This is a genomic window from Actinokineospora sp. NBRC 105648 (genome assembly GCF_030269645.1).
Lineage (GTDB): Bacteria > Actinomycetota > Actinomycetes > Mycobacteriales > Pseudonocardiaceae > Actinokineospora.
The window spans coordinates 57390-115060 of the sequence record NZ_BSTR01000003.1 but is presented as its reverse complement, the minus strand read 5'-3'; the positions used below and the strand labels follow the sequence as shown (position 1 = coordinate 115060).

Annotated in this window: 45 protein-coding genes and 1 pseudogene (2 of these 46 cut by a window edge); 25 read left to right on the top strand and 21 right to left on the bottom strand. The window is 72.0% G+C overall.

Annotated elements, in window-relative coordinates; translation table 11 throughout:
* On the top strand, nt 1-884 hold the 3' portion of the coding sequence (locus tag QSK30_RS03655; protein WP_285499513.1) for a glycosyltransferase. 352 nt of this gene lie to the left of the window's left edge; only the last 884 of its 1236 coding nucleotides appear in the window; the start codon falls outside the window, past its left edge; its stop codon occupies nt 882-884.
* Nucleotides 885-992: 108 nt separating this feature from the next.
* On the opposite strand, the gene QSK30_RS03650 is transcribed toward QSK30_RS03655, so the two are convergent.
* A complete protein-coding gene (locus tag QSK30_RS03650; protein WP_285499512.1) occupies nt 993-1721 on the bottom strand; it encodes an SDR family NAD(P)-dependent oxidoreductase in 729 nt (242 codons plus the stop codon).
* A 16-nt stretch (nt 1722-1737) separates the two neighbouring features.
* A complete protein-coding gene (locus QSK30_RS03645) occupies nt 1738-3234 on the bottom strand; it encodes a GMC family oxidoreductase (protein WP_285499511.1) in 1497 nt (498 codons plus the stop codon).
* A gap of 170 nt (nt 3235-3404) precedes the next feature.
* Between QSK30_RS03645 and QSK30_RS03640 the strand changes: the two genes are divergently transcribed.
* From QSK30_RS03640 to QSK30_RS03575, 14 genes are all read left to right on the top strand, one after another.
* On the top strand, nt 3405-4655 hold the full coding sequence (locus tag QSK30_RS03640; RefSeq protein WP_285499510.1) for an MFS transporter: 1251 nt from the start codon (nt 3405-3407) through the stop codon (nt 4653-4655).
* Nucleotides 4656-4680: 25 nt separating this feature from the next.
* On the top strand, nt 4681-6201 hold the full coding sequence (locus tag QSK30_RS03635; protein ID WP_285499509.1) for a cupin domain-containing protein: 1521 nt from the start codon (nt 4681-4683) through the stop codon (nt 6199-6201).
* On the top strand, nt 6198-7214 hold the full coding sequence (locus tag QSK30_RS03630; protein WP_285499508.1) for an LLM class flavin-dependent oxidoreductase: 1017 nt from the start codon (nt 6198-6200) through the stop codon (nt 7212-7214). Before QSK30_RS03635 ends, QSK30_RS03630 begins: the two co-directional genes overlap by 4 nt.
* A 172-nt stretch (nt 7215-7386) precedes the next feature.
* Nucleotides 7387-8511, top strand: a complete 1125-nt coding sequence (locus tag QSK30_RS03625; RefSeq protein WP_352231544.1) for a Gfo/Idh/MocA family protein — start codon at nt 7387-7389, stop codon at nt 8509-8511.
* 112 nt (nt 8512-8623) lie between these two features.
* Entirely contained in the window at nt 8624-9703 is a 1080-nt protein-coding gene (locus tag QSK30_RS03620) for a hypothetical protein (protein WP_285499902.1), read from the top strand.
* A complete protein-coding gene (locus QSK30_RS03615; RefSeq protein ID WP_285499506.1) occupies nt 9700-10293 on the top strand; it encodes a DJ-1/PfpI family protein in 594 nt (197 codons plus the stop codon). The genes QSK30_RS03620 and QSK30_RS03615 overlap by 4 nt, the downstream gene beginning before the upstream one ends.
* 23 nt (nt 10294-10316) lie before the next feature.
* Nucleotides 10317-11051 carry an SDR family oxidoreductase gene (locus QSK30_RS03610; protein ID WP_285499505.1) on the top strand — a complete coding sequence of 245 codons (735 nt, stop codon included), beginning with the start codon at nt 10317-10319 and terminating at the stop codon, nt 11049-11051.
* Nucleotides 11027-11452, top strand: coding sequence for a RidA family protein (locus QSK30_RS03605; protein ID WP_285499504.1), 426 nt, complete (start codon nt 11027-11029; stop codon nt 11450-11452). Before QSK30_RS03610 ends, QSK30_RS03605 begins: the two co-directional genes overlap by 25 nt.
* Entirely contained in the window at nt 11449-12339 is an 891-nt protein-coding gene (locus tag QSK30_RS03600; protein WP_285499503.1) for a carbohydrate kinase family protein, read from the top strand. Before QSK30_RS03605 ends, QSK30_RS03600 begins: the two co-directional genes overlap by 4 nt.
* Nucleotides 12336-13679 carry a phosphohexomutase domain-containing protein gene (locus QSK30_RS03595; protein ID WP_285499501.1) on the top strand — a complete coding sequence of 448 codons (1344 nt, stop codon included), beginning with the start codon at nt 12336-12338 and terminating at the stop codon, nt 13677-13679. The genes QSK30_RS03600 and QSK30_RS03595 overlap by 4 nt, the downstream gene beginning before the upstream one ends.
* 26 nt (nt 13680-13705) lie before the next feature.
* Nucleotides 13706-14512, top strand: a complete 807-nt coding sequence (locus QSK30_RS03590; RefSeq protein WP_285499499.1) for an S-methyl-5'-thioadenosine phosphorylase — start codon at nt 13706-13708, stop codon at nt 14510-14512.
* The gene (locus QSK30_RS03585) at nt 14509-15162 is read left to right on the top strand and encodes a histidine phosphatase family protein (protein WP_285499497.1); all 654 of its coding nucleotides are present in this window, start codon (nt 14509-14511) and stop codon (nt 15160-15162) included. The genes QSK30_RS03590 and QSK30_RS03585 overlap by 4 nt, the downstream gene beginning before the upstream one ends.
* Before the next feature lie 13 nt (nt 15163-15175).
* Nucleotides 15176-15865 (top strand): HAD family hydrolase, encoded by a 690-nt coding sequence (locus QSK30_RS03580; protein WP_285499495.1) that lies wholly within the window; start codon nt 15176-15178, stop codon nt 15863-15865.
* Between the two features lie 247 nt (nt 15866-16112).
* Nucleotides 16113-16679: a YbhB/YbcL family Raf kinase inhibitor-like protein gene (locus QSK30_RS03575; RefSeq protein WP_502871783.1), complete on the top strand. Its 567-nt coding sequence runs from the start codon at nt 16113-16115 to the stop codon at nt 16677-16679.
* On the opposite strand, the gene QSK30_RS03570 is transcribed toward QSK30_RS03575, so the two are convergent.
* From QSK30_RS03570 to QSK30_RS03560, 3 genes are all read right to left on the bottom strand, one after another.
* Nucleotides 16663-17994: an MATE family efflux transporter gene (locus QSK30_RS03570; RefSeq protein WP_285499493.1), complete on the bottom strand. Its 1332-nt coding sequence runs from the start codon at nt 17992-17994 to the stop codon at nt 16663-16665. The two genes, QSK30_RS03575 and QSK30_RS03570, sit on opposite strands and share 17 nt — an antisense overlap.
* 547 nt (nt 17995-18541) lie before the next feature.
* Nucleotides 18542-24733: a non-ribosomal peptide synthetase gene (locus tag QSK30_RS03565; protein WP_285499491.1), complete on the bottom strand. Its 6192-nt coding sequence runs from the start codon at nt 24731-24733 to the stop codon at nt 18542-18544.
* A gap of 139 nt (nt 24734-24872) precedes the next feature.
* Nucleotides 24873-25454 carry a TetR/AcrR family transcriptional regulator gene (locus tag QSK30_RS03560; protein WP_285499490.1) on the bottom strand — a complete coding sequence of 194 codons (582 nt, stop codon included), beginning with the start codon at nt 25452-25454 and terminating at the stop codon, nt 24873-24875.
* Nucleotides 25455-25557: 103 nt separating this feature from the next.
* Between QSK30_RS03560 and QSK30_RS03555 the strand changes: the two genes are divergently transcribed.
* The gene (locus QSK30_RS03555; protein ID WP_285499489.1) at nt 25558-26484 is read left to right on the top strand and encodes an NmrA/HSCARG family protein; all 927 of its coding nucleotides are present in this window, start codon (nt 25558-25560) and stop codon (nt 26482-26484) included.
* 17 nt (nt 26485-26501) lie between these two features.
* On the opposite strand, the gene QSK30_RS03550 is transcribed toward QSK30_RS03555, so the two are convergent.
* Nucleotides 26502-27464 carry a zinc-binding dehydrogenase gene (locus tag QSK30_RS03550; protein WP_285499488.1) on the bottom strand — a complete coding sequence of 321 codons (963 nt, stop codon included), beginning with the start codon at nt 27462-27464 and terminating at the stop codon, nt 26502-26504.
* Between the two features lie 79 nt (nt 27465-27543).
* Between QSK30_RS03550 and QSK30_RS03545 the strand changes: the two genes are divergently transcribed.
* Nucleotides 27544-28170 (top strand): TetR/AcrR family transcriptional regulator, encoded by a 627-nt coding sequence (locus QSK30_RS03545; RefSeq protein ID WP_285499486.1) that lies wholly within the window; start codon nt 27544-27546, stop codon nt 28168-28170.
* Nucleotides 28171-28230: 60 nt separating this feature from the next.
* On the opposite strand, the gene QSK30_RS03540 is transcribed toward QSK30_RS03545, so the two are convergent.
* On the bottom strand, nt 28231-28824 hold the full coding sequence (locus QSK30_RS03540; protein WP_285499484.1) for a DUF2867 domain-containing protein: 594 nt from the start codon (nt 28822-28824) through the stop codon (nt 28231-28233).
* A gap of 124 nt (nt 28825-28948) precedes the next feature.
* Nucleotides 28949-29659 (bottom strand): VOC family protein, encoded by a 711-nt coding sequence (locus QSK30_RS03535; protein ID WP_285499482.1) that lies wholly within the window; start codon nt 29657-29659, stop codon nt 28949-28951.
* 209 nt (nt 29660-29868) lie between these two features.
* Here QSK30_RS03535 and QSK30_RS03530 point away from each other — a divergent pair, with 209 nt between their 5' ends.
* Nucleotides 29869-30492: a VOC family protein gene (locus QSK30_RS03530; protein ID WP_285499480.1), complete on the top strand. Its 624-nt coding sequence runs from the start codon at nt 29869-29871 to the stop codon at nt 30490-30492.
* A 1306-nt stretch (nt 30493-31798) separates the two neighbouring features.
* On the opposite strand, the gene helR is transcribed toward QSK30_RS03530, so the two are convergent.
* The 5 genes from helR to QSK30_RS03505 all read right to left on the bottom strand — a co-directional run bounded on the left by helR (nt 31799) and on the right by QSK30_RS03505 (nt 37950).
* The gene (gene helR / locus QSK30_RS03525) at nt 31799-33988 is read right to left on the bottom strand and encodes an RNA polymerase recycling motor ATPase HelR (RefSeq protein ID WP_285499478.1); all 2190 of its coding nucleotides are present in this window, start codon (nt 33986-33988) and stop codon (nt 31799-31801) included.
* 126 nt (nt 33989-34114) lie between these two features.
* Nucleotides 34115-35338, bottom strand: coding sequence for a glycosyltransferase (locus tag QSK30_RS03520; protein WP_285499476.1), 1224 nt, complete (start codon nt 35336-35338; stop codon nt 34115-34117).
* A gap of 311 nt (nt 35339-35649) precedes the next feature.
* Nucleotides 35650-36033 carry a peptidase inhibitor family I36 protein gene (locus QSK30_RS03515; RefSeq protein ID WP_285499474.1) on the bottom strand — a complete coding sequence of 128 codons (384 nt, stop codon included), beginning with the start codon at nt 36031-36033 and terminating at the stop codon, nt 35650-35652.
* 323 nt (nt 36034-36356) lie between these two features.
* A complete protein-coding gene (locus tag QSK30_RS03510; protein ID WP_285499472.1) occupies nt 36357-37301 on the bottom strand; it encodes a hypothetical protein in 945 nt (314 codons plus the stop codon).
* Between the two features lie 193 nt (nt 37302-37494).
* Nucleotides 37495-37950 carry a hypothetical protein gene (locus QSK30_RS03505; protein ID WP_285499470.1) on the bottom strand — a complete coding sequence of 152 codons (456 nt, stop codon included), beginning with the start codon at nt 37948-37950 and terminating at the stop codon, nt 37495-37497.
* Nucleotides 37951-38305: 355 nt separating this feature from the next.
* On the opposite strand from QSK30_RS03505, the pseudogene QSK30_RS03500 reads away from it, so the two are divergent.
* Nucleotides 38306-39654: pseudogene (locus tag QSK30_RS03500) on the top strand (FAD-dependent oxidoreductase).
* 853 nt (nt 39655-40507) lie between these two features.
* Here the strand turns inward: QSK30_RS03500 and QSK30_RS03495 are convergent.
* Both QSK30_RS03495 and QSK30_RS03490 read right to left on the bottom strand, forming a co-directional pair.
* Entirely contained in the window at nt 40508-41317 is an 810-nt protein-coding gene (locus QSK30_RS03495; RefSeq protein ID WP_285499469.1) for a PE-PGRS family protein, read from the bottom strand.
* A gap of 38 nt (nt 41318-41355) precedes the next feature.
* Nucleotides 41356-42531 carry an SGNH/GDSL hydrolase family protein gene (locus QSK30_RS03490; RefSeq protein ID WP_285499468.1) on the bottom strand — a complete coding sequence of 392 codons (1176 nt, stop codon included), beginning with the start codon at nt 42529-42531 and terminating at the stop codon, nt 41356-41358.
* 201 nt (nt 42532-42732) lie between these two features.
* On the opposite strand from QSK30_RS03490, the gene QSK30_RS03485 reads away from it, so the two are divergent.
* A complete protein-coding gene (locus QSK30_RS03485) occupies nt 42733-46326 on the top strand; it encodes an ATP-binding protein (RefSeq protein WP_285499466.1) in 3594 nt (1197 codons plus the stop codon).
* On the opposite strand, the gene QSK30_RS03480 is transcribed toward QSK30_RS03485, so the two are convergent.
* Complete coding sequence (locus QSK30_RS03480) at nt 46295-47878, bottom strand: NAD(P)-binding protein (RefSeq protein ID WP_285499464.1); 1584 nt, start codon at nt 47876-47878, stop codon at nt 46295-46297. The two genes, QSK30_RS03485 and QSK30_RS03480, sit on opposite strands and share 32 nt — an antisense overlap.
* Nucleotides 47879-48159: 281 nt before the next feature.
* Complete coding sequence (locus QSK30_RS03475) at nt 48160-49326, bottom strand: hypothetical protein (RefSeq protein ID WP_285499462.1); 1167 nt, start codon at nt 49324-49326, stop codon at nt 48160-48162.
* 338 nt (nt 49327-49664) lie between these two features.
* On the opposite strand from QSK30_RS03475, the gene QSK30_RS03470 reads away from it, so the two are divergent.
* Together QSK30_RS03470 and QSK30_RS03465 are read left to right on the top strand one after the other, a co-directional pair.
* Nucleotides 49665-51356, top strand: coding sequence for a serine/threonine-protein kinase (locus QSK30_RS03470; protein WP_285499461.1), 1692 nt, complete (start codon nt 49665-49667; stop codon nt 51354-51356).
* Nucleotides 51357-51721: 365 nt separating this feature from the next.
* On the top strand, nt 51722-52042 hold the full coding sequence (locus tag QSK30_RS03465; protein WP_285499460.1) for a hypothetical protein: 321 nt from the start codon (nt 51722-51724) through the stop codon (nt 52040-52042).
* A gap of 103 nt (nt 52043-52145) precedes the next feature.
* Here the strand turns inward: QSK30_RS03465 and QSK30_RS03460 are convergent, their stop codons facing one another.
* From QSK30_RS03460 to QSK30_RS03450, 3 genes are all read right to left on the bottom strand, one after another.
* Entirely contained in the window at nt 52146-52580 is a 435-nt protein-coding gene (locus QSK30_RS03460; protein ID WP_285499458.1) for a serine hydrolase, read from the bottom strand.
* Between the two features lie 160 nt (nt 52581-52740).
* On the bottom strand, nt 52741-53175 hold the full coding sequence (locus QSK30_RS03455) for a VOC family protein (RefSeq protein ID WP_285499457.1): 435 nt from the start codon (nt 53173-53175) through the stop codon (nt 52741-52743).
* Nucleotides 53176-53252: 77 nt separating this feature from the next.
* Nucleotides 53253-53819, bottom strand: a complete 567-nt coding sequence (locus QSK30_RS03450) for a TetR/AcrR family transcriptional regulator (protein ID WP_285499456.1) — start codon at nt 53817-53819, stop codon at nt 53253-53255.
* Between the two features lie 91 nt (nt 53820-53910).
* On the opposite strand from QSK30_RS03450, the gene QSK30_RS03445 reads away from it, so the two are divergent.
* From QSK30_RS03445 to QSK30_RS03435, 3 genes are all read left to right on the top strand, one after another.
* Nucleotides 53911-54387, top strand: coding sequence for a nuclear transport factor 2 family protein (locus QSK30_RS03445; RefSeq protein WP_285499455.1), 477 nt, complete (start codon nt 53911-53913; stop codon nt 54385-54387).
* Between the two features lie 354 nt (nt 54388-54741).
* The gene (locus QSK30_RS03440) at nt 54742-55269 is read left to right on the top strand and encodes a hypothetical protein (protein ID WP_285499454.1); all 528 of its coding nucleotides are present in this window, start codon (nt 54742-54744) and stop codon (nt 55267-55269) included.
* A gap of 220 nt (nt 55270-55489) precedes the next feature.
* Nucleotides 55490-56077 carry a hypothetical protein gene (locus QSK30_RS03435; RefSeq protein WP_285499453.1) on the top strand — a complete coding sequence of 196 codons (588 nt, stop codon included), beginning with the start codon at nt 55490-55492 and terminating at the stop codon, nt 56075-56077.
* 87 nt (nt 56078-56164) lie between these two features.
* Here QSK30_RS03435 and QSK30_RS03430 read toward each other — a convergent pair whose 3' ends face one another.
* Nucleotides 56165-57671 carry the 3' portion of an SdrD B-like domain-containing protein gene (locus QSK30_RS03430; protein WP_285499452.1) on the bottom strand. It continues 9203 nt past the right edge of the window, so the window shows 1507 of its 10710 coding nt (coding positions 9204-10710); the start codon falls outside the window, past its right edge — the gene reads right to left on this strand; it ends in the stop codon at nt 56165-56167.

Sequence of the window (57671 nt, the reverse complement as noted above, 5' to 3'; positions counted from 1 at the left end):
TTCGCTACGTGCTCGCGTGCTTCCACCTGCTCGGGCTGCCGTCGCGGCACTCCGCTCCGGGGGCCCGGCCGGGTACACCGTCCCCGGTGGACGAGACCGACAACCGGGTGCTGTGGGAGCAGGACGCCCAGCGGGTGAACGGCCTGTACGGCGAGGCGCTCAACCGGCACCGGGCGGCGATCGGCCTGCCGCCGGTGGACAACGTCCGCGACCACGTTCTCACCGCCCGGCCGTGGCTGGCCGCGGATCCGGTCCTGTGTCCCTCGCAAGGTAAGACCGACCTCGACGTCGTCCAGACAGGAGCGTGGATCCTGCCCGACGACCGCCCGCTCCCGGACGGGTTGGAGGCGTTCCTCGACGCGGGCGAGCCACCGGTGTACGTCGGCTTCGGCAGCATGGCAAGCCATGCACCGGCCGAGATCGCCCGCGTGGCCACCGAGGCTGCCCGCGCGCAAGGCCGCCGCGTCGTGCTCGCCCGCGGGTGGGCTGGGCTGGCCCCGATCGACGACGCCGACGACTGCTTCGTCGTCGGCGAGGTCAACCAGCAGGCCCTGTTCCCCAGGGTGGCCGCCGTCGTGCACCACGGCGGCGCGGGCACCACCACGACGGCCGCTCGAGCAGGTGCGCCCCAGGTGGTGGTCCCGCGGATCGCGGACCAGCCGTACTGGGCAGGCCGAATCGCCGAGTTGGGCATCGGCGCGGCACACGAGGGTTCGACCCCGACCGTCGACTCCCTGTCCGCCGCGCTCACCACAGCGCTGTCCCCCACCACCGGAACGCGGGCCAGGGCCGTGGCAGGCACGGTCCGCGGCGACGGGGCGGCGGTGGCGGCGAAACTGCTCCTCGACGGCACCACTCCGGAAAGGCCATCCGCCACCGCGTGACCTGGGGAGTCATCCACGGTCTATAGTGGACACTTATGTCCACTATAGACCGTGGGAGCAGTCTCGGCGTCCTTCCGTGACCAGCAAGGGGGATCTACCGCCGGGCGGTCACCGCAGCGAGTGGCCGCCGTCGCACACCAGGGTTTGGCCGGTGATGAACGCCGCGTCCTCGGACACGACGAACCGGACGAGGCGGGCGATCTCCTCGGGGGTGCCGAGCCTGCGCAGCGGGGTCTGGGCGACGGTGGCCGCGACGAACTCCTCGCCCACGGAGCGGGTCATGTCGGTGTCGATGTTGCCCGGCGCGACCAGGTTGACCGTCACCACCGGTGCGAGCTCCTTGGCGAAGGCCGTCGTCAGCGCTGCGATGCCCGCCTTGGCCGCGGCGTAGGCTGCGATCGCGCCGACGCCCATGCCCGCGTAGGTGGAGCCGATGTTGACGATCCGGCCGCGGCCGGTGGCCTCGAGCAGCGGGGCCAGCGCCTGGACGCAGTGGAACACCCCGGTCACGTTGACGTCGAGGCATCGCTGCCACCGAGCCGGGTCGAGCGTGCGCCAGTCGTCGGGCAGGGTGACGCCCGCGTTGTTGACCAGGACGTCGAGCCTGCCGTGCCGGTCGGTCACCTCCTCGGTCAGCCGCCGGACCGCCGCGTGGTCGGCCACGTCGGCGGCGATCACCGTGGCGGTCGGGCCGCCGGCCTCGGCCACCCGGCGCGCGTCCTCGGCCGAGTCGCGGTGGTTGATCACGACCGTGTAGCCCGCACGGGCGAGGTCGACCGCGATCGCCGCGCCGATGCCCCGGGAGGCCCCGGTAACCAGGGCGACCTGTCCGTCCACAGTGGTCTCCCCCGGCTCAGCCACGGATCAGCCGCTCGGCCAGCAGCTCGGCGACCGCCAGCACCGGGAGCTGGGTGTTGGCGGCGGGCACGGTGGGCAGGATGGAGGCGTCGACCACTCGCAGGTTGGCCACCCCGCGCACCCTCCCCTCGGGGTCCACCACGGCGTCGTCGCCGGTGCCCATGGCGCAGGTGCCGACCGGGTGCCAGTAGGTGCCCGCGCGGGAACGCAGCTCGTCGTCGCCCAGCGCGGCGGGGTCGCCCCCGGCCGCGGGGGTCGCCCACGACTTCAACGCCGACGACGCGGCCAGCTCCGCCGCCAGGCGCAGGCCGTCGCGGGCCACCGCCAGGTCACGGCCGTCCGGGTCGGTGAACAGCGCGAGGTCGATGTCGACCGGGACGTCGGGATCGGCCGACCGCAGCCGCAGGGACCCGCGCGACAGCGGGCTCATCAGGAAGGCGGCGATGCCGACCTCGTACTCCCCCGGTGGCAGCGAGCCGAACAGCGGCGGGCCCGCGGTGGGCAGCAGGTGCAGGTCCCACCCACCCTCGGGGCAGAGCTCGCTGGCTGCCTTGAGGGCGACCTGGCTGGCGTACAGCTCGCCCGCCGCCTCCTTGCGGGCGAGTGCGGCGTTCAGCTCCGCCGTGGGCGTCAGCGGCAGGACCAGGCAGGGGTGGTCGGTCAGGTTCGAGCCCACCGCGGGCAGGTCGACCTCGACGGGCACGCCCAGCTCGCTCAGGTGGTCGGCCGGTCCGATCCCGCTGCGCAGCAACACCGCGGGCGAGCCGTACGCGCCCGCGGTCAGGATGTAGGTGTCGGCGGTGAGCGTGCGGGGCGTTCCGCCTTGGTCGACCTCGACGCCTTGGACCACTCCGGCGCGCACGATCAGCCGGTGCACCGTGGTGCCGCTGAGGATGCTCAGGTTCGGCCGGTCGCGCGCCGGGTTCAGGTAGGCGAAGGCGGCGTTCCAGCGCAGGTCTCCGATGGCGTTGACCGGCGGGCAGCCGTACCCCGGGCCGACGCCGGGCGCGGCCAGGTCGGCCACCTCCGGGTAGCCCAACTCGGCGGCGGCGGCCAGTGCCCCGCTGCTCCACACCGACAGCTCGGCGTCGGGGATGGCGCGCAGCCGCATCCGCTCCACGGCCACCTGCCGGAACGGCTCGAGCCCGGCGGCCGACCAGTCCGGGCCACCACGAGCGGCCCACCCGGCGTGGTCCTGCTCTGATCCCCAGGTGTGCCAGCACCCGTTGATGCACGACGACCCGCCCAGCACCTTCGCCCTGATCCGGTGCGGCGCCGGTTCGGTCTCCCACACCTCGTCGCGAGGCAGCACGCGGGCGTCGAGCATGGTCTGCGGCCAGTTCGGGCTGTCCGGCCCGTAGTCCGGTCCCGCCTCCACCAGGCATACCGAGCGGTCGGTATCTGCGCTGAGCCGGGCGGCCAGCACGCAACCGGCCACCCCGCCGCCGAGGACGAGGACGTCGTGGTGCGACGGAAAATCGGAGTCGGTCATGGGTTCTCCCGGCACGAGGGGGCGGAGGAAATCAGACACGGCGGAGGGGTATCGAGGGCGCCCACGGGACCGGGCGCGGGGACCGGGCGAAGCGGTCCTGGCTTCGGAGTGTGGCACAGCCCCTTCCGGGGCGTCTACGGTCTGATCGAGCGATTGTCACCGGTTCCGGGATGGGCGACGATCATCGGGGACGGACGGGTCGACACCTGGGGAGGACCTCGACTGTGCGGAAGTACTGGCATTGCCTGCGCCAGCCGTACGCGCTCCGGTTGCTGGCGGTCAACTTCCTCGGTCGACTGCCCAACGGCATGGGAGCGCTGGCGACCGTGCTCTTCCTGCGGGCCAACGACGTGTCCTACGGTCGGGTCGGCGCGGTGGCCGCGGTGTACGGCGTCTGCACGGCGATCGGCAGTCCCGTCCTGGGTCGGATCGTCGACCGCCGGGGCCAGTCCACCACCCTGCTCGTGGGCGCGGTCGGTTCCGGCGCCGGGTTCGCGCTGCTGGCCTGGCTGGGCGGTTCGTCCTTCCCGGCGGCACTCGCCGGTGTGGCGGTCGCGGGGTTCTTCATGCCGCCACTGGAACCGGCGCTGCGCAGCATGTGGCCGAGCGTGCTGCCCGACGCGTCCACTGTGGAGGTCGCCTACGCGCTGGACACCGCGCTGCAGAACATCCTCTTCGTAGCGGGTCCGCTGGTGGTGGTCCTGCTGGTGGGCGCGACCTCGACCACGACCACGCTGCTGGTGATCGGCGTCCTCGGCGTGCTGGGAACGCTGCTCTACACGGCGAACCCGCCGGTGCGCCGGTGGCGGGGCGAGCAGCGGCCGCGGCACTGGGCCGGGGCGCTGCGCTCGCCCCTGCTGGTCGTGCTCCTGGCCGGGATGCTGTTCGTGGGCGCGGTCGTCGGCGTGTTCAACGTCGCCACGGTGGCCTACGCCGAGCGCACCGGGGCCCCCGGGTTCTCCGGGGTGCTGCTCGGCGCCTTCTCGGTGGGCAGCCTGGTCGGCGGGCTCGCCTACGGCGCGCGGAGCTGGTCGGGTGAGCCGCTGCGCAGGCTGCTCTGGCTGCTGGTCGCCATGGCGGCGTGCACCTGGCCGCTGGTGGTGGTCGCCGACCGGCCCACCATGGTCGTGCTGATCACCTTCGCGGGCCTGGGCCTGGCGCCGGTGCTCACCTGCACCTTCGTGCTCATCGGGAAGGTGGCCCGGCGCGGAACCGTCACCGAGGCGTTCGCCTGGGTCACCGCGGTGTTCCTGGGCGGCAGCGCGGCGGGGTCGGGCGCGGCGGGCGCGGTCCTGCCCCACCTCGGGTTGGCCCCCACCTTCGCGGTGGCCGGTATCGCCGCCACGCTGGCGTTCCTGGTGGTGCTGTCGGCGCCGTCGTTCGCCAGGTCGGACAGCGAGGCGGGCGCGGACCTCCGATAGACCACCGCAGGGACAGGGAGCCGGAGTGGACTCGAACAGCGCTGAACGCCCGGCTTGGCCGCGGCGGGCCATGCCGGTGACCGCGCGGATGGCCGACGAACTGGGCGATCAGTGCTTTCCCGAGAGCAGACTGGCCTGCTGGGTGCACCTGGTGGACAACGCGGTGCCCCTGTTCGACTGGCTGCTCGACACCGGTGCGACCGTGCTGTTCGGTAGTTGTGACCCCACCACCGCCGACCCCGCGGTGATCGACCACCTGCGCGGGCGGGGAGCCCTGGTGCTCGCGGAAACCCCTGAGCGGCACGCGGACCTGCTCGCGCGGGCCGTCGCGTGGCGGCCGACCGAGGTGAGCGAGATGGGTGGTGAACTGATCGCCGCACTGGTCCGGGCGGGGTGCCCGCCGCGCGCGGCGATGGAGTCCACGACCACCGGCATCCACCGCATCCGCGCCGCCGGATCGCTGCCCATGCCGGTGCTCAACTGGAACGACATCCCGTTCAAGCAGCAGGTGGAACACCGGTTCCACGTCGCGGAGGCGGTCTGGACGGCCTTCTCGGCACTGACCGGGATCGGGCTGCTGGGGCGCCGGGTGCTGGTCGTCGGGTTCGGCAACGTCGGCAAGGGCGTCGCCGAGCGGGCCCGCGCGCTCGGCGCGCTGGTCACCGTGGCCGAGCCCGACCCGCTGCGGCGCGTCGCGGCCCGGCTGCACGGGTGCGCTGTCGCCGAGCACGCGGCGCAGGCGGCGGCGGACGCCGAGGTGATCGTCACCGCGACGGGGATCGACGGTGTGGTCGACGCCGCCGTCCTCGACCGGCTGCCCGCCGGGGCGGTGGTGGTCAACGCGGGCCACGCGCCCACCGAGATCGACCTCGCCCACCTGGCCCGCTGGCCGAGCCGCGAGTCGCGGCCGGGGGTCGTCGAGCACCACCGGCCCGGTGGCCGGACGGTCTTCGTCCTCGGCGGCGCCAGCCCGCTCAACCTGGCCTACCCGCACGCCTCGCTCGGCGACGACCTGTGGGACCCGTTCAACGCGCTGATGATGCTGGGCTGCGCGTGGTTGCTCGACGGGTCGTGGCGGGACGCGCCACCGGGTCTCGTCGACTTCCCCGAGCGGGAGCAGCGCAGACTCGCCGAGTTGATGTTGGCCGAACGCCCGCCCGCGCACGCGGAAGTGATCACCGTCGCCGACCTGGCCCCGGTCACCGACGACCCGGCGCACGCGCTGCGGGAGGTCGTCGGCGCGCACCTGGGCCGCGCGCACCGCGGCCACAGCATCGCCCACTCCACGCTGGCCCCGGGGGCGTCGGTGCCGGTGCACCACCACCGGGTCACCGAGGAGACCTTCGTCCTCGGCGCGGGCTCCGGGACCGCCATCCTCGACGGGGTGCCGACGCCGGTGACCGCCGGGCAGGTCGTGGTGGTGCCGCCGGGGGTCCGGCACGGTTTCGTCGCGGGCGAGCGCGGGCTGGCCTTCTGGGCGGTGTCCAGCCCGTCCTGGAGCGCGGACGACCACCACGCTGATGACCACGGCGAGGTGGCCGAGTGAGCGCCCCGACCTTCGGCGTGGTGCACGACTTCCGTTGTGCCGCGCCCGGTGTGACCGACGCGGCGCACTACGCCGAGCGGCTGGCCGAGATCGAACTGGCCGAGCGGCTGGGCTACAGCATGGTGTGGCTGCCCGAGCACCACGGCAGCGCGGACGGGTTCCTGCCCGCCCCGCTGGTCGCGGCCGCCGCGGTGGCCGCGCGCACGAGCCGGATCGGCATCGGCACCAACGCGGTCATCGCCCCGCTGCACCACCCGCTGCGCCTGGCCGAGGACGCGGCCGTGGTCGACCTGCTCTCCGGCGGCAGGCTGACCCTGACCCTCGGGCAGGGTTACGTCGACCACGAGAACGCGCTCCTCGGTGTGCCGCCCAGGAACCGTCCGTCCCTTGTGGAGGACGCGATCGCGTTGTGCAGGCAGGTGTGGAGCACCGGCGAGACCGAGTTCCACGGCAGGCGGTGGCAGCTGCCCGCGGGTCCGTTCGGCCCGCGGCCCGCCCGCCCGATCCCGATCCAGCTCGGCGCCTTCGCCCGGCCCGCCTTCGAGCGCGCGGCGCGCTTGGCCGACGGGGTGCTGATCTACGCGGGCGACGGCGGCGTCGAGGAGCGGTACGGCCTGTGGGTGGACGCCCTCGGCCGGGCCGGGCGGACCGGGCACGTACCGGTCGTCCTCGGCGCGACAGCGCACGTCGGGCCCGACGACGAGTCGGCGTGGCGGGTGGCCGGACCGGCGATAGCCCTGCTGGAGCACGGTTTCGCCGCGCACCGGCTCCCCGCGGGGGCACCACGACCCCCGGTCCCGGACGCGGCGGGCCTCGACCGGGACAACTACCTGGTGGGCTCACCGGCCACGGTGGCCGACAAGGTCGTCGCCCTGCACCGGCGGGTGCCGTTCGACCACCTGTGCCTGTGGGGCAGGCTGCCCGGTCTCGACCACGCCCAGGCGGTGGCGGCGGTGACCGCCTTCGCCACCGAGGTCGTCCCCGCGGTCCTCGCCCGGGTCAACGAGTCGTAAAACGCGACCGGTCACCCCGCGCGGGTTCGGCGGGCGCACTAATCCCATCTTACCTATTTGGCGACCGCGCATTCACCGGAATGAGCTGCCGCGTTCGCCGGACCACCCGCAGCGGCGGCTCACCCGGCCGGAGCAGTGGCACCGATGACTTTAGGTGACTGTCGCATTGGGAATGCGCGCTCCAGCACCGCTACTTGCACTCCCGGGCTCGGCTGTGGTTTCCTGGAGGCCGGGCGTGAAAATCCAGCAGACCGGACACTCTTTCTGGCGCGGGTTTCTATCTCGGGGGACCAACATGGACTTCTTGGTGGTCGGGGCCGGATTTGGCGAGCAACATTTGACGTGGATTTCCGAATGCCCCGGCGCGCGGGTGCGGCTCATCGGGTACCGGCGCGACGGGGACCGCGCGCGGCGGCTCGCCGCCCGCTTCCCGGGCGCCACCGCCACCGCCGACCCGCTCTCGGCCATCACCGCGGGGGCGGTGGACGCGCTGGTCGTGGCCAGTCCCCCGGACACCCACGAGCGCTACCTGGCGGCGGGCCTGGCCGCCGGGCTGCGCGTGGTCAGCGACAAGCCGCTGGCCCACGACCTGCCCACCGCGGCCCGGCTGGCCGAGGCGGCGGCCGGGCACCCCGGCCGCGCGGCGGTGAGCTTCCAGTGGCGGGCGAACCGGGCGCTGCGGGTCCTGCGCGAGCTGTGCGCGCGCGGCGAACTCGGCGAACTGGTCCACCTCGACCTGGACTTCCGGCACGACTTCCTCGCCGGGCCGCGGACCGCGTGGCCGTGGCGGCACCGGTGGGAGACCGCGGGTGCGGGCGCCCTGGGCGACCAGGGCGTGCACCTGTTCGACCTGCTGGCGTGGCTGGCACCGGGCTCGTGGGCGGTCACCGCGGGCACGGCGTCGGTGGTGTGGCCGCGCCGCTCGCACGGCCCTGACCAGGTGGCCTGCGAGACCGATGACGTCGCCGAGGTCCTGCTGGGCCGCGACGACGGCGCGGCCAGGGCGCGCGTGTTCGTCTCCCGGGTGTCGACCGGCGAGCGCGCGCTGCGGGTGCGGGTGCAGGGCGCCGACGGCTCGGCCGAGGTCAGCGCGAACCCGGACGACGGCAGCGCGACCCTGCGCCGCCACCCGGCGGGCTCGTCGACCGACTTCGGGCCGGACCCGATGAACCCCTACCCCGGGCTGCTCTCCGGCGACGACCCGGTCACCGTCGCCGATTTCACCGCGGGCCACGCCGCCCAGGCCCTTGTCGAACAAGCGCTGCGGGCCGGGTGCGACAAACCGATCTCGCACTGACCACTAGCTCCATCGAACACCGCCGAGTAGCTCGACCACAATTCGGGGAATTCTCCGCGCGCGTGGTCGGCTCGCCTATGCATGCCTACTTTGAGGAATGGTGACGCACGTGATGGAGCCGCTTCGCCTCGCGGTCGCCGGGGTGGGAAACAACATCTCGGCGCTGTTCCAAGGCGCCGAATACTATCGGCGCGCCGACGCCGAAGGAATAACCGAGGACAGCTTCCCCGGAATCCGGCTGCCCCGGGTCGCCGGGCTGGGGGTGTCCGACCTCCGCTTCGTGGCCGCGTTCGACGTGCACCCGGCCAAGGTGGGCGCCGCGTTCACCGACGCGGTCCTGTGCCCGCCCAACAACTACCCCCGGCTCGACGTCGAGCTGCCCGAGGTCGACGTGGTCGTCGACGAGGGCATGCGGGTGGCCGACTCCGAACCCGGGTCCGCCGCCTTCGACCGGGTGGTCGAGCGGCTGCGGCAGAGCCGCGCCGAGGTGCTGCTGTACTCGCTGCCGACCGGCCTGCAGAAGACGGCGACGGCCTACGCGCGGGCGGCGCTGGCCGCCGGGGTCGCCGCGGTCAACTGCACGCCGGAGCTGATGGCCCGCGACCCCGAGCTGCTGGCCGACTTCGAGCGGGCCGGGGTGCCGCTCATCGGCGACGACCTGGCCAGCCAGTTCGGCACCTCGGTGGTGCACCGGGCGCTGCTGGGCCTGCTCGCCGCCCGCGGCATCACGCTGGTCAGCTCCTACCAGCTCAACTTCGGCGGCAACGAGGACTTCCGCAACCTGCGGGACCAGGGCGCGAGCAAGCAGCAGTCCAAGCTCAACGCCCTGGCCCAGGACGGCGTCGACACCAGCCGGGTCGAGGTGATCCCGTCGGCGGGGTTCATCGGCCAGCTCAAAGACAACAAGGTCGCGGTCCTCAACCTGGAGGGCCGGGGGTGGGCGGGCACGCCGGTCTCGCTCGACCTGAAGCTGAAGGTGCAGGACTCCAGCAACGCCTCCGGGGTGATCATCGACCTGGTCCGGATCGCGGCGGCGGCGCTGCGGTCGGGGATCGGCGGGTTCTGCCCCGCCGCCGCGGGCGTGCTCAAGTCGCCCGCGGGCGGGCACGGGGCCCATTCACCGGAGGTCGTCGCCGCGAGCCTGCGCGCGCTCGACGACACCGCGCGGCCCGCCGCGAACGCGCACCCGTGACCACCGAGGTCGCGGTGCTCGCCTACCCGCTGGTCGACGCGCTGGACCTGTTCGGCGCGCACTCGGTCCTGGTCAAGGCCGCCGAGGCGGACGCGGGTCTGCGCGTCCGGCTGGCGGCCAAGGACCGGCGGGCGACCACGTCCTGCGGGGTCTCCCTGGCGGTGGGCGCGGACCTGGCGGACGTCGCCGACGCCGACGTCGTGGTGGTGCCGGGCGGTCGGGGCGCGGCGTCGGCCGCCACCGACGCCGACCTGCTGGCGGCGTTGCGGGCGGCGGCCGAGCGCGGTGGGACCTTCTACGCGGTCTGCTCCGGGGTGCTGCTCATCGCCGCCGCGGGCTTGGCGGCGTCCCGCCGGGTCGCGGTCCACCACGGCAAGCGGGCGCTGCTGCGCACGCACCCGGTGGGCGAGATCGTCACCGGTCTGGTGCGCGATGGGCGGCTGTGCACGGTGGGCGGCGACGCCGCGCCGTCGGTGAAGTCGGTCGACCTGGCCTTCGCGCTGCTGGCCGACCGCGCTCCCGGCGCGGTGCGCGCGGTGGCCGAGCGGATGGAGATCGTCCCCGGGCGCGGTCAGGCGGCGCCGCGGTGACCGGGCGGCGCGGGTGGGTGCTGGTGACCGGGGCCAGCCGCGGCATCGGGGCGGCGGTGGCGGAGCGACTGGCCACCGACGGCTTCGACCTGGTGCTGTGGGCCAGGTCCGCCGACGGACTGGCCTCGACCGCGGCCGCGGTCGAGGCCGCAGGCGGGGCGGTGCGCACCGCAGTGGTCGACGTCGGCGACGCCGACCAGGTGACCGCCGCATCGGCGCACCTGGCCGAGCCACTCGCCGGGGTGGTGCTCAACGCGGGCTCCGGCCGGTGGTCCCCATTGTCCGATGTGGACTTAGATGACTGGGACCGCACGCTGCGGACCAACCTGCACGGCGCCTTCCACACGTTGCGCGCCACCGTGCCGCGGCTTGTCGCGCGGCGCGCGGGACTGATCGTCGGCGTGCTGTCCGACTCCGTGCTCTACCCGCACGCCGACCGCACGGCGTACTCGGCGTCGAAGGCGGGGATGGGCGCGCTGCTCGAGTCGGTGCGCCGGGAGGTGCGCCACCTGGGGGTGCGGGTGTCCGCGCTGCTGCCCAGCCGCGTCGACACCCACTTCCAGGGCAGCCACGCCGACGCCGCGCCGGGCACCAGGGTGGGCGCGCTGACCGCCGCCGAGGTGGCCGGGGTGGTCGCCACCCTGTTCGCCGCGCCGCCCGGCGTCGAGATCCGGCACCTGCAACTGGCCGCCATGACCGCCACCTACGGACCGTTCCCGGAAAGGGTCGAGCAGTGGGCACTGACGCGCGGGCACTGACCCCGGACCGCCACTCCAAACCCATCGGCAAGTACAGCCCCGGCGTGGCCGTCGACGTCGGCCCGGGGAGCAGGCTGGTGTTCGTCAGCGGCCAGGTGGCCACCGACGACACCGGCGCGGTGCTGCACCCGGGCGACGCGGGCGGGCAGGCCGAGGTCGTCTTCACCCGGATCGCCGAGGTGCTCGCCGAGGCGGGCGCCACCCCGGCGGACCTGGTCAGCGTGGTGGTCTACCTGACCGACGTCGTCCGCGACTTCGGTGCCGTCTCGACGGTGCGCAACCGCGTGCTGGGCGACCCGGCGCCGGCGAGCACCCTGGTCGAGGTTGCCCGGCTGGCCGAGTCGGGCTGCCTGGTGGAGATCAGCGGCATCGCGCTGACCACCGCGCGGGCCGAGCCGTGATCTCGGCCGCGGTGCGCGCGGCCGCGGCCCGCGTCCGGGTGCTGGTCATCGGCTCGCTCAACGTCGACCTCATCCTGGTCGCCGATCGGGAACCGGTTGACGAGAGCGCGGTGACGGTCCGCTCGGTGAGCACCGAGGTCGGCGGGCACGCGGGCAACTGCGCGGCCGCCCTGGCCGCCCTGGGCGTCTCGGTGGCGGTGGCGGGCGCGGTCGGCGCCGACGACGACGGCGACCGCCTGGTCGCGGACCTGCGCGGGCGCGGGGTGGACGTCGCCGCCGTGCGCCGCCGCGCCGAACCCACTGGGCGCGTGGTCATCCCGGTGTTCGGGGACCGGCACTACATGCTGCTCTGCCGCGGCGCGAACGACACCTTCGGCCCGACCGACCTGCGCGAGGCGCTCGCCGGCGACTACGACGCCGTGATGCTCTTCGACCCACCGCGGGACGCCTTGCGGGCCGTCGGCGCCTGCGCGACCCTGCTCTGCTGGACCCCGGGCGGGGTCTTCGCGGGCGACCCGGTCACTGCCACAGTGCTGCCGCACACCGACATCCTGTTCGTCAACCGGTTCGAACACGACGAGCTCGCCACCGCCCCCGGACCGGACACCGACGTGGTCATCACCCTGGGCGCGGTGGGCTCGACGCTGCGCCGCGGTGCGCAGGAGGTGACCGTCCACGCCCACCCGGTACCGGTGGTGGACCCGACCGGAGCGGGTGACGCCTTCGCCGCGGCCTACCTGCTCGCGCACTTGGCCGGGTTGCCACCCAGCTCCCGCTTGGCCGCGGGCAACGCGGCAGGCGCCTTGGCCGTCGGCGCGGTCGGCGCCCGCGGCCGCCCGGCCACGGTGCCGGACCTGCTGTCCGCGCTCACCCGGGACCGGCCATGAGTTGGCAGGCCAGGGCCAGCGCCGACGGCTGGCGCGGCGTGATCGGAACCGACTTCACCCCGGCCACCGCGGCGGTGCTGGCCTCCCGCGTGGTCAAAGCAGTCGACAGCAAGCGGGTGCTGGTCGGGTACGACTGCCGCGAGGGTGGGGCGGACGCGGCCCAGGCAGTGGTCTCGGCGGCCGTAGCCGCAGGCGCGGCGGAGGTGCGGCTGGTCGCGCACCTGCCCACCCCGACGGCGACCGCGGCGGTCCGGCTCGGTTTGGTCGACCTCGCCCTGCTGATCACCGCCAGCCACAACCCCGCGCACTTCAACGGGCTCAAGGTGAAGGTGGCCCCCGGCGGTCCGCTGCCGCGCGCGGTGGAGGCGGCCATCGAGACGGCCGACCCGGGGCCCGTCACCGCTGCCCCGGACCCGGTGCCCGCCGAGCCGTTGGCGCCATGGCTGGACGCGCACATGGCCGATGTGCTGTCCCGGCTGTCCGCGCGATCCGAGCTCTCGGTCGTGGTGGACGGACTCGGCGGCATCGCCGGGGCGCCGTTCGCCGAGTTCGCCGGGCGGCTGGGCTGGCGCGCGCTGTCCGTCGACGGCGGACCGGCGCCGGACTTCGGCCGCCTGGTTCCCGACCCGACGATCCCGGCGGCCCGGCAGCGGGCTCGGGATCGGGTGGTGGCCGAGCGGGCCGACCTCGGCGTGGTGCTCGACGGCGACGGCGACCGGGTCTACCTGCTGGACCACCGGGGCGCGACGGTGTACCCGCACGAGTTGCTCGCCCTGCTGCTGGCGCACCGGGAACCCGGTGTCGGGCTCGGGGTGACGGCGGCGAGCGGGACCGCGGCCCGGGCGGTCGCGGCCCGGCTGGGCATCCCGGTCCACGAGGTGGGCATCGGGTTCAAGCACCTGTCCCCGCTCCTCGCCGCGGGCGAGGTGGACGCGGCGGGCGGTGGGGTCGGCGACCTGGGCTTCGCCGAGTTCGGCACCGACCGCGACCCGTTCGCCGTCGCGGTCCTGCTGGCCGACCTGCTGGCCACCAGCGGCCGCCCGCTGGCCGCGCTGGTCGACGACCTGCGCGCCGAGGTCGGTCCGCTCACCTGGTTCGAGTACCTGGTCGCCGGGCGGTCGGCGGTGGACCTGACCGAGCTCGGGCACCGGGCACTGGCGGTGGCCGGGCAGGCGGGCGCGGTGACCGGTGTGACCACTGTGGACGGTGTGAAGTTCTGGCTCGACGGCGGGCAGTGGCTGCTGCTGCGCGCCTCCACCACCGAGGGCGGCATCAGGGTCTACGGGGAGACCCGCGACCAGGGCGTCCCCGCCGTGCTCGTCGACGCCATCCGGCGGTAACACACTCTGCATGGGAGGAACGGGAAATGTCGCAACCAGGCATCGCCATCATCGGCGGGACCGGCTTCTACGAGTTCCTGGAGGGCGCCGAGCAGGTCACCATGTCCACCCCCTACGGGGAGACCAGCGCGCCGATCAGCGTGGCCGAGGTCGCGGGCAAGTCGGTCGCGTTCGTGCCCCGGCACGGCAACAACCACGACTACCTGCCCGCCGACGTGCCCTACCGGGCGAACCTCTGGGCGCTCAAGGAGCTCGGCGTGCGGCAGACGGTGGCGTTCAACACCGTCGGCAGCCTGCAACCCGACTACCGCAAGGGCGACTTCGTGTTGGCCGACCAGTTCGTCGACCGCACCTGGGGCCGGGCGGACACCTTCTTCTCCGGTGACACCGGCGCCCACATCAGCTCCGCCGAGCCGTACTGCGGCCGCATCCGCACGCTGGCCCACGAGGCGCTGCAGGGCGCCGACGCCACCGTGCACCCGAGCGGGACGGTGGTGGTCATCCAGGGGCCGCGGTTCTCCACCCGCGCGGAGAGCAAGTGGTTCAGCTCGCAGGGCTGGCACCTGGTGAACATGACCCAGTACCCCGAGGTCGTCCTGGCCCGGGAGCTGGAACTGTGCTACGCCAACCTGTCCTACATCACCGACTACGACGTGGCGGCCGCCGAGGTGGTCGGCGCGGAGCGCGCGGACATCGTCTCGCACCACAACGTGCTCAAGGCCTTCAACGCAGACTCCGACCGGGTGCTCGACATCGTGCGGCGGATCGTCGCGGCGCTGCCGGAGGAGACGGCCTGCCCCTGCCGGTCCGCGCTGGCCGAAGCCAGGACGTGAGCGCCCGCGTCGGGTTGTCCGGCGAGCTCGTGCTGATCAGGCACGGCCAGACGCACTGCACGCGGCAGGGCCGGTTCTGCGGCGACCACGACGGCGGGCTCTCGCCCGTGGGCGAGCGGATGGGTGGCTACCTCGCCGAACACCCGGCGCTGGCGGGCACGGAGCTGCTGTTGTGCAGCCCGGCGCGCCGGGCGCTGGCGACCGCCGAGCCGATCGGCGGCCGGACCGGCCTGCCGGTCACCGTCGACGACCGCCTGCGTGAGTTGTCCTTCGGTGCCTGGGAGGACCGGTTGCCGGCAGAGGTCGCCGACACCCCCGCGCACCAGCGGTGGACCGAGGACCCGGCCCTGTTCACCCCACCCGGAGGTGAGTCCGGTCTGGCGGTGATGGCCCGCGCCGTGGCCGCGGTGCGCGACGCGCTCGAGCACTCGTCGCGGGTGGCGGTGGTGACCCACAAGGCACCGGTCCGGTTGATCATGTCGTTCTTCCTCGGCCTGCCGCCGTCGCGCTACCGGGAGATCGCCGCGGTGACCGTGGGTTCGGTGACCCGGCTGCGGTTGTCCGACGGCCGTGCGACGCTGCGGGCGGTGGGCGAGCTCGACCACCTGCCGCCCGAGTGGCGGGCGGACCCCGACCACATCGACACCTGACGGGAGAAGGACCGTGGCCACCGCTGTGGAGCACATCGTCTGGGACTGGAACGGCACGCTGTTCGCCGACGGCCCGGCCCTCATCGACTCGACCATCGACGCGTTCCGGGCGCTGGGCCTGCCGCCGATCACCCGGACCGACTACCAGGCCAAGCACCGCCAGCCGATCTCCGCGTTCTACGACGCCCTGCTAGGTCGCACCCTGACCGCCGCGGAGCAGGCCGCGCTCGACCGGCAGTTCCAACGGGCCTACCTGAGTCGTCGGGACGCCATCGCGCTGAACCCGGAGGCGGAGCGCACCATGCGGCAGTGGCTGGCCCGGCGGCGCAGCCAGTCGCTGCTGTCGATGTACCCGCACGACCGGCTACTGCCGCTCGTGGAGCACTTCGGCATCGACCGGTACTTCACCGCGGTGGACGGGCTGCGCGACACCGAGACCCGCAACAAGGCCCCGCACCTGCGACGGCACTTGGCGCGGCTGGACGCCGACCCGGCCCGGGTGCTGCTGGTCGGCGACAGCGTGGACGACGCGATCGCCGCTCGCGAGTGCGGGGTGGCCTGCGTGCTCTACCACGCGGGCGACGACGCCCTGCACACGATGGACCACTTCACCCCGCTCGGGGTGCCGGTCGTGGGCAGCCTCGCGGAGGCCGTCTCCGCCGCCGTCGACGGCGAGCGGTGGGTGGGAGTCGCCGCGGAATGAGCACGCGAGCGGCCCGGCGGGATCGCGCCGGGCCGCTCGCAGTCCACAGTGGACGAATTGCCTCGATCGTCGAGTCGTTGGCCGGGTGGGAAATTCCCGGGGTTGGCCGTCCGGAACCAGGGCGCCTACGCTGATTTCCGCCGCACCGGCGACACCTCGTCCCACGGCTGCACTGCTCTGTCCCACAGCCGTATCACGGTGTCCCACGGACGGCCAACGGAATCACGAGCATCCTCGGGAGCCTGCTGTGAGAAGCACAAGCATCGTGCTGTTCGCCATGCTCATCACCTCGACGGTCAGCCTCTCGTCCGCCACCGCATCAGCGAGCGCGTTCGCGTTGTCCAGCGCCGCTTTTGCCAACGGCGGCTTGATCCCCAAGGTCCACGAGTGCACCAGTGGTGGTGGCAACGATCCCGCCAAGAAGAACGAGTCGCCGCCGCTGGCCTGGTCAGGCGCGCCTGCTGGGGCGAAGAGCTACGCGATCGTCATGCGCGACCTCGACAACGCCAACCTCATCCACTGGGTCATCTACGACATCCCCGTCAGCGCGACCTCGCTCCCGCAGAACGTCGAACACGCCTACCGCCCAGCAGTCCCCGCAGGCGCCAGGCAGATCTACTACCGCGGGAGTGCGAGCCTCTACGGCTACCAGGGTCCGTGCTCGCCCTCGACGGTGAACACCTACGAGTTCGTCGTCCACGCGCTCAACCGCGCGTCGCTGACCAGCCTGACCTCCAGCTCGTCGACCCAGACCGCCGCCAAGGCGATCGCCGCGGCCTCGATCGGCTCAACCAAGATCACCGGCGAGTCGTAGGTCCCCCGCGCCGGGCCAGGATTACCGCGCCGACCAGGCCCGCGGCGAGATCGGACACCAACTGACCGGTGGCGATGCCTGAGGCACCGTAGAGCGCGGTGGCCGCGGTGATCGCGGGCACGAGCAGGATCCCGTTGCGCAGCAACGTCGTGCCCAGGGCGGGCCGGGGTCGCCCCTCGGCTTGGAACAGGGTTGTCGCCACGATCACCAGGCCCAAGGCGGGAAGGCCGGAGAACACAACCGGCAACGCGGCCGCGATCAGGGCGCGAACCGGGCCAGGGGCGGCGAACAGGGCCGCCACCGGCCCGGGGAACGCCCACGCCAGCGCGCTGAGGAGTGCCGCCACGCCGAGCACGTAGAGCGTGAGCACGCGCACCACCGAGCGGAGTCTCGGCTGGTCGCCTCGGCCAGCGGTGTAGCCGAGCAGGCCCTGTGACCCCATGCAGAAGCCGGTCACCACGAGCACACCGAGCAGGTAGAGCCGCAGCACCACGCCGATCGCGGCCAAGTGGTCGGCGGAGTACCCGGCGGCCACGCTGTTGAGGTAGCTCAGGGTCACGCTGCCGAGGAGCAGACCGATCGTGGTGGGCGCACCGACCGCCAGCGCCGGGCGCAGCACAGCGAGTCGGGTGGTAGCGGAACCCGGGCGGATCGTGCCCGGTCCGGCCCGGAAGTACCACCGGTAGGCGAGGGCGGCGGCCAGCTGGGCCAGCAGGGTGGCCATTCCCGCGCCTGCCACGCCCAGGTCCAGGCCGAAGATCAGCAGCGGGTCCAGCACCAGGTTGGTGAGGAACGCGATCAGCTGCGTCCGCATCGAGAACTTGGTGTTGCCCTCGGCCCGGGCGAGGAAGCCGCACAGGATGTTGACGGTCATCACCGCGTACCCGGCCAGGGTCGGGACGGCGTAGGCCACGGCCAGGTCGCGAACGTCGCCCGGGACACCGAGCAGGCGCAACCCGCCGACCGACAGCGCGACCCCAAGCACGGCGGCCAACACCGCACCCATGGTCACCCCCGCGATGAGCCCAGTACGAGCGGCCGCGTCTGTGGTGTCACGCTCGCCGGCGCCAAGGGCACGGGAGACTACCGACGACAAGCCCTGCCCCAGCCCAGACGCGGCGGCGGTGACAACGAGGGTCACAGGAAAGACGACGATCACCGCCGCCACGGCGGCCACACCGATGCGGGCGACGAAGAAAGTGTTCATGAACTGGTAGGCGACACTGGCCACAAGACCGATCACGGTCGGCACTGCCAACGCGGGAACCAGCCGCGCGGGCGCCTCGGTACGCAACCGTTCAACCGACGCGCTCACACGAACCTCCACAGTCGTGACGAACGTCGAACGAGCACGGAACCCAATCGCGGGAACAATCCGGCATCCGACTCCCGAGCCGTCGCGCTCATCGAAACTCTCGAAGCCTCCCCGCCACGACCACCATGGAGACCTCGTGCGGACAACCCGACATGCGACAGCCCGACCGGCACGCCCACGCGAACCCCCGTGGCCGCGCCCAGCGCCCGGCCGGAGTAGGCGCCGATCCCACGGCGCAGGTGGTGCGCGACTGCTCGATCGCCGCCCACTCCGAACCCGTCGCGGCCACACCGCACAGCCAATGCCCCAGCTGGCGCACGTGCCGGCAGCGCGGCTGACCGGGTCCGCAGTGCACCAACCGGTGCGCTTGCGGGAACTCCCGCGGCAACGCCACCAGAGAACCGGCCAACGTGCGTCTCGGCAACGCGCGACCGCTCCACCGACGTACTCAGGAGGACTCCGCGACTGCACCGCACCGCCAGTCGCTCAGCCGGCGCCGATCCGGGCAGACCGGCCGATCCGATGCGCAGTCCCTCGACCGACGCGCTCACGCGAACTCCCGCAGTCGCGCCGCCAAGCGACCGGCCAGTGCTCGGCTGTCCGCGTGGGTCAGGCGCGAGTACTGCACGAACACCCGCAGCGCACCGTCCACGAAGTCCACGTGGGCGCGGACCCAGTGCTGGCGGTTGGGCGGCATCGGGTCGCCGAGGAAGATCTCCGCTTCGGCGCCGCCTGCCAGCACCCGGCCGCGCATACCGCCCAGTGGTGCGCGGTGGTTGAGCACTACCCTCGGGGCCGGGAAGGCTCTGAACACGTCGCGGTGCGCTGCGAGGCCCGGTAGTTCGCGCATCGCCCGGAAGCTGATCCCGCCCAGTGGCGCGGTCAGCCGGTGCCGTTCCACCGCCGCCACCTGTTCATCCACTGTGGACTCAACGTCGATCACGCAGGGGAACGGCACCAGCTCGGCGGTGAACGCGAGGGCGCCGGACAGGTCCACCGACGGCAGCACCGGTGTGCGGCCCATCATCAGGCTGTCCACCCAGAGCACGCGGGTCCGCTCCCCCACGCCGAGCTCCAGCGTGAGCACGACCATCAGCGCGTCGTGCAGCCCGACCGCGCCGAACCGCCTCAGCAGCCGGTCCGTGGTCGGGACGTCCAGCCGCACGTATCGCACGGACAGCCGGTCGCACAGGTCCTCGAACTCGGCGCCACCCTCCCCCGCGGCAAGCATCTCACGCACCCGGGCACCCGCCGACGGGTCCACTTCGGATGGTGCGGGCGCCACCCAGGTCAGGCGTTCCGGATCGAGGTCCGCCCAGGGCAGGGCCGACCAGTATGCGGTGATCTCGTCCGCGCGTTCGACACATGCCTGCTGTAGACCGCCGGTCCACGCGCGCAGCACGGCACCGTCGTCATGTGCGGGGCGCGCGGCCGGGTCGGCGAGGAGCCGCTCCAGGTCGGTGATCAACAAGCGGTAGGCGTAGCCGTCCAGGAGGAAGTGGTGGACCAGCAGGAGCGCCCAACTCCGGTCTCCCGCGTCGAAGCGGACGAGTCGGATCAGCGGTGACGACCCGTCGAACCGGAACTCGTGCTGCGCCGCACGCGCCACTTCGCCGACCACCGCACGGGGGTCAGGCGCGAAGCTCACGTCGTGTTCCTCGAGGACCAGCCGCGGCACCTCCGGCACCCGCAGTTCGAGCCCATCGGACGTCCGGGTCATGACTGCGGCCAACGACGGGTACGCCACGACGAGCCGGTCCAGAGCCGCCCGCAGCCCGGCGGCAGATGGTCCGTCGACACCGAATTCCCAGCAGTCGCACATGTTGTAGTGCTCGGCGAAGCCTTGGAGCCGGTGCATGCTGAGCGCGGTCGGCGACAGCCCGATCACCCCGGGCGCGACCACCCCCGCCGTCTCCACCCGGGTCGCCAGCCGGGCCAGGTCGCGCAGCACCGGGGCGTCGTGCAGGTCGGCGACCCGCACCCGCAGTCCGGCGCGCCTCAGCCGGGTCACGCACCGGACACTCAGCATCGAGTCACCCCCGGCGGCGAAGAAGTCCGTGCCACGCGTGACGTCCACGCGCAACAACTCAGCCCAGACCGCGGCGATATCGCGCTCGACCTCCCCCACCGGAGGATCATCCACATCGGACGGACGACCTTGCGGCAGCGGTAACCGGGACCGGTCCAGCTTCCCCGACGCCAACCGCGGCAGCGCGGGCAACGAGACGATCCGCGCCGGGACCATGTACGCGGGCAGGACGGAAGCCACCGCGGCGCGCAACTCGGCCTCGTCCACATCGGTCGCCACGTACCCCACCAGCAATTCCCGCGTTGGCCACCAATGCGCCGCCGAATCAGCTCCACTGTGGACAGAAAGCGCCCTGGTCACCTCGGCGAGTTCCACCCGGTAGCCGCGGATCTTCACCTGGTCGTCGGCCCGCCCGGCGAACTCCAGCTCCCCGTCGACGTTCACCCGCCCGAGGTCGCCGGTCCGGTACACCCGGCGACCGTCCAGGTCGCCGAAGCTCCGGGCGGTCAGGTCATCGTCGCGCCAGTACCCGACGGCCAGGCACGCCCCCAGCACGCCGATCTCCCCAACCGCACCCGCCGGGGCGGGATCGCCGCGTTCATCGAGCACGACCAAGGCGACGTTGTCCACCGCGGCGCCCAACGGGATCGACTCGTAGGCCCGGTCGCGGTCCACCTCGTGCCAGGCGGCGTTGGAGCAGCATTCCGTTGAGCCGTAGAGGTTGTACAGCGACGTACCGGGGAACGTGCGGTACCAGCGGGTGGCCAACGCGGGCGGCAGCACCTCGGTGCTCGAGGTGACCATCCGCAGATCCGGAGCGCGGCCCAGTCCCCCGGCCTCGACCAACCCGGACAGCACCGGCGGTGACGCGAGGAGCCGAGTGGCGCGGTGCCGCTCCAGCAACGCCAGGAACCGGTCGGGGTCGCGCAACTCGTTGCCGGACACCAACACCGTCGGTACGCCGCGCAGCAGCCCGCCGAACAGCTCCCACGTGCTGGCCACCAGGCTGAGCGACTTCTGCAGCACCGCCACCTCGCGGTCGCCGAACGGGAGCGCCCGCCACATCCAGCGCAGCCGGTTCAGCACCGCGCTTTCCGGGACCACCACGCCCTTCGGCACCCCGGTCGACCCAGACGTGTACACCACGTGCAACACCCCGCGCAGGTCAGCGACCGGCACCTCCCCGGGATCAACGGCACGCACCTGCCCGCCCTCCACCATCGCGGATGGCGCGAGGTGCGCGGTGATCTCGGCTGCCCGCGCGGGCGGGCAGTGCTCGGGCAGCACGGCGTACACCCGCCCGGCCCGCACACACGCCAGCACGGCGACCACCCCGGCGCGCTCGCGGTCGTCCGCGACCAGCACCGGTCGGGCCGGAGCGGTCCCACGCAGCGCCGTGGCCAGCGCCTCCACCTCGGCGTCCAGGGCGGCATAGGTGACCGACCCGGACGAAGAGAGCAGAGCGACGGCGTCCGGGGTGTCGCGCACCCGCTCGGTGAACAGCGCTGCCAGGCCGTCCGCGTGCGGCGCCGAGACCGCGCCGGCGATTTCCACCGTGGGCAACGGAAGCCCGCCGACGGTCACCTCCGGGTCGGCGGCGGCCGCGCGCAACGCCTCGGCCAGGGCAGTCAGCACGGCGCCGCCGAAGCCGTCCGGCAGCACACCCGTGCGCCAAGACACCTGGAGGTACACGCCGTCGCCTTCCTCCTGCGCGTACACCGTCAGGTCGTACTTGGTGTGCCCGGTCTCGAGTTCGCGCACCCGCACGCGCAGGCCCCCGTCACCGACCGGCTCGGCCCGCTCCGAGTACACGTTCACCATCACTTGGAACACCGGCGACGTGGCCGCGCCCCGGTCCACGCGCGCGTCGGTGACCATGGCGCTGAACGGGTAGCGGGCGTGGGAGAGCGCCTGGCGGATGGTCGCGCGCACCCGCTCGTGCAGGTCGGTAACCCGGTCGTCCCCGCGCACACCGGCCCGGATCGGAAGCATGTTGAGGAAGAAGCCGAGCAGGTCCTCGGTGCCCGGGTCCTCTCGAACCACGTGCGGGGAGCCGATCACCAGGTCCTCCTGGCCGGTGTAGCGGTGCAGCACCGCCAAGACTCCGGTGACCAGCACGCTGTACAAGGTCCCGTGCGCGGCCGCGGCCAGTGCGCGCAGCCCGCTGCTGGTGCCCGCGTCCAGCAGCACTCCGGCGGACGCGCCCGCGCTCCCGGCCTTGCGGGCGTCCGGGCGGCGTGGCAGCCGGGTGGGGGTGAGCTCGCCCTTGAGCTGTGCCGCCCAGTGTTCGCGATCGGCCGGGTCCGGGGCGGCCTCGCGGGCCGCGTGATCGCGCAGCCCGGTGACCGGCGGCGGGAGCGGGCTGCCACCGGTGGTGAACGCGGCGTAGATCGACCGCAGGTGTCGGGTGAGCACCGAGAGCGACCACGCGTCCATGACGATCTCGTGCGTGGTGATCAGCAGCGTGTGCCGGTCGTCGGTGTGGCGGAACAGGACCAAGCGGAACAGCCGGTCGTTCTCCAGGTCGAAACCGCGCGCGAGGCCCTCCGCCCGCCGCTGGGCCACCACCGGGTCGGCCGGGCCGCCGGGCGCGTCGACCAACTCCAGGACGGGCTCGAACGGTTCGTCGACGACCAGCAGCGGGCGCCCGTCCCGGGCCGGGAACCGCGCGCGCAATGTGTCGAACCGTCGCACCAGCTCGGTCCAGGTGCGCGCCAGGACCCCGTGGTCCAGGTCGCCGTCGATCTCGAGCGCGGCTTGGAGCACGTAGTCGCACTCGTCCGGGTCTAGCTGCCAGAGGAACCACAGGTGCCGCTGGATCTGCGTGGGCGGAACTTCGACGTAGGCGGGCACGGGTGCTCCGTGGACAGTCCGCGTGCCACCGACCACGCGCTCGGCCAGTGCTTCGAGGTCCGAGTCGAACAGGTCGCCCACCGACAGCGCCGCGCCCTCGGCGCGCATCCGGTTCACCACGCGCATCGCGGTCAGCGAGTCCCCGCCCAGTTCCACGAAGCGGTCGTGGCGTCCGATGAGGTCGATGCCGAGGACATAGGCCCAGATGTCGCGCAGCGCGCTCTGCGGTCCGGGCAGGGGCTCGACGTAGCGGGGCGCGCCGAGCGGGCGCAGCAGCTCCGGCGCGGGAAGTGCGGCGTGGTCGAGCTTCCCGTTGCTGGATAAGGGAAATCCATCCACCTCGACCAGCCAGTCGGGGATCATGTGGGCGGGCAGCAGGCGGGCGGCGTGGGCGTGCAGGTCGGCCCGGCCCGCCGGGGCGTCGTGCCACTGGAGGTAGCCGACCAGCCTGCCCGCGGGCTCCTCGGCCGACACCAGCGTCTCGCGGGCGGTCAGCTTCTCCGGCCTGCCCGCGCGGAGCACGACCGCAGCGCCCCGGACCGCCGGGTGCTGCTCGAGGACGGTCTCGATCTCGGCCAGTTCGATCCGGTGGCCGCGCACCTTGACCTGGCGGTCCAGCCTGCCGTGGCACTCCAGGAGCCCGTCCGGGCGCAGCCGCGCCAGGTCTCCGGTCCGGTAGGCGCGGCCGGGGCCGAACGGGTTCGCGGTGAACCCGCCCGCGCGCTCGGTCTCGCCCGCGTAGCCGCGACCGACACCCGCCCCGGCCACCAGCAGTTCGCCCACCTCCCCCGGCGCGACCTCGACATCGGTGCCGGGAGCGACCACGTGCGCGGTCAGCCCGGGGATCGGCCTGCCGATCGGCGTCCACCGCTCGTCCGGCGGCAGCGGCGCGGTGAGCAGGTGGTGGGTGACGCCGTCGGAGCACTCGGTCGGGCCGTAGTGGTTGAGCAGCGGCACGTCCGGGTGGCGTTCGAACCAGCGCGCAACGGTGTCCGGTGGGAGCTGCTCGCCGACCGCGGCGATCACGCGGAGGTCAGGCAACGGCCGGGCGGGCCCACCGAGGAATGCGCGCAACAGCGACGGAACGTATTGCACGACGGTCACCCGACGGTCGCGCAATACGTCCGAAAGAACGCCGGGGTCCCGCTGAACGGCGGAATCGATGATTTCGACGGAAGCACCGGCGCAGATCGGCGCGAGGAACTGCCAGAGGGAAATGTCGAAGCATTGTGCGGCCGTTTGGGCTACCACGTCCGACCGGGTCAGCGACAGGTCCGCGATCTTGGCCCGGAGGTGCCCGACGAGGCCGCCGTGCTCGATCAGCACCCCCTTCGGCCGCCCGGTCGTGCCGCTGGTGAAGATCACGTACGCCAGGTCCCCCGGCACCGGGCCGGGGTCCGGCCACGCCGCCGGGTCGACCGCCGGATCGGCGGCGAGGGTGTCCGCGCAGACCACCAGTTCGTCCCCGGTTCGGGCTTCCGACCTGCGGTCCGTCACGACAAGTCGCGCCGCCGAGCGCTCCACCGTGTAGCGCTGGCGCGCCACCGGGTGCGACGGGTCGAGCGGCAGGTACGCGGCGCGGAGGCGGAACAGCGCGAGCATCGACACCAGCGTGAGCGGCTGCCGTTCGAGCCGGACGCCGACCACGTCCCCGGCCCGCACGCCCGCGCCGGCGAGCAGGCCAGCCAGCGCCGCCGACGCCACGTCGAGCTCTCGGAATGTGAGGGACTGCCCGCAACCGGAAACCGCGGTCCTTTCCCAGTTATCCGCCGCCGCAGTCAGAAAACCGCCCAGTACGGACCGCACCCGCAACCCCTCGCACCCGTGTGACACCGTCCCCGAACCGTGCGCCACCATAGCGATCCCGGCGAAAGTGGAGCGGTTTCCACCAGTATTCGGACCCACGTCACCCGGGCCGCCACCCGACCTCGTCCGAACGGCCGCCGCGCGCACTCCACCCGGCTCACCGGCCGTCCGGGGCAGCCCGCCGTTCGGCTCAGTTCCGCGGGCTCAAGTTCTGCGGGCTCAGTCCCGCCACGGCCAGCCGGAACAGCCGGTCGGCCCGGGCGGCGTGGTCGGGGTAGTGCTCGGTGGCCAGGACGATGCCGACCACCAGCGTGATCAGGTCCGCGACCGTGACGTCGTCGGCCACCACGCCGTCCTCGGCGGCTCGGCGCAGCAACGGGTCCGCCGCCACCTCCAGGGCCGCCGAGCAGCTGTTCTGGTGCACCGGGTCCGACTCGACGCCGTCGTAGGCCAGCGCGGCCGCCAACCCCCGGGCCGAGACGGAGTAGTCGACGACCTCGGTCAGCCAGTCCAGGAGGGACTCGCGGCTGTCCCCGTGGCCGGTCAGGTCGCGGGCGCGGGCGCAGAGGACCTCGATCCGCTTGCGGGAGACCGCCTCCAGTAGCGCGCGGCGGGTCGGGAAGTGCCTGCGCACGGTCGCCGAGCCGACCTCGGCGGTGCGGGCGATCTGCTCCAGGGAGGCGCCCGCGCCGTGGGTGGCGACCTCCGCCTCGGCCACGGCCAGGATCCGGGCGAAGTTGCGCCGGGCGTCGGCGCGCTGGCGGTCGGGCACGGCGCCTCCCTCCGCGGGTTGCTAAGTGGCGGGCCCCGCCGTATCGTACCGGAACATAAACGGCGGGCCCCGCCACTTAGTCTCGATCACCCTGGGGAGCACCATGTCCACCGAAGATTCCGCACCCGTCCTGGTCACCGGGGCCACCGGCAGGCAGGGCGGCGCCACCGCCCGCGCCCTGCTGGCGGCCGGGGTTCCGGTCCGCGCCCTGGTGCGCGACCCGTCCGCCGACCGGGCCAGGGCCGTCGAGGCGCTCGGCGTCGAACTGGTCACCGGCGACCTGCACGACCTCGATTCCGTCATCCGGGCGGCCAAGGGCGCCCGCGCCGTCTTCTCCGTGCAGATGCCCGCGATCACCGCGCAGGGCTTCGACTTCGCCGGGGAGGTGGTCCAGGGCGCCAACCTGGTCGAGGGCGCGAAAGCCGCCGGGGTGCCGCAGTTCGTGCACACGTCCGTCACCGGCGCGGGCAAGCAGACCTCGGTTCCCGGCTGGACCGAGGGTCGTTGGTCGCGGATGGAGCCCACGCTGGGCGCCAAAACCGCGATCCAGGACCGGGTCCGCGAAGCGGGCTTCACGAACTGGACGCTGCTCAAGCCCGGCTTCTTCATGGAGAACTTCCTCCCGTCCATGAAGTTCCTGTTCCCGCGCGGCGTCGAGGGCGGCCTGGTCAGCGTCCTGAACCCGGACACCCGGTTGTCGCTGGTCGCCGTCCGCGACATCGGCAGCGCCGCAGCGGCAGCCATCACCGCACCCGAGCGGTTCGACGGGGTCGAACTGGAACTGGCGAGCGACTACCTGTCGATGACCGAGATCGCCGAGGTCCTCTCCCGCGCGCTGGGCACGCGGCTGTCCGCACCCGACATGACCGAGGCGGAGGCCCTCGCCGCCGGGATGCCCGCCATGGGCGCAACTCACGAGTGGCTGAACGTGGCGGGCCAGCCGGGCCGCCCGGAGTACGCGCGCGCCTTCGGCATCCCGCTCACCAGCTTCGACACCTGGGCGCAGGAGCACCTCCGAGCCGACGCCTGACGCCCTCCACAGTGGACTCAGCTCGCGATGGTCGTCAGCACGATCCTGCCGAACACCTCCCCCGCCGCCATCTTCTGGTGGGCCAGAACGGCTTGGTCCAACGGCAGCACCTCGTGCACCACCGGGCGCACCTCGCCGCGCCCCGCCGCGGCGAACAGCTCCGCGATCACCCCGCGACGGTCGGCGTCGGACACGGTGGCCCCGCTGAAGGTCGCGAACGACATCGACCTCTGGAACGCCGCGAACAGCTGCGCGCCGAAGTCCGCGGGCGGGTCACCCGCGACCGCGCCGACAGCCACCATCCGGCCGTTCGGGTTGAGCTTCGCGAAGAACGAGGGCAGACCCGCACCCGCGACGACGTCGATGATGACGTCGTACCCGGCCTCACCACCGCCGCCCGCGCGATCCAGGACCTGGGTCGCCCCGAGTTCGCGCAGCCGATCGCCGCGCTCGGCTGAAGAGGTCGTGACGGCCACCGCACTCGCACCGCCGCGCACTGCGAGTTGGACCGTCATGATCCCGATGCCACCGGCCGCGCCACGCACCAACACCGACTCGCCGGGAGCGAAGCGGGCATGCCGGAGGCCGAAGTGGGCCACCGCGCCAGAACTCCCCAGGGTCACGGCGTCGATCGCGGAGATGTCCCCGAGGAGTGGAACGAGCGTCACGTCAGGCGCGATCACGAGCTCGGCGTAGCCGCCACCGACCCCGGCGAACGCCCACACCCGCATGCCGACCCACGACCCGTCGACGCCACTACCCACCGCGGTCACCGTGCCCGCGATCTCGCCGCCGAGGACGTGCCCTTCCACGAACCCGTAGGCGGCGAGGGCGCCGCTCCTGATCACGGCGTCGACACCGCCGACACCGATCGCCTCAGTCGCGATCAGCACCTGACCGCGGCCCGGACGCGGGTCGGGGAGATCGACGACCGCCAGCCCCTCAGGACCGCCGAACACCTGGACCGCCACTGCCTTCACTTGTCATCTCCGCGCTCTGACCGGACCGGGACGGCGGACGTTAACGGACGCCGCCGTCCGGTTCGCTAAAGTGAGAGCGGTGACCGACCGTTTGCCTCGCACCCCGCGCTCCGACGCCCGGGACAACCGCGAACGCATCCTCGACGCGGCCCGCGCGGTATTCGCCGCAGCGGGTCTCACCGCCCCGATCCGCGAGATCGCCCGCCGCGCCGGAGTCGGCCCGGCCACCCTCTACCAACACTTCCCGACCAAGGAATCGCTGGTCACCGAGGCTTTCGCCGACCAGATGCGCGCCTGTCAGGTGATCGTGGACGAGGGACTCGCCGACCCGGACCCCTGGCACGGCCTGCGCCGTGTGATCGAGCAGATCTGCGAACTGCACGCCCGCGACCGGGGCTTCACCGCCGCCTTCATGTCGACCTTCCCCAACGCGATCGACTTCGCGGTGGTCCGCGAACGATCCCTGAGCTCGGTCGCCGAACTGACCCGCCGCGCCAGGGAAGCGGGCACCCTGCGCCCCGACGTGGTCGTGGACGACGTGATCCTCGTGTTCATGGCCAACAGCGGCATCCACGTCGGCTCGCCAGCCGCCCGGATCGCGGCCTCCCGACGGTTCGCCGCGCTCGCGATCCAGGCACTCCAGGCCACCCCGAACCCAACCCCCCTCCCCCCAGTGCCGCGCTTGGCGCCGGTTCCGCTGCTCTGACCATCCTCATTGGACAGCAGGCGATCGGCGTCGCGCACCACACAACGAGACACCCAGGTTCTAGGTCGTCTCGCTCGGCGGGGTCGCCTGCCACGCCTGGCCGAAGTGCCGGATCAACGGCGGGTAGACGATCAGGTGCCGGAACGGCGCGATGGCCAACATGTAGGCCTGTCCGAGTCTGCCGTTCGGTTTGACCAGCACGGCCATCTGGCCCCGGTAGCCACCTGCGCCGTCGGGGACCCAGGCCAGGTGCATGACCGCGTGCACTGTCCGATTGGCGACCTCCGCCGCCCATTCGGTCTCGGTCAGGTAGACGGAAGTGAAGGGGCGGTTGGCGAACACCGGACCTGGCGGCGCCGCCAGCAGGTCGGCGGGCAGCCGATCGCGCAGCGTCGCCACCCGGGAGCCGAGGCCGGAGTCCGGGGCGTCCCAGCCGAACCACGTGCCCAACCTCCGGCGGATCGCGATCAGCGCACGGGCGCCGCGGGAGGGCGTGTCGGCGGAGTCGCGGTTCGCGGCGAGCCGCACCAGGCGGGGGAAGTCGTCGGCGCCGCCGGGGGTGGGCAGTGCCCAGACGTCCTCGAGGCGGAAGTCGGGGGCGATCTCGTGGATGCGCCACGGCCGAAAGGTGTGCGCGGTGTCGGGGAGCCGCATACCGTTGTCTCCGTCCGTTCGGTGGACGTAAGCCGATGCGGCCCCAGGAAAGACAGTGCCGGTCCGCTATGGATCATTGTCCGGGCTCCGCGCGAGACCCGGACCGTGATCCGTCACACAGGCCCTATCGCGGGGGCAGGACGCAGAACTCGTTGCCGTCGGGGTCGGCCATGACCACCCAGTCGACCTCGCCCTGGCCGACGTCGACGCTGATCGCCCCCACGGAGGTCAGCCGGTCGACCTCGGCCCGCTGATCGCCGCCCGCGGGTGGGGCGAGGTCGAAGTGCAGCCGGTTCTTCCCGGTCTTCGGGTTCAGCGGCGGGCCGCCCCAAGTGATCTTGGGGCCGCCGTGCGGTGACCGGATCGCGGTCTCCTGGTCCTGGTCCCAGACCAGCGGCCAGCCCAGCGCCGCGCTCCAGAAGTAGCCGACCTCCTGCGAGCCATCGCAGGCGAGCGCGCCGACGAACCCGCAGTCCGCCAGGAAGTTGTTGCCCGGCTCGATGACGCAGAACTCGTTGCCCTCCGGGTCCGCGAGGACGACGTGCTCCTCCTCCGGGAGCTGCCCGATGTCGATGTGCCGGGCGCCGAGCTCGAGCGCCCGCGCGACCGTCCGCCGCTGGTCCTCGAGGGACGTGCTGGTCAGGTCGAAGTGCGCCTGGTTCTGGCGGGACTTCGGCTCGTCGGTCGGCAGGAAGCGGAGCTGGAAGCCGGTGTCGTCACTCGGCAGGAGCACGACGTCGTCGACCAGCTCCCAGCCCAGGAGACCGGCCCAGAAGCGCGCGAGGCGGGGCGGGTCGTTCGCGTCGAAGCAGAGGGCCAGGAGGTGAGACGTCATCGCGCTCCGCATCTCCGATCCGCCGGCTGGAAGCCGACACCGTGGGCAAAATGCGACGCTAGGCGCTCCCGGCCCCGGTGCGCAAACGATATGGCGCCGCGGGGACTCACTCGACCGGCACTGGACAGCGGCGCCACCGACGACCCGGCGCCGAGACCGGTCAGGAATGGAGAAGCACTGGTCACCGGCTCGCGCCTAGCGTTGCCGGCATGACCTCACTGGACAGCATCACCCTCGAGGTGGCCGACCTCCCGGCCGCCGAACGCTTCTACGCCGCCTTCGGGCTGGGCGACCGGCTGCGCCTGCGCGCCTCGACAGAGCCGACCACCGGCTTCCGCAGGTTCACCCTGTCGCTGGTGGTCTCCCAGCCCGCCGACGTCCGCACCCTGGTCGACGCCGCCGTCGACGCCGGGGCGACGGTGCTCAAGCCCGTCGCGAAGTCGATGTGGGGCTACGGCGGGGTTGTGCGAGCTCCAGATGGGACGATCTGGAAGGTCGCGACCTCCGCCAAGAAGGACAACGGCCCCGCCACCCGGCGGATCGACGACGTCGTGCTCCTGTTGGGTGTCAACGACATGGCCGCGAGCAAGCGGTTCTACCTCGACCACGGCCTCACCGTGGCGAAGAGCTTCGCCCGCGTGTACGTCGAGTTCGACTCCGGCACCAGCCCGGTCAAACTGGCCCTGTACCGCCGCCGCGCCCTCGCCAAGGACGCGGGCGTCACCTCCGAAGGCACCGGATCCCACCGGATCGCCCTCGGCGCCGCGGCCGGACCCGTGACCGACCCGGACGGGTTCACCTGGGAGACCACCTCGATCCCCGCCCAGTCCTGATGTGCCTCTACGGCAGACCCGTCACCCACACCCAGAACGGTGTCCACGGCGCGTCCGATTCACCGGACGACATCGAGCCCCCACCGCCACCCGCCGAAGAACACTCGACAGGCAAGGAAAACCACCGCGCCGCGCCCCCGACGGGATCACCGACGACCGACACCACTGGTCAGCAGAACCGGCGGAATGTCCGTGAGATCGTCGCCTGACCCACACCGAACACGTCCGGACCGTCGCACTGTCCACAGGTGATCAACACTTCTGAACAGGCCTCTAGACCTCCGTATAGGTCTTGTAGTTGATGTAGGCGTTGAGGTCGCAGTACACGGTCGAAGTACCTCCGGATCCGGAGACCGGTCCGTAGTGCCAATATTCGAACCCGTTGTCAAACCGATGGCATCGAATTGTGCCCTTGAACCACCCGCCGGTGCAGGTGACGTCAGCTCCCCAATGTCCACCGCTACCTTGGAACTCGTGGTAGGTGCAACTCCGGGAGGGGAGCGCGGCTGTGTCCGGTATAGCAGAAGCAGTCGAGCCGAACACGACCAGTGCACCGGCTGCGATGGCGAACGACGCGACAGCTACTGAGATACGCCTCAAGGTTTGCAATTCAATATCTCCAGCCACTCGTTGTGGGCGTACATCCCGTGGAGGCAGCATGCAGGAAGTCCGCTGGTCTGCGCGTTGCAGTGCACACGCAAATCGGCGGGATGGCCAACTGGCGCCGCCCAGGCCGCGCAACGGTCGCCAGAAGTGGACGCGCTCGCCAACGGCACTCAAGGACGGCAATGCCGACACGCACTGGCAATCGCGACCGATTTCCCGAGCATGGACATCCAGCTCCGCAATCCTGCGCGCACCCCCACCTGGTTGATATTTTTACGATTGACTCCAATGAACGATATGAGGCTAGCGCATGCCGACGGGCGAAGTCTTGCGCTGTTCGGGTACTTCCCGCAGGTTCAGGTCCCCGGCACGCCACGTTCTTCGCAAGATTGGATCGCAGAGCAGTGTGTTACCCAGGGCGGTCGAGGTTCCTCGCTTGAGCCGCTACAGGTCCAGCACCAATCGGCGGAGTAGCCCGAGGCAAATCATCGTGGATTCCGTGATCGGATAAAGAAATTGTCGGACGAAACATCGCCATGACCCCTGGAAACAGCTTGGCGCACCACCACGACACCCGCGCCCCACAACAGACAAGCCCAGGGCCCACACGAAGGCAGTCCACCTGATCGAGCCCCGCTCTTGCCCGGGCAGGTGGCAGGCGGTGGCGCTCGACCGAGAGCGCCACCGCGGATCCGTTGGGCTACACGGGATCGGCAGCGAGGGCAGAGACCTCGGTGAGTCCGGTCAGGGCTTGGGGCAAGGGACCCCGGTGCAGGACACCGAGGCGTTGAGTGGCGCGGGTGAGGGCGACGTAGAGCTCGGCCGCGCCGCGGGGGCCCTCGGCGAGGATCTGCTCCGGTTCCACGACCAGGACCGCGTCGAACTCCAGGCCCTTCGTCTCCGACGCGGGTACCGCGCCCGGCACACCGTGCGGTCCGATCACGACGCTCGTGCCCTCGCGGTCGGCCTCGGCCAACACGAACTCGTCGATGGCCGCGGGCAGGTCGTCGTCGCCGACCCGCCTGGACCACGGCTGGACACCGCACGCGCGCACCGACTCCGGGGGCTGGACGCCGGGGGCGAACTCCGCGAGCAGGGCGGCGGCGATGGTCATGATCTCCGCCGGGGTGCGGTAGTTCACCGACAGCGACCGGTAGACCCAGCGGCCGGGGACGTACGGGTCCAGCATCGCGCCCCACGAGGTCGCGCCCGCCGCCGACCGGCGTTGGGCGAGGTCGCCGACCACCGTGAAGGACCGGCCGGGGCAGCGCCGCATCAGCACTCGCCAGTCCATTTCGGACAGTTCCTGGGCCTCGTCGACCACGACGTGCCGGTAGGTCCAGTCCCGGTCCGCGGTGGCCCGCTCGACCAGGTCGCGGGTGTCCTGCTCGACGAAGCGCTCGGCCAGGTCCTCGGCGTAGAGCAGGTCGGTGGCGTACAGGTGGTCCTCGTCGTCCATCGAGTCCTGCCTGCCCATCATGCTGTCCAGCACGTCGGCGGCGTACTTGGCCTGGACCTGGCGCTCCCGCTCGGCGGCCTGGTCGACCGACTTGTCCCGTCCCAGCAGGTCGACCAGCTCGTCGAGCAGCGGCACGTCCGACACGGTCCAAGCGGTGCCGTCGGTGCGCGCGAGCACCGGATCCCCACCGGCGGCGCGCAGCCGCTCGGGCGAGCTGAAGAGCGGCCCCAGTACCGTTTCCGGGGTCAGCACCGGCCAGAGCTCGTCGAGCGCGGCGGTGAACGTGTCGTCGTCGGCGAGTTCCTTCAGCAGTTCCGAGCGCAGTTGCTCCCAGCCCTCGCGGTCCGAACGGGTCAGCCAGCCCCGGCCGATCCGGGAGGTCGCCCGCTCGGTGAGCACGTAGGTGACGATCTCGGCGAACACCGCGCGGGCCTCGTTGTGCGGCAGCCCGCTCGCGCGGGCCTCCTCCCGGGCCCACGCCGCGGTCTCGGCGTCGATCCGCACCGTGGCGGTGCCCAGTCCGATCGGCACCGGCTGCTCCGGCAGCCGCTGGTACTGGGCGACCGCGGTGGCGAGCACGTCGAGGATCTTCAGCGATCCCTTGAGCCGCGCGGCTTCCGGGGGGTCCTCGGCGGTGACGCGCAGGCCGGGGACGAGGTCGCCGGTGGTCATGAACACCACGTCGGACTCACCCAGCGAGGGCAGCACCCGGCCGATGTGGTTGAGGAACGCGGGGTTTGGCCCGACCACCAGCACACCGTGGCGTTCCATCCGCTCCCGCTGGGTGTAGAGCAGGTACGCGACGCGGTGCAGCGCGACCACGGTCTTCCCGGTGCCCGGACCACCCTCGATCACCAGCACCCCGGGGTGGTCCAGCCGGATGATCGCGTCCTGCTCGGCCTGGATCGTGGCCACGATGTCGCGCATCCCGTCGCCGCGCGGGGCGTTGACCGCCGCGAGCAGCGCCGCGTCGCCCTGCTCGCCACCGCCCGGGCGGCCGAGCACCTCGTCGGTGAAGTCGACCACCTGGCGCCCGCGGGTGTGGAACTGGCGGCGCCTGCGCATGTTCTCCGGGGTCACCGCGGTGGCGACGTAGAACGCGCGCGACGCGGGCGCGCGCCAGTCGAGCAGCACCGGCTCGTAGTCGTTGTCCTCGTCGAAGAGCCCGATCCGGCCGATGTAGGAGTGCTCCCCCGACAGGGTGTCCAAGCGGCCGAAGCACAGCCCGTTGTCCGCGACGGCGAGCCGCCTCGCCTCCTTGGCCGACGCGCGCACCTGGTCGTCGCGCTCCATCGGTGTGCCACCGGTCCCCCGCAGCGCCGCGGTGTACTGGCCCTTCACCCGGGCGCGCTCGGCGTCGAGCCGGGTGTAGAGCCCGGCCACGTAGCTCCGCTCGGACCGCAATTCCTCTTCATACCCCTGAATTGACACATGCCCCTCACAGCGGCTAATCTGACCTTGCATTCGGCGGTTCTCCATTGGGTTTGTGGAGGCACGCCGATTTTTTATTGTCCACCTCATGTCAAGTCCGCGCACGCCACTTCCCCGGCTCGGGGATCACGCGGACGGCCTTTCCCAGCCGACCGCGTCGACCAGCAGCGCCGCGGCCACCGCCGCCCCGTCGGTGCGGACCGTGCCCGCCACGGCGCTCGCCCGGGCACGGGTCCCGGGCTCCAGCGCCGCGCCGAGCGCGGCGGAGAGCGACTCCGCGGTCGGCGTCGGCCCGTCGTGCGCCGCGCCGATGCCCAGGTCCACCACCCGGCCCGCCCAGTACGGCTGGTCCGTCGCCTGGGGCACCACGACCTGGGGCGCGCCCGCCGTGGCGGCCGCGGTGGTCGTGCCCGCGCCACCGTGGTGCACGACGGCGGCCACCCGGCTGAACAGCGCCTGGTGGTTGACCTCGCCGACGGCGAGGCAGTCGTCCCGGTCGTCGACCAGCGCGAGCCCACCCCAACCACGGGAGACCACCGCCCGGCGCCCGTGCGCCCGGACCGCTTCCATGGCGACCTGGCCGATGTCGTCCTGCGCGTGCAGGGGCATGCTGCCGAAGCCCACGTACACCGGGGGTGGGCCCGCGTCCAGGAACGCCACCAGTTCGGCCGGGAGCGGGCGGGTGTCGGGCACCGTCCACGCGCCGGTCTGCACGACGTCGAGGTCCGGCGTCGGCAGCCACGGGTCCAGCACCGGATCGGTCGCCAGCCACGGGCGGTCGCCGATGACGTAGTCGCGCACGCCGTCCACCGGCGGCAAGCCGACCGCCGCCCGGCTCGTGTTGAGCGCCGCGCCGAACAGCGCGTCGATGCTCTGGGCGTCCAGCTCCCACAGCACCCGGTTGTCGGTCACCCCCGGCGGGAACGGCCTGCCCGGGTACGCCAGCGGTCGGTGGCGGGGCGAGGGCAGGGTGAGCTGCTGGAAGGTCACGGACACAGCGGGGATGCCCAGTCCCTCGGCCACCGACCGCGCCCCCGCCACAGCGGGCACCATGCCGGTGGCCACCATGACATCACACCCCTCAGCCGCCTCGGTGACCGCCGCGAACTGCCGGGCGATCAACTCCGCCGCACGCTGGGGCAACGACGACGGCGCGGGCGCGGCCCTCGTGAGGGCACTCGCCGACTGGCCCACCGGCACCATCGGCACACCGACCTCAGCCAACCGCCCCGAGAAGTCCGGCGGCGCGCACACCCGCACCTCCACGCCGAGAGCGCGCAACCGCACCGCGAGTCCCACCACCGGTTCGACGTCCCCACGCGACCCGTACGTCGACAACACCACACGCACTTCGGAGCTCCCCTGTTCCACCGGTTCTGGCTTCGGCCGGTGATTCTGGGGCACCACCGGGGCCTTGCCGCAAGCCCCCCAGTGCGCTATAAGTTGGATGTGGAAGGAGCGGGTACGCCCCCTTCCCAGTGGCCCAACACCACCTCAGCACCACCACACAGCATTGAACCCGGGGGTTCCCGGCCGCCTGGTCGTCGCGGTCCGGGGCGACGGTGCTCGCCTCGGCCGGGTTGCCCGAGCCTGCCATGACAACGGGAATGGCGCCCCGGAGGAGTTCCCTCCGGGGCGCCATTCCGTTTGCGGACGCGCGATCAGTAGTGGCAGTTGTGGGGGTACAGCACCACAGAACTGGCCCGGTTGTCCTCGCTCGCGCTCAGGTTGCCCTGCGCACCGAAGAACACCGTGGTGACTTCCGGCTCCAGGCCGTTGTAGCCGTCGCAGAGGGTGAAGGCGGCGCTCGCCGTCCGGTTCCAGAACGACGTGGCCGCGTTGTCGATCCCCTGGCCGCCGAGGTTCGGCGAACCGTAGCTGAACCAGGCGATCGTCCCCTGCCCGTTGGCGTTGGCGAACAGGCAGAACGAGCCGCTCGGACACCGGTCCCACCCGGTGGCCGCGTTGGCGGGAGCCACCGCCAACCCCACCGCGGCAACTGCGGTGCCTGCCACGACCATCGCTCGCATGACATTCTTGCGCATGGCGAACTCCTTCACGAAATGACGGCAGAGCGCGGCCACCGCAACACGACACCCGATTCACGCATCCCCAGATGCGAATGCCCTGCGCCGCGGCGCGACCCGCCAAGGCGCCCCCAGTGGCCGCCCGTTATCTGTCTAGTTGCTCAAGCCACTCCGCACAACCCCGATGACCGCGAACAACCCGACCGGATCTCCCAAAGGAAACTCGGGTGGTGCCCGGCGAATTCTCGGTTGACACCCGATGACCAGCGTCAAACACCGGGAAATGCCATTGTCGCGGACACGAGAGCGCTCCGCGTGAAGTTCGGCACGGTGAGCCGCGATCAGGCGGTGAGGGTTGTCCGCGCGCCGATGGCGATCTTGGCCGCGAGGCCGCAGGAGTCGACGTCGCGCGACGGCGGGGTGTAGCGCACCCGGACCGTCTCCACCGCGCCCTCGGTGTCGCCCGCGACCGGGCGGACCGGCAGCACCAGCCAGCAGGCACCGTCGCTGAATCGGCTCAGGGTCACCGCTTGGCCCTCGATGGTCTTGTGTTCGCGGAACTCCCCGGCGCCGCGCCCCTCGCTGGACAAGGACACGCTCAGCCGTAGGTCGTTCCCCTGCTCCCACACGCAGTGGTGCGACACCGGGAGCCGTCGCCGTGCGGTCCCAGCCAGGCCGGGAGTGCCCGCGACGACGTCGGCCGGGGCGGCGGCGCACGGGTCGGCAGTACGGGCCGTCGGCGCGCTCACCTGGTGGTGGGCTACCGGCCGCCCGGAGTTCAGGCTGGTGCGCAACGACTTCAGCTGGGCGTCGACCGGGGTGCACGGGGTGCCTGTGGTCACGGGATCGCCCAGCACCTCGAGGCGCACCGCCACGCGGGAGCCGCTGGGCAACGTCAGCAGCTTGCGGCACTCCGACTCGATGTCGACCTGGGTGATGACCGTCGCGCCGTCGTCCGCGCGCTGGGTGTCCACGGCGAAGGACTCCGGGGAGAGCGGGTCTTGCGCGCCCAGGTGCAAGGTCATCGGTGAGAACCCGGCCCGCGGGTCGGCGATGCCCGCGTAGCAGCCGTCGTACCCCTCGGGCTTGGCCTGGGTGGGAGTGCCGAGGGCGGAGAGCACCCCGGGGTCGATCAGGGAGCACCAGTCGACGGTGGAGTAGTCGCCGAAGACGGCGTCCGACACCGGTGCCGGGGGCGCGGGCGCCGGGCCCGCGGCCTCGGTCGAGGTGGGCGTGGAGCAGGCCGCCAGCAGCAGGAGTGCGGGCAGGGCGAGGGCAGGACGCATGGTGTTCCCCAGTTCGAGCGCGGTGCCCGGTCGGGCCGCGCGCGAGCGTGGGAGTACCCGACCGGTCGACCTCAGGTCGTGGCAGCCGGTTGATCGTCCCAGTGGCACATTTCGTTGCAGCGACGTCGGTGGCGCGCGTCGGTGGCCGTGGCGCACTCGGGCGCGCCACGGCCACCGACGGGTCACCGCCCGCTCACCACCAACCCGAGCACGAGATGGTCGAGTTGTTCACCTGCGCGCAGACCCGGAACACCCGGCTGGACGAGGAACTGGTCGGGTAGGCAGGGGTGGTGATCACGCCCTGGAAGGTGGTGGTGAACGGGCCGCACTGGATCCAGCTGGAGCCCGCGTTGTTGCTCACGTCCATCCACACCTTGCCCACCTCCCCGCTGTTCAGGTTCGGCTGCAGGCGGCCCCAACCCCGGACCTGACCGCTCACCGTCCCCACGTTCAGCGCGTAGGACGCCGTGCCGTACGGGGAGTAGTCGTTCACCGCCGCGGACCCGTTCACCGCGGTGCCCTGCAGGGAATCCGGGATGTCGATGAACCCGTTGACACCGCCCGCGCAATTCGCCGGACTCGCCTGCGCGGCGCTCGCCGGACCGATCGCCAGGAATCCCGCCGAGACGAGAAGGCCTGCCACGCCCATGCCGAAAATCCTGCGTGTCCTACGCATAATTTCCCCAGTCTTAGAAATGCAGGAACCCCGCGCGAGAAGCGCAACGGATCCACCCCAGTCGTCTCCTCGACGATAGCAACACGTGCCAACGACGTCCAGCAATTGCGCTTGGACCCGAGTGCGGCCACAAATACTTCTTTGCCTGTTCACACCAATGGACCACGCGACACATACGGGCTGGAACCGGTCGAGGATCGGTCGCGACGGGACCCCCGAGCCGTCGACCACCGGGACGGGCGGCACCGTAGCCGGGATCACAATAAACTAAGGCTAGGCTTACCTTAGTCTGGACGCAGCACCCACGACCATACCCCAGGAGTCCCCGTTGAGCCGTCCCCTGCGAATCGCCGTGGTCGGCGCGGGCCCCGCCGGGATCTACACCGTCGACGCGCTCCTCAAGTCCGGCGCCGAGGTCAGTGTGGACATCTTCGAGCGGATGCCCGCGCCCTTCGGCCTGATCCGCTACGGCGTCGCACCCGACCACCCGCGGATCAAGGGCATCGTCGACGCCCTGCACCGGGTGCTGGAGAAGCCGGGTGTCCGGCTGTTCGGCGACGTCGACTACGGCACCGACCTCAAACTGGAGGAGCTGCGCCAGTTCTACGACGCCGTCGTCTTCGCCACCGGCGCCGTGGCCGACCGCCCCCTGGACATCCCAGGCACCGACCTGACAGACAGCCACGGCGCCGCCGACTTCGTCTCCTGGTACGACGCCACCCGGACGTCCCCCGCGACTGGCCACTCACCGCCCGCTCAGTCGCCGTCCTCGGCGTCGGCAACGTGGCCCTCGACGTGGCCCGGGTGCTGGCCAAATCGGCCGAGGAGATGCTGGTGACCGAGATCCCGGACAACGTCCACGCGGGCCTGGCCGCCAACGCCGTCACCGACGTGCACGTCTTCGGCAGGCGCGGACCCGCCCAGGCCAAGTTCACCCCGCTGGAACTGCGGGAACTAGACCACTCGCCGACCGTCGAGGTCATCGTCGACCCCGAGGACATCGAGTTCGACGACGGTTCCATTGCCGCGCTGCGCGCCTCGAAGCAGGTCGACATGGTCGTCAAGACCCTGCAGGAATGGGCCATCCGCGACATCGGCACCCGTCCACGCAGACTCCACCTGCACTTCTTCCACTCCCCCACCGCCATCCTCGGCACCGACGGCCACGTCACCGGCCTGCGCACCGAACGCACCGAACTGACCGGCGACGGCACCGTGCGCGGCACCGGCACCTTCCACGACTGGGACGTCCAAGCGGTGTACCGAGCGGTCGGCTACCTGTCGACACACCTGACCGACCTCCCGTTCGACCACGTCACCGGCACCGTCCCGCACAGCCAGGGACGCGTCCTGGACATGGACGACACCCCCATCCCCGGCGTCTATGTGTCGGGCTGGATCAAGCGCGGCCCGATCGGCCTCATCGGCCACACGAAGGGCTGCTCCTCGGAAACGGTTACCGCACTCCTCACCGACGCCCCAACCCTGCGCCCAGCCGCCCACCCCGACCCCAACGCCGTGGTGAGGTTCCTGAACGAACGCGGCATCGAGTTCACAACGTGGCAGGGCTGGAAGAACCTGGACGCTTACGAACGAGCACTGGGCGCACCCCACGGCCGAGAGCGGATCAAGGTAGTGGAGCGCGCAGAGATGATCCAAGCCTCCCAACAAACCTGACCACACAGACAAACACAAGACGTATAGCCCTTCAATCCCCCAGCCCTCATCCCTTAGCCCTTAGCCCTTAGCCCTTAGCCCTTAGCCCTTAGTCTTTCAGTTCTTAATCCCTAAATGCCAAGCCCGCTGGTACGCAACACCCGCTACGCCAGTGCTCGATTGGGTGGACTGCCTTCGTGTGGGGGGAGAGCACCGCTAAACTTGCCGTGTGGTGGGGATGCCCTTCACCCCACGCTTTTTTCGCCACCGCGGTGCTCTAGGGGCCCCACGCGAAGGGAGTCCAGCCAATCGAGCCCCGCTCTTACTCGGGCAGCTCGTGGGGTGTGCCGCACGCCGACCTACGGTCGACCTTGTTGGCGGCTCATCGCATGGGCTGCCCGATTTACAAGCAGGGCTCGATCTAGTGAACTCGCTTCGTGCGGGGCCCCTAGAGCACCGCGGTGGAGAGCAAGGGGCAGGGTAAGGGCATCCCCACCCACGGCAAGTTTAGCGGCGCTCCTCCCCCACACGAAGCGAGTCCACCAGATCGAGCATCCGTAACGGGACTCGCGTTCCAGCGGGGTCGGCCTGACCGCTGCGGTTTGCTGGGGGATGGGATTCGCTTGGGTGTCAGCGGGGTCGGCCTGTCCGCTGCCGTTTGCTGGGGAACGGGATTCACTTGCCTGCCAGCGGGGTCTGGTCTGCCTCATCGCTGCGGATTGCTGAGGGACGGGATTCTCTTGCGTGCCAACGGAACTGACTTTTCCACCGCGGTTGGCGGATTGGATCAGAGCGGTGTGTGCACGGTCCTCGAGCGGCACAGATGCCACCTGAGGACCGTGCACACATCGTTCAACCGCGTTCAAACCGCCGGCTAGGAGTAGGACAGGATCTCGACCTTGCCGTTGCCGGTCTTGTTGTAGGTCCCGAATGACACGTTCGTGGCGTCCTGGTAGGCGTAAGAAGCACCTGCGCCGCCTCCGCCGCCCGCGCCTCCACCACCGCCCTGCTGGCCGCCGGCTCCGCCGCCCGACTTGCCGTCCGCGTTGTAGCCTCCGCCGCCTCCGCCACCGCCGCCGGCAGTGGAGCCGTGTGCGGCGTCGCCGCCGTTGTCGCCTCGGGTTCCCTTGGCTGCGCCGCCGGTGCCGCCCGCGCCGCCGGTGCCGAAGCTGCCCGACTGGCCCGCCGTGCCCGAGCCCGGGGCCACGTTGCCGGAGCCGCCCTTGCCGCCGTCGGCCAGTGGGGAACCGCCGCCCGCGCCGCCTCCGCCGCCTGCCACCAGCAGGGGTACGCCGTTTCGGGTCAGTGCGCTGGAGCCCGCTCCGGCGCCGCCGTCTCGGCCGCGTGCCGTTCGGCCAGCGCCGCCGTTGCCGCCGTGGTTGAAGCCGGAGCCGCCCCGGTCGCCGGGGTGCTGGCCGATGACGGCGGTGAGGGTCTCCCCCGGTGTCACCGGGATGGTGGCCTGCAGCGTGCCGCCCCGGCCGGGTGCGCCCGAGTTGCCGTCGCCGTAGGCGCCCTGGCCGCCGACCAGGCGCACGACCGCGTGGCTCACGCCGGTCGGCACGATGAACTGCTTCTCCTTGTTCGCCAACGTGATCGAGAGCACGGTGCTCGACTCGGTCGGGAAACCGAAGTCCTCGGGCGAGTCGTCGGTCTGCTCAGGTGCTTTCGTGGTGTCGGTCATGGTTCCTCCTTGGTTCTCCGCCGCCGGTTGCGGCTGGGTCATGGGGCGGTGCAGGTGTGCGTGCGACCGGAGCCGGTCGCGGCGGTCCGCAGGCAAGCGCCGAACTGCTCCTGGCCGTAGGAGTTCGGGTGCATGTCCTCCTGGATGGCGCCCTGGGTGACACCGATCCAGCGGACCCACTCGGCGACCGGCTTCGGGATCGGGTGCGCGAGGGTCTCCTTGGCGGTGGCCTGCCGCACGCCCTTCGCGCAGACCTCGTGCCCGCGCAGTGCGAACCGCAGGTCCAGGAACTCCGCCTGCTCGCTGGTGGCCGCGCCCGCGAGCGCGCTGGCCATGCCGGGGATGACGGTGTCGTACGCCCAGTTCGAGTCCTCGTTGTAGAACGGGCACCCGCCGTCCCACGTCCGGGACTTCTCACCGGGCTTGGGGAACTCCGGGTAGCGGTTGTCCGGACCGCGCGGGATCGGGCTCGGGTAGGACTGGAGCACCAGGCGGTAGTCGGAGTTCTGGTACCCGGCCGCGGTCATGGTCGCCCTGATCCGCTGCAGCGTCGTCCGCACCGCGGCGGCCATCTTGGCGATCTTGCCCGGGAGCACCTTGGCGTAGCCGGTCTTGCACGGCCCGAGCCCGGCCACGTAGTAGCCCATGCAGTAGGTGACGATGTCGGAGAACCCGAGGTCGTTCCCGCCGATGGACAGCGCAACCAGTTTGACGGCCTTCTTCTTCGCGTAGTCGGCGAGCTGCTTCACCTGCGGTGCCTCGCCCTTGAACCTGTCCTTGTCGACCGCGGCCGTGGTGGCCCCGGAACACGCGACGTTGGCGCGGTCGGCCGCGGCGATCGGGTAGTCGACGGTGCCCACCCGCACCTTGTCCACCTTGGTGATCTCGGCCTTCTTGGCCCGGTCGCAGCCGTTCTCATAGGACTGCCCGTAAACCCGCTCGGGGTCGTGGTAGCACCAGGTCTCACTGGAATTGCAGTCGTAGGCGGCGAGGTCTGTGCCGTATCTGCTGCCCGGCAAGATCGTGTCCCCGTTCCCCCGCCACCGGGCCGCCTCGCCCGAGATGTAGCTGTCCCCGAGGGAGATGACCGCCGGGACCTTCACCGCCGAGGTGTCCGCCCGCGCCGGTGCGGTTCCCGCGACCGCCGCGGTCACTCCGGCGGAAAGCACCAACGCGACGGCCGTCGGGACAGCGCGCAACTGTCGAATGTCCATCTCTGTTCCCCATCCGCAACTGGTCGGTCCCTGGTTCGAGACCGGTTCGGTTGATCCGCCTCGAAAGCTAGGAGCCGTGTGCAGACGGTCCGCAGATCGAGCGCAGATCGCTGCGGTCGCGCGGTCCGCAGTGAGTCGCCACACTGGCGTCGGCTCACCGCAGGCACCCGAACGGAAGGCGCGGCCACGCACCCGCTGCACTTGTCACTGACCGGCGACGTCGCACTCGAGGTGGGCGGCGTCGCGGCGGGCGACCGGCAACTGCGCTCCCGGCACGCCCGGGTCGTGCTGGCCATGCTGACCCTGGAGCGGGCCCGGCCGGTCCGGCGCGAGGAGCTCTCGGAACTGCTGTGGGGCGACGAGCCGCCCTCGTCCTGGGAGTCGGTGCTGCGCACGGCGGTCGCGCGGGTCCGGGCCGCCCTGCGGGACGCGGGGCTCGACGGGCGCGCCACCGTCCGCGCCACCTTCGGGTGCTACCAACTGCACCTGCCCGCGGGCGCGGTGGTCGACTTGGAGCAGGCCGAGGGCGACGTCGAGGACGCCCTCGCCGCGCTGGCCGCGGGACGCGCCGCGGAGGCCGCGGACCGGCTCGAGCGGGTGGACCGGGTCGCGCGGCGGCCGTTCCTGCCCGAGGCCGACGGGCCGTGGGTGCGCGAGCGGCGGACCCAGAACCGGGCGCTGCGCATCCGGGCGCTGGAGGCGTTGACCGGGGCGCGGATGGCGGCCGGGCTGCCCGCCGAGGCCGTGGCCCGCGAGGTCGTCGACCTCGACCCGTTCCGGGAGTCCGCGCACCGCCTGCTCATCTCGGCGCTGGCCGGCGGGGGCAACCGGGCCCAGGCGCTGGTGGCCTACGAGCAGTGCAGGCGGCTACTGGCCGAGGAGCTCGGGGTCGACCCGTCGCCGGAGACCGAGGCCGTCTACTTGGAGCTGCTCACCGCCGAGGCCTGCCCGCCACCGGCGACAGCGGCGGGGCCGACGCCCGGCGCGCCGGAGTTCCCGGCCCGGCTGCTGGTCGAGTCCATCGGACTGCTGGTCGGCCGGACCCGCGAGCTCGACCTGCTGCGCGGCCGGATGGTGCCCACCTCGACCGGTCCACCGGGCGTGCTGCTGATCTCGGGTGAGCCGGGTATGGGCAAGACGGCCCTGGTCGCGCACGCCGCCCGGGACGCCTGCGCGGCGGGTGCCCTGGTGCTCTACGGGCGCTGCGACGAGGAGGTGACGCTCGCCTACCGCCCGGTCGTGGAAGGCCTCAGCCAGATCACGAAGCACCTGCCCGCCGACGTCGTCGCCGATCACCTCGCCCGCTACGGCACTGGTCTGCTCCGCTTGGTCCCCGAACTGCGCTCGCGCGTCCCGCGGACCGCGCCGGACCCCGGGACGGACCCGCAGACCGAGCGGCACCTGCTCTTCCGCGCCGTCGCCGCGTTGTTCACCAGGGCGGCCACCGACCGGCCGGTGGTGCTGGTCGTCGACGACCTGCACTGGGCCGACAAGCCCTCGCTCCTGCTGCTGCGCTACCTGGCGACCGCCGCCGCCCCGGGGCGGCTCGTGCTCGCGACCACCTACCGGGGCACCGAACTCGTCGAGGGCGGTGACGCCGCGGCCACCGTGCGGGAGCTGGCCCGCCAGCCCGGCGCGCACCGGTTGGAGCTGAACGGCCTCGCCGACGACGACATCGTGCCGATGGTGGAGTCGGCCGCCGGGCGGCGGTTGGGCCCGGCGGCACTGGGCTGGGCGCGCGCGGTAGGGCGGGAGTCGGGCGGGAACCCGTTCTTCGCCCGGGAACTGCTGCGGCACCTGGCCGACCGGTTCACCGACTGCCCGGTGGCCGCGGGCTGGTCGACCGCCGAGCCCGCCGGGCCCGCGGGACTCGGCCTGCCGGAGACGGTCCGCGACGTCGTCGGGCGACGGGTCGACCGGCTGGGTGAGCGCGGCGCCGCGGTGCTGGCCCAGGCGGCGGTGCTGGGGTCGGACTTCGACCTGGCCACGCTGGCCCGGGTGGTCGGGACCGACGAGGACGCGGTGCTCGACGACCTCGACCACGCCATCGCGGCCGGGTTGCTGGTCGAGGTGCCCGGCGACGGCGAGCGGTTCGCGTTCGGGCACGCACTGGTCCAGCGGACCCTCTACGAACGGGTCGGCGGGACCCGCAGGCGGCGCTCGCACCGCCGGGTCGCCCGGGCGCTCGAGGCGTCGGCGACGCCGTGGCCGCCCGGCCGGGCAGGCGACCTCGCCCGGCACTGGCTGCTCGGCCACGACCGCGCGGACCGGGTCGAGCGGGCACTCGCGGCGGACCGGGCCCGGCGGGCGGGTGAGCAGGCCCTGGCCGACCTCGCCCCCGACCAGGCGCTGGTCTGGTTCCGCGCCGCCCTGGACTGCCTCGACGGCCCGGACGGTCCAGCCGACCCGACTGATTCGAACGGCTCGACCAGGTGCGGGCCGCGGGTCGACATCCTGGTTGGGCTGGGCGAAGCCCAACGCGGCGTGGGCGACCAGGGCTACCGCGAGACCCTGCTGGGCGCGGCGCGACTCGCGGAGTCCGCAGGTGACACCGCGCGGCTGGTGCGGGCCGTCGTGGCCAACAACCGCGGCGCGGTGTCCAGCAGCGGCAGGCTCGACGCGGACCGGATCGCGCTGCTCGAGGCGGCGATGGCGGCCATCGGTGACCACGCGCACCCGCGGCGGCCGTTGCTCGGCGCGACACTGGCCATCGAGTTGCCGGGCCCCGGGCACGCCGAGCGCAGAGAGCGGCTCGCGGACGAGGCTGTGCGCGGCGCGCGCGAGCTGGGCGACCCGGAGGTGCTCGGTCGGGTGCTCGCGCTGCGCTTCGAGGCGACCTGGGCGCCCGCGACCCACCACCGCAGGCTGGCCGACAGCGCCGAGCTGCTCGACCTCGCGACGGCCTCGGCGGACCGGCGGCTGCGCTTCTTGGCCGCCCGCCTGCGCAGCCTGGCCTGCTGGGAGAGCGGCCGGGTCGCCGAGTCCGACGAGCACCTCGCCGCCGAGTGCCGCATCGCCGACGAGATCGGGGAGCCGTATCTGCGGTGGGTGGCCACCCTCTCGCGCGGGGGCAGGCTGCAGGCGTCGTCGCGGCACGCCGAGGCCGAGGACCTGGCCGGTGAAGCGCTGCGGCTAGGGTCCGACGCGGGTGAGCCGGACGCCGTGCTCGCCTACGGCGCCCAGCTGATGCACCTGCGCCGCCAACAGGGCCGGGCCGACGAGCTGCTGCCCGCGCTGCGCGACACCCAGGGGTTCGCCGACTACGACCTGCGGCCGATCCTGGCGCTGATCAACGCCGACTCGGGCGCGCTGGACGAGGCCCGGGCGGCGGCGGGAGACCTGCTGGACACCCCGCTGCCGCCGCCCGGCTCCCAGCTGGAGGTGCAGGCGCTCTGCCTGGTGGCCGAGCTGGCCTGCGCGCTGGAGCACCGGGCCGCGGCGGTCTGGCTGTACGAGCGGCTGCGCGCCTGCGCGGGCTTGTTCCTGCTCAACCAGGTAGCCCGCGAGGGCCCGATCGACCACCAGCTGGGCCTGCTCGCGGCCACGGCGGGCGACCTCGAAGCGGCCGTCGGGCACTTCGCCTCCGCCCTGACCGCGGCCGAGGCGGCACCGCTGCCCTACTGGGCGGCCGAGTCCCAGGTCGGCTGGGCGCGGGTACTGCTGCGGCACGGCCGACGCGCGGACACCGCGGCCGCCCGGTCACTGCTGGCGCGCGCCGGGGAAACCGCACGGCGACTGGGTTTCACGGGCACGCTGCGCAAGATCACCGCGGCTGGTGCGGGTGCATCGACATGAGCGTGGCGAGCCGGTGTTCCACCGACAGGTGCGGGAACATCAGGCAGTAGAAGAACCAGTACATCGGCAGGGCGAGCGGGTAGGACGGGTTCACCCCGAGGGGGTAGCACGCGCCGAACACGTAGTGCGCGATGGCCATCGCCGAGTCGAGCGCGCCCTCCTCCGAGTCGGTCGTGGTGTTGTTGCCCGCGAAGTACACGTTGGTGTCGGGCTGGTCGTCAGGGCAGTGCCTGCCGCGCCCCTGCGCCAGGTGCAGTGTCTTCTTCGGACCACCCATGAAGGTGGCCGCCCACATGCCGTGCGTCCAGGTCTGGCTGTGCAGGACCTTCGCCGGGTCCGGCATCCTGGTGTCCTCGGTGGTGTCGCCGTACATCGTGAGGTAGAGGCCGTCGGCGTCCTCGTCGCGCAGCAGGTTCTTCAGCAGGAACGTGGTGAAGGTGCGCCCCAGGTCGTAGCCCGGCGCGGTGTCCGCCTCGGCGTAGTACGCGGTGAACTGCAGCGTCTCCTGCCGCGAGGCCAGGTCGGGCGAGAGGATCGAGTCGTCGGTGTGGATGTAGCAGGCGCCCGGCAGCAGTGGCCACCCGGTGGCGACGTAGCGCTGGTAGAGATCGCGCCAGAAGGTGTTGTCGGTCCTGGCTGAGCCGGTGCGCAGAAGCGTCGCGCAGGTGTCCATGTCGGTGGTGAGCACGACCTTGTCGAAGACCTCCTCGTGCGTGCCGTCGGGGTCGGTCCAGGCGACGTGCACCGGGCTGCCGTCGGTGGTCACGTCGGTCCACACCGCGGTGGCCCTGGCCGACAGCCGGAGGTCAGTCTTGATCTTCGCGACGGCCTGGTCGCGCATCGCCCTGATCCAGCTGGAACTGCCGCCGCCGAACTGCGACCAGCCCTTGCCCGGCTGGGTGAACGAGCCCAGCGGCGTCTGGTAGAACGGGACCACCGAGTACAGGGCGACCAGGTCGACGAACTTCACCTGGTCGAGCTGGGCGCTGCCGTAGCCGTTCATGATGCTCATGTACGGCGCCACGAAGTAGTCCACGAACCGCTGCTTGTCCGCCAGCTCGATCGGTGGCTTCGCGAAGAACTCGGCCAGGGTCCGGTCGTACCAGCCCCGGCACACCGAGCTCCGGATGAACTCCTGGAAGGCCTTCGCGTCGGCCAGCATGGCGGCGTCGTAGAAGCCGTTGCCCGGGCCGTCCGCGGGATCCGGGAAGTTGACCCAGTTGCGGGCCGCGCCGGTCACCGGGTCGGGCGGGAAGGCGCAGGCGACCTTGAGCTCGTCGAACGGCGTCACCGGCACGTCCGTGAACTCGTCCAGCTCCAGCATGGTGGCCACGTTCGGGTAGAGCAGCGTGGACAGGAACTGCACCCCGATGTCGACCTGGAACACCTTGCCGTTGTGCTCGACCGGCACGGTCGTCGAATGGCCACCGAGCCCGGGTTCGTCGTGCAGGACGGTCACCTGCAATTCCCGCCGAACCTTGTGGTCCTGGGCGAGCGTCCACAAGAGTGCGACACCGGTCGCGCCGCCGCCGACAATGCACACCTTCGCCATAGTGTTCTCCTCCAACGACTCTCTCGACCCCACGCCGTCGCGGGCGCGGCCGAGAGTAGTGACGCGCTTGCCGCGGCGCAGGGCGGCTACACAATTGTGTGAATCGCGTCAGTCCGGAGTGGAGGATGCCGGAAGTATTTCGCACGACGTCCAGCGAGAATACGACTCCGAAATACTTCGAACTGCGATGAGGAATACTCAGGACAGCGCGACCGCCCGCGTGCGGCGGCTGGCGCGTGCCGTGCGGTGCGCAGCGGCACCGCACGGCACGCGCCGTCGGGTCAGTGCCAGAGGGACGCGCGCGGGATGCCGAGGGTGCGGTCCGCCCAGCCGATGACGTACCCGGTGTCGGTGATCTTGATCGGCCCGTCGTGCGAGGTCGGCGGGATGGCGGGCAGCGGGGCGATCGGGGAGTCCGGTGCCCAGGTCAGTCCGTAGCGGTGCGAGGCCTGACCGCTCGCGCCGACGATGGTGCCGTGCCGGTTGATGTCGATGCCCTCGCCCTCTTGGTCGCCCGCGAAGCCACCCAGGTCGGTGATCCGGTTCTGGCTGTCCCAGCGCACCGGGCGGGAGACCACCCACGGGTCGACGACGTAGCCCACCCCCGTCGCGGTGCCGTCGTCGGTGACGGCCAGGACGTTGCCGCCCGGCCTGCTGAGCCCGGGCAGCTCGGTCACCGCGCCGTCGCGGTTCCAGCGGACCGGGCGGCCGCCGGAGTGCCCGACGGCGATCCCGTACCGGTTCACATCGTTGACGGCACTGTTCGCGCCGAGGCTCGCCAGCACGGAGACGCGCCCGGAACGGCTCCACACCACGGCCAGGGACCCACTCGCGGTTCGGATGCCGCCGTAGGCGATGCCGTTGGCGTTGAAGCCCTCCACCCAGCTGCCCACGCTCCCCGGCACGGACTCGAGCGCGGCGATCCGGCCGTCGCGGCCCCAGCGCACGGCCCGCCGAACGTTCGGGTCGGCGGTCGCGGAGTCGCCCGCCACGGTGCCGTCGGGGCTGATGGCGGTGGCCGTGCTGTCGGCGCCGCCGGGCAACGTGCCGAGGTCCTCGGCCCGGCCGCACGCCCACCGGGTGGCGTGCCACTGCCCCGCGGCGGTCTTGGACCGGCCCACGGCCACCGCGTTGGGGCCGATCGCCAGCGCCTCGCCGTCCTCGCCGCCGATCGTGCCGAGGTCGACCACGTTGCCGTCGTGGTCCCACCGCGCCGGGCGGTGGGGCAGCAACGAGAACTCCCTGCTGGAGTAGCCGACGACCGTGCCCTGGTCGTCGACGTCCTTGGCGAAGGTGGTCCAGTCCCCGGGAACCGGCGGCAGGTCGATCACCGTCGTCAGGACCGGAGCCCTCGACGGCACCGCGCCCTCGGCTACGGCTTCGTGTGCCGGGCCGGCGACCAGCAGCGCGGCGAGCAACACAGGTGTGCACAGAATGCGGTAACGCATGCAGTTTCCCCCTGCTTCGTGGATACGACGCCCATCAGGGTCCACGCACGGCGCGGCAGCCGGGTAGGGACGGATGGTCCCGAGTTCCGCGGCTTTGCGTTGTGACAGGCCAAAAACCGCTGTGGCTCGCGGTAGGCAGCACAGCAGGGGGCACCGACCGCCCTACCTTCTACAAAGGACACGGGAGATCCACTGGCTGCCGCGTTCGGCTCGGCGCTCCGCCGTTGCCTCTGACCTGGCCTTTCCCCATCCCGCCAGGCGCACGAGGGCGTTTGCCAGTGCGAACGAGTCGGTGGTCGGGCGGCCGGCCCCGTGCGGCCGGTTGCTAGCGTGGCGCGGTGTCCGAGCGAGAACAGACCGGGCGGGTGGTCGGCGGCCGGTTCGAGCTGCTGGATCGGCTCGGCAGCGGTGGGATGGGAACGGTGTGGCGCGCCCGCGACCTGGGGCTGCACCGCGAGGTCGCCATCAAAGAGGTGCGTCCGGCCGACGCCGCGCTGTTCGAGCACAACCCCGAGCTGGCCGTGCAGCAGCGGGAACGGGTGCTGCGCGAGTCGCGCGCGCTCGCCCGCTTGCAGCACCCGAACGTCGTGTCGATCTACCAGATCATCGAGTCGGCGGACTCGCCGTACCCGTGGATCGTCATGGAGCTGGTCCGCGGCGTGTCGCTGGACGCGCGGCTGCGCGACGGCGCGCTCGCCCCGGCGGAGGCCGCCCGCGTCGGGCGCGGTGTGCTCGGGGCGCTGCGCGCGGCGCATGCCGCCGGTGTGCTGCACCGCGACGTCAAGCCGGGCAACGTCCTGCTGCGGCCGGACGGCAGCGCCGTGCTCACCGACTTCGGGATCGCCGCGCTGCACGACTCCGGCCAGCTCACCGCGACCGGTGAGGTGATCGGGTCGCCCGAGTACGTCGCCCCCGAGCGGTTGCTCGGCGACGAGACGAAGACCGCCTCGGACCTGTGGTCGCTGGCGATGCTGCTGTACGTGGCCGTCGAGGGCCACCACCCGCTGCGCCGCGCGACCACGATGGCGACCCTCGCCGCGGTGATGACCGAGCCGGTCCCGCCGCCGCGGCGCTCGGGCGCGCTCGGTCCCGTCCTCAGCGCGGTCCTTGTGCCCGATCCGCTCGCCCGGCCCGCTAGCGAGGTCCTCGACCGGATGCTCGCGGCCGTCGAACACGGGACGGCCGGGCCCGCGGGCCCGCCCACGCCCGCCGGACCTGCCGGCCCGCCAACACCCGCCGGGCCCGCCTTCCCAGCGCAGTCCACCGGGCCCTGGCAGCAGCCGCACCACCCCGTCCACTGGCAGTCCCAACCGGCCTCGCGCCCAGTCCAGGCGGGCAACGGCAAGCGCCTGGGGCCCGTGGTGTTCTCGCTGACCGCGGTGGCGCTGATCATCGCGGCCACCCTGTTCCTGGTCCGCTACCTGGGCTCGAGCGACGAACCGTCGAGCGCGAACCCGGGCTCCCCCGGCCCGGTGACCACCACGTCCCGGGCCAGGTCCAGTGCCGAGGCGCGCACCGACCCGACGACGACCACAGCGACGGCGACCGCGTCGAAGGCGACCCGGCCCGCGGCGACCCCCGCCGCGGCCCAGGACCTGCTCACCCCGGCGGGCGCCCGCGCGGCCGCGGGCGCGCTGAGCGAGGTGATGGGCGGCACCAAGGTCTCGGACCTGACGATCTACCCCGACTACGCGGTGGCCACCGCGCCCGCCGCGGCGGTCAAGAACGGCTTCGACGACTTCGAGTACCGCAACGGCAAGGCCACCCGCAGCGGACCGGACCGAGTGGACGCCGACCGCGCCGTGCTCGACCTCGGCAAGGTCAACTGGGACGCGCTACCCGCGCTGTGGGAGCGCGCGAACAAGGACTTGGGCGTCGCCAAACCGACGCTGCGCTACATCATCGTCGACACCGGCATCATCGACGGCGAACCATCGCTGCGGCTCTACCTCAGCGACGACTACGGCGGCGCCTACCTGCAGGCCACCCTGGACGGCAAAGTGGTCAAGCTCTACGCCCGGGACAACTGACGAGCGCCGGAAACCAATTCGGGCATTCATTTCCACACTCAAATCACCGGTTTCCGGGAATTGAAGGACGCGTGGAGCGCAGCCAACGACAGGCCGACCCGGTCACCCTAAAGATGATCGGGTCGCGCCGCCGTCCTCGATCATTTTCTCGCCCGCCGAGCACGGCCTGGACCAGCGGTTATTGATCACCCAGGCCACTCCGGCCGCCGGTTCGCCATACTTGGCGGAGGATACGGGTTCGTCGGAGATTTCACTCGATAGAGTAGCAGTTCGGCTCGCTTTATTGTCCGCGTTGTGCCGCGCTGCTCTACTTCTGGAGCCGAACCCACGAGTCAAGGATGGACACCATGGCGAAGCTACGCATTGTGACTGCACTCGTATTCAGCGCCGCGGTGGTCGCGGCCACGGCGTCACCCGCGGCCGCGACGACCACGAGCCGGGCCTACGCCTGCCAGGTCGCCCAACTGTCCGGGAAGTTGTTCGCCGCGCAGTACTGCACGCCCTCCGGTGGGGCTCCCGCGAACGGCCTCATCACCGGGAGCTTCACCGTCACCGTGGCGGTCTTCAACGGCGCCCCCGGCATTGCCCAGTGCGCCGCCACCGACCCCCTGACCAACCTCAGCGGCTACGCCTCGCAGGACAGCTTCAGCACCCAGGTGATCGGACTGAACTGCGTCCGGGTCTGAGCCACGCCCCCGCACTCGGCGATGCCTTCCGGGCGGTAGCGGGCTTCGACGTCCCGGACGATGCGATCCGGTGGCAGCCACCGCGAGCGCGTCCGGGCCGGACTCAGCCGAAGGCGCCCGCCACTGCCCGGGCGGCGTCGGCGACCAGCGCGTCGGATCGTTCCGCGCCTTCCTGATCCCGGCTGGTCAGCACGGCGATGACGATCGGTTCCCGCCCCGGTGGCCACAGCACGGCGATGTCGTTGCGGCCGCCGTGGTCGGCGCTGCCGGTCTTGTCGCCCACCACCCAGTCCGTCGGCACACCGGCCCGCACGAGGCCCTTGCCGGTGGTGTTGTCCCGCAACCAATCGACTAACACCAAACGGTCCTCTTTGGACAGTGCGGCGCCAACGGCGAACCGGCCCAGGGCGCCCGCCATGGCCCGAGGTGTATTGGTGTCCCGGCGGTCTCCCGGGGATGGCCGAGGAGAGGTCCCGTTCGTACCGCCTGAACTCCTGCACCAACGCGGGATCGTCCGCCTCCACCACAGGAGCGGCACTCGACGCCGGAGTGGCCACCTGACTGGACGGCGAGGCACCTGTCCCGCCCGGAGGGCGCTCCGACGAGGACGAACACCCCGCGACGACGACCCCGATCACCACTGCCACAGAACACAACCGCCGGCTCACGCCCGCGAACCCCCAACCGTCGACAACACCTCAGTCGAGACAGAACTCGTTGCCCTCGACGTCCCGCATGCCGATGCACGACTCGTTGTCGTCATCGGCGGGCAGCAGTCGCTCGCGCACCGCCCCGAGCGCGACCAGTCGCGCGCACTCCGCCTCGAGAGTGGCGAGCCGCTCGGCGCCCACCAGCCCGGTGCCCGCCCGCACGTCGAGGTGCACCCGGTTCTTGACGACCTTGCCTTCGGGGACGCGCTGGAAGTACAACCGCGGCCCCACACCGGAAGGATCGACGCAGGCGAACGCCGCCCCTTGCCGCTCAGCCGGCAGCGAACGATCGAAATCGCCCCACGTCTCGAATCCCGCCGGTGGCGGTGGCAAGACGTATCCCAATACCTCGCACCAGAAACGCGCGACGCGCTCGGGTTGCGCGCAGTCGAAGGTGATCTGAACCTGCTTGACCGACCCCATGGCCTCACCCTAGCCGCGCGTTCCGCCAGCCGAGACCGGATTTCACTGCCACACGCGGCAGCACTGTCACCGGGCTGTCATCGGGCGGGCAGTGACAGCCCGGTGAGCACGACGTCGATGGCACGGTCCAAGGTGTCGGGCCGCGCCCCGGTTGTCGCCGCCACCTGGGCCAGGCCGCGGATCAACAGGTAGACCTCGTCGATCGCGACCGACGGTCGAACCGCGCCCGCGTCCTGCGCCCGGCGGAGCACCTCGCTGACCGCGGCCTTCAACCGGTTCGACGCGGCGGCGGCGCTGTTCGGCAGTCCCCCGCGGTCGGCGTGGTCAGGTGTGGTGAGCATCGAGGCCAACGTCAGCTTGGTGGCACCGGTCTCGATCATCGCCCGCACCAGGGTCCGCCAGGCGACCGCCGGGTCCGCACCCGAGGCGAGGGCGGTGGCCCGGTCGGTGAGGTGATCGAAGTGCCGCAGCAGCGCCGCCTCGATCAACGCCTCCTTGGTCGGGAAGTGCCGGAAGACCGTCGCGATGCCGACCCGGGCCAACCGGGCCACCTCCTCGGTCGACCCGGCCGCCCCGTGCGCGCCGAAGACCTCCTCGGCCGCACCCAGGATCCGCTCCCGGTTGTCCCGCGCGTCCTGCCGCACCCGACCTCCTCGCACCGCCGAGCAGTTTAACCAGAGTCTGGACTTCGGTACAGTTACCGGAGTCCAGACTCCGATCAACCTGGAGGCCGCCATGCCACCGCCGTCCACACCCACCGACGTCGTCCGCGCCGTCGCCGCCGGGGTCTGTCGCCTGATCGCGGGCGACCTCACCGCCCGGGAGGAGCGGGAGCAGCTCGACCAGCTGGCGAGCCTGTACGCCGAGCACACCGACGTCCGACACCCGTTCGCCCCGCTGGGCGACACACCGCTGCGCACCCGCGCCGAGCTGCGCGAGCACTTCGCGGCGGGCCCGGCCCGGGCGCGGGGGGCCGACCGGTTCGAGCCCGTGGGCCAGGTCCACGAGACCGCGGACCCCGAGGTGGTCGTCTTCGAGTTCAGCTACGTCGGATCGGTGGACGGCCGCTCGTTCACGGTCCCGTGCGTCTTCGTGACCCGGGTGCGCGACGGCGTGATCGTCGAGTCACGCGACTACGGCGACCACGTGGGCATGGCCCGCGCCTTCGGCCGACTCGACGCCCTGACCACAGCGTTGGCCACGTCGCGCTGACAAGCCCCGGCTCGCGCAAGCCGGGGTGCGTGCTGCCCCAGGTGGTTGGTCACCGCGTTGGCAAGTGTTCGAGAGCCCGCCTTGGTGGCGCGTTCACGCATTCGTGGGCAGGTCAGCGCACCGGGTGGCCTGCCCCGGGACAACGCGGTCGGCTGCTCTTCTGGCGCTCGGTAGTCCAGCCCGGTCACAACGACGAGACTCACTCGAAGGTGCCGACCGACAGTGTGGCGGACCGCACCGAGCGGGTGCCCGGATCGGCCGGTAGCGTCCCCGTGCCCACCGGTGGATGATTCGCCCCGGTGGACGGGCGACAACGATTGCCGCCCACCTACCCGCCGGGGCTAGGTGAGGGGTATGAGACTTCGCCTGTTTGCCGCCGTAGCGGCCCTGCTCTCCGGATTCCTGGTGTTCACCGCACCCGTGGCCGGCGCGGCCACCCTCGACGCCACCTGCACCGGCACCACCGCCACGGGGTACTCCCCCGGTCTGCTCCTGCTCACCGAGCGCGCCACGCTGGTCAGCCAGTCCCACGTGCTCGGGGTGTGCACCTCGCAGACCGACCCCGCCGTCAAGTCCGCGACGAGCTTCAGCAGCGGACTGGGCCTGCTGTCCTGCCTCAGCCTCGGGGCGGCGGGCAACGGCACCCAGACGATCACCTGGAACACCGGCGAGACCACGACGTTCTTCTTCAACCGCACCCGCACCGTCCTGGCGGGCCTCACCTCCGACGTGCTCAACGGCGTCGTGCTCTCGGGCAAGTTCCGCGGCGACGGCGTGACGGTCACCGTGAACGGGCTGCTCACCAACCCGCTGACCTGCCTGGGCGCGCAGGGCCTGACCACGGCCTCCGGCCCGGTGACCATCGCCATCACCTCGACCTGACCCACCGACGACCTGACCCACCGACCCCGGGGCGGGCGCGGATCACCCGCGCCCGCCCCTTCCGCACGGGTCCGCGCGTATGCCTGCCTCGACGAGTTCGGCGCACACCGGCCGTGTCGTTCCTTGGGCCGTTGAGGGCATTCCGCGCGATTCCGGTCCGGCGCCCGCCGACGACCACCGATCATGACCGGCATCGGTCGTCGGGCGAGGGAGCGAGCACGTGCGCGAGGTGGGAATCAGCGAGATCTGCAGGCTGACCTCGAGATCGGTGGCGATACGCGGCCAGGACGATCTCACCGGGCCCGGCAACCACGTGGTGCCGGTCGAGGTGGCGACCGAGGCGGTCGCCCGACTGCGCAAGCGCGGGCTGGTCTCGGCGATCGTCGGAGTGGTGCTGCTGGCGGTCCTGCTCGTGTTCATCTACGTGATCTCGCCCGCGCTGTGGGGGTCGTACCTGGACGCGCCCTCGTTCGTGCTGCCCGTGGGCTCGTTGCTCATCGCGGCGGGCTTGATGCTGGTGGTCACCGGCGCCGTCGGCCGGGTCCGCTGGAGCGCCCGCGCGGAGTCGGTGGGCCACTTCGGCTGGACGCCCGGTGTCGCGCGGGTCGATCCGGCGGCGGCGCACGTTGTGCTGGTCGACCTCGCGGACAACCGCAAGCTCCGGCTCGCCACCACCGCCCCGGTCAACCTGAAGATCCCTTACGAGATCCGCGAGGGCAACGTCCTGGTCGGCGGCGAGGGCGAGGCCTCCACGCTCGTCTTCACCAACGGCCCGGTGCTCGCCGCCGCGCGGGCTCTCCCCGTGTAGCGGAAAGGCCCGCCTGGTCGTGGTGACCAGGCGGGCCTTTCACTGACCGCGGCTACCGAGCGGGGTGCTCGAGTCGCGGTCCGGTCGTCATTCGGTCCGGCGACCTCGCTTGCGCCCGATGAGGAGGAATCCGCCGCCGAGCATCAGCAGGAGGAGTCCGCCTAGGAGCAGGGGTTGCAGGTTGGAGCCGGTCCAGGCCAGCGGGGGTCGGGGTGCGGGCGGTACCGGCCGCGGGGGCGCCGGGATCGGGGTGACGGTGACGGTGACGGTGACGACGGCGCGGTCGTTGTCGGGGTTGTCGTCGGGTGTGCCGTCCACTGGGGACACGGTGGCCACGACCTCGGTGGTCGGGATCTGCTGGGTGGCGTGGGTGGTCACCGTGATCGGCGGCAGCGACTCGCCCGGCAGGGTCAGGGTGTCGGTGGTGCAGGTGAGGACCTGCCCCGCCGTGGTGCACTCCCAGCCCTGGCCGGTGGCCGTGCCGATGGCGAGTCCGGTCGGGATGGTGATGGTGGTGGTGGCGCCCTTGACCGGGACGGTGCCGGTGTTGGTGACGGTCTCGGTGAAGACCACGGTGTCGCCGATGGTGGCCTGTGGTTTGTCGACGGTGAGGGTGATGCCGAGGTCGACCACCCGGTCGACGAGGCCGGCGTCCACATCGGTGCGTTGGCTGATCTGCCCGCCGGTCAGGGTGATCGCGACGGGGGCGCTGAGGCCGGTGAGCCAGTCCACGTCGGAGTCGACCGCCCGGTCGGTGCCTTGGCCGGGCTTGGTCAACGCCGCACCGTCGGGGACCTCCAGGCCGATCACGTAGGTGCCCGCGGTCAGGCCGGTGAACCGGTAGCCGCCGTTGGTGTCGGTGGTGGTGCGGGTGATCTCCACACCGTCGGCGTCGTAGAGGATCACGACCACTCCACCGACCCCGAGCTCACCCGGGTCCTGGATGCCGTTGAAGTTCAGGTCATCGAAGACCAGGTCGCCGATCAGGCCGAGCTGGTCGCCGAAGTTGACCGTGGCGCCGTCCGCCGGGTTGAGGGTGATCGGCACCGAGTTCGGGGTGGTGGAGCCGTAACCGTCGGGCTGCAGCTCCTCGATGATGTAGTCGCCCGCCCGCTGGTTGGCGAAGGTGTAGCCGCCGTTGGCGTCGGTGGTGGTGCGGGTGATCTCCACACCGGCCGGGTCCCGCAGGATCACGGTGACGCCCGCGAGCCTGCCCGGCTCGCCCGGGTCGATGACGCCGTCGCTGTCGAGGTCGATGAAGACGGTGCCGGTGATCGCCCCGGTCAGCTCGGCGAAGGTGTAGCCGGTGATGCCGTCCCCGGCCAGCAGGGTGATGTCGGTGATGGTGTCCGGCGGGCTGAGCGTGCCGCCCCCGGTGCCCGGGGTGTCGATGCCGTCGGCGTAGCCGGCCGGCTGGACCTCGGTGATGGCGTAGGTGCCGCCGACCAGGCCGGTGAACGTGTACGTGCCGTCGGCCCCGCTTGTCGTGGTGGCGGTGACCGGCCTGCCGAGCGCGTCGGTGCCGGTGAGGTTCACCGTCACCCCCGGGATGCCCGGCTCCCCGGCTTCCTGGGTGCCGTTGCCGTCGCGGTCC

Coding starts and splice junctions, on each gene's coding strand:
- QSK30_RS03625 (WP_352231544.1), top strand. CDS start 7,387: ATGCGCGCTCCAGCACCGCTACTTGCACTCCCGGGCTCGGCTGTGGTT.
- QSK30_RS03495 (WP_285499469.1), bottom strand. CDS start 41,317: ATGACCGACACCACGAAAGCACCTGAGCAGACCGACGACTCGCCCGAG.
- QSK30_RS03455 (WP_285499457.1), bottom strand. CDS start 53,175: ATGGGGTCGGTCAAGCAGGTTCAGATCACCTTCGACTGCGCGCAACCC.
- QSK30_RS03445 (WP_285499455.1), top strand. CDS start 53,911: ATGCCACCGCCGTCCACACCCACCGACGTCGTCCGCGCCGTCGCCGCC.
- QSK30_RS03475 (WP_285499462.1), bottom strand. CDS start 49,326: ATGCGTTACCGCATTCTGTGCACACCTGTGTTGCTCGCCGCGCTGCTG.
- QSK30_RS03540 (WP_285499484.1), bottom strand. CDS start 28,824: ATGCGGCTCCCCGACACCGCGCACACCTTTCGGCCGTGGCGCATCCAC.
- QSK30_RS03535 (WP_285499482.1), bottom strand. CDS start 29,659: ATGACGTCTCACCTCCTGGCCCTCTGCTTCGACGCGAACGACCCGCCC.
- QSK30_RS03440 (WP_285499454.1), top strand. CDS start 54,742: ATGAGACTTCGCCTGTTTGCCGCCGTAGCGGCCCTGCTCTCCGGATTC.
- QSK30_RS03590 (WP_285499499.1), top strand. CDS start 13,706: ATGTCGCAACCAGGCATCGCCATCATCGGCGGGACCGGCTTCTACGAG.
- QSK30_RS03645 (WP_285499511.1), bottom strand. CDS start 3,234: ATGACCGACTCCGATTTTCCGTCGCACCACGACGTCCTCGTCCTCGGC.
- QSK30_RS03515 (WP_285499474.1), bottom strand. CDS start 36,033: ATGCGCAAGAATGTCATGCGAGCGATGGTCGTGGCAGGCACCGCAGTT.
- QSK30_RS03565 (WP_285499491.1), bottom strand. CDS start 24,733: ATGGTGGCGCACGGTTCGGGGACGGTGTCACACGGGTGCGAGGGGTTG.
- QSK30_RS03640 (WP_285499510.1), top strand. CDS start 3,405: ATGGGCGACGATCATCGGGGACGGACGGGTCGACACCTGGGGAGGACC.
- QSK30_RS03620 (WP_285499902.1), top strand. CDS start 8,624: ATGGAGCCGCTTCGCCTCGCGGTCGCCGGGGTGGGAAACAACATCTCG.
- QSK30_RS03595 (WP_285499501.1), top strand. CDS start 12,336: ATGAGTTGGCAGGCCAGGGCCAGCGCCGACGGCTGGCGCGGCGTGATC.
- QSK30_RS03510 (WP_285499472.1), bottom strand. CDS start 37,301: ATGCGTCCTGCCCTCGCCCTGCCCGCACTCCTGCTGCTGGCGGCCTGC.
- QSK30_RS03505 (WP_285499470.1), bottom strand. CDS start 37,950: ATGGGCGTGGCAGGCCTTCTCGTCTCGGCGGGATTCCTGGCGATCGGT.
- QSK30_RS03555 (WP_285499489.1), top strand. CDS start 25,558: ATGTCCACCGAAGATTCCGCACCCGTCCTGGTCACCGGGGCCACCGGC.
- QSK30_RS03490 (WP_285499468.1), bottom strand. CDS start 42,531: ATGGACATTCGACAGTTGCGCGCTGTCCCGACGGCCGTCGCGTTGGTG.
- QSK30_RS03480 (WP_285499464.1), bottom strand. CDS start 47,878: ATGGCGAAGGTGTGCATTGTCGGCGGCGGCGCGACCGGTGTCGCACTC.
- QSK30_RS03530 (WP_285499480.1), top strand. CDS start 29,869: ATGACCTCACTGGACAGCATCACCCTCGAGGTGGCCGACCTCCCGGCC.